Below are 56,618 nucleotides of genomic sequence, written 5' to 3' on the forward strand. Positions count from 1 at the left end.
GCACCGGATTCCCTGTCCCTCGCCGCGACGCTAGCGCATCCGCGAAACTCGGTTGCCCAACCGGCCGATATGCCATCCCAGCCCTCTCCACAGCTAGGTCGCCAGTGAATCGCAGATTCGCCTTTATGCAAAGCTCTCGCAAGCGAGCGGGAGAGGGGCGCACCGGCGATGCTGCTAAATTGAGATCCTATTCGATCAAGCCTGGTCCAACCCATACAGCGTATGCAGCGTGCGTACCGCGAGTTCGGTATACGCCGCGTCGATCAGCACCGAAAACTTGATTTCGGAGGTGGTGATGGCGCGGATGTTTATGTTGCGGGCGGCCAGGGCTGCGAACGCCTGCGCCGCGACGCCGGCATGGCTGCGCATGCCGCTGCCGATCACCGAGACCTTGGTCACGTCGGTGGCGCTGTCGAGCCGGGCATAGCCGATGGCGGCCTTGGCTGCCGTGATGGTGTCGCGGGCGCGGGCATAGTCCGAGGCCGGCACCGTGAAGGTGAGGTCGGTGGTCTTGCCGTCTTCCGAGACGTTCTGCACGATCATGTCGACGTTGATATTGGCTTCCGCCAGCGGGCCGAAGATCGCCGCGGCGATGCCGGGCTTGTCCTCGATCTGGCGGACGGAAATCTGGGCTTCGTCCTTGGAAAAGGCGATGCCCGTGACGACGTGGCTTTCCATGATTTCCTCCTCGCTGCAGATCAGCGTGCCCGGCGGCTGATTAGCGTGCGGGTCGATATCCTCGGGCTTGTCGAAACTGGAGCGGACGAAAATCGGCATGTTGTGCACCATGCCGAGTTCCACCGAGCGGACCTGCAGCACCTTGGCGCCCTGCGACGCCAGTTCCAGCATGTCCTCGAACGCGATCCGGTCGAGCCGGCGGGCTTTTGGAACCACGCGCGGGTCGGTGGTGTAGACGCCATCGACGTCGGTATAGATGTCGCAGCGGTCGGCATGGATCGCGGCGGCGATCGCCACCGCCGAAGTGTCGGAACCGCCGCGCCCGAGCGTGGTGATTCGCTGCGTGGCGGGATTGATGCCCTGGAAGCCGGCGATCACGGCGACTTCCTTGCGGTCCTTGAAACGGTTGATCAGCTCGGCGCCGTCGATCTCGAGAATCCGGGCCGAGGCGTGGGCGTCGCTGGTCCGAATCGGGATCTGCCAGCCCTGCCAGGAGCGCGCCTGGATGCCGAGCGCCTGCAGCGCGATCGCCAGCAGGCCGGCGGTGACCTGTTCGCCGGAGGCCACCACGGCGTCATATTCGCGCGCGTCATGCATCGGCGACGCCTCGCGGCACCATTCCACCAGCTCATTGGTCTTGCCGGCCATCGCGGATACCACCACGGCGACCTCGTGGCCGGCGTCGACCTCGCGCTTCACATGGCGCGCGACGTTGCGGATACGTTCGATATTGGCGACGGATGTGCCGCCGAATTTCATCACGAGGCGGCCCATGACGACTGGTGCATTCCCTGAGGGGTTGAGTATGGTGGCCGGCGCGCAAAACCAGAGCGCGCCGCCCGAAAGGCGCGTATACATAACGGCGCGGTTGCGGGCAAGCAACCGGATCCCGGCTATCCCTCGGCTATTCCCCGGGATTGGCGGGAATGCAGCGGTTCTGAGGTAATTGAGGCCAGCGTATGGGGCGTTATATCGACGATATCCTGCAGCCCGGCGAGAAGGTGCTGTATTCGACCAACACGCACTGGATCTTCTTCCTGCCGGCGATCACGGGCTGGATCGTGGCCATTGCGTTCTTTGTGGTGTCGGGAATGGTCCCGGGCGGCACCCCGATGCTGCTGTCCCTGTCGATGTCGGCGCTCTCGGCGATTTTCGCGCTGTACAAGACCGCAACCGCCTGGTTCCACCGCTGGACCACCGAGACCGACGTCACCAATCTGCGCGTCGTCCACAAGACCGGGTTCATCCAGCGGCAGACATTCGAGATGAGTCTCGACAAGGTCGAGAGCGTCGACGTCAACCAGAGCATTCTCGGCCGCATCCTCAACTACGGCAACGTGTCGATCTTCGGCGTCGGCGAGGGCAACAAGACCATCGACACCATTGCCTCGCCGCTCGAATTCCGCAACCACATCACCGCGCGATAGGAGCGGCGCGCAATCCATGGCCATGCAACAGAATCCTGCCAATTTTTCCGGCGCGTCCGCATCCCCGGGCGCTACTGCATCCCCGGGCGCTACTGCGTCCCCGGGCGCAGCGGCGTCTACCGTCGACCCCGCCGAGATCGCGAAATTCTCGAAACTGTCGGACGAATGGTGGGATCCCAACGGCAAGATGGCGCCGTTGCACAAGATCAATCCGCTGCGGCTGACCTATATCCGCGACGCCGCCTGCCGCAAGTTCGAGCGCAACGTCAAAAGCCTGAATTGCCTGTCCGGCCTGCGCATCCTCGATATCGGCTGCGGCGCCGGCCTGCTTTGCGAGCCGTTCACCCGGCTCGGCGCCCAGGTGATCGGCGTCGATCCGTCCGCCACCAACATCGCGGCGGCGAAATTGCACGCCGACAAGGCCCATCTGTCGATCGATTATCGCTGCACCACCGTCGAGGAGATGGACGTGCGCGAACGCTTCGACATCGTGCTGGCGATGGAGGTGATCGAGCACGTCAGCGACGTCGGCATGTTCCTCAATCGCTGCGCGGCGATGCTGAAGCCCGGCGGCATGATGGTGGTCTCGACGCTGAACCGCAACTGGAAGAGCTTCGCGCTCGCCATCGTCGGCGCCGAAGACGTGCTGCGCTGGCTGCCGCGCGGCACCCATCAATGGGACAAATTCGTCACCCCCGACGAACTGACGCACCATCTGCACAACAACAAGCTCGGGATCACCGAGCAGGCCGGCGTGGTCTACTCACCGTTCGCCGATAAATGGAGCCTCTCGTCCGACATGGACGTGAACTACATGGTGGTGGCGGAGGGGATTTAATCTCTTACCCTCCCCTGGAGGGGGAGGGTCGGCGCGCAGCGGAAGATGCGCGACGGGGTGGGGTGACGGTCCCTCAACCCGCGGACCTGTTCGAACGAGAGACTGTCACCCCACCCCGACCGCTCCGGACGATGCTGCGCATCGCCGGGCGCGGTCGACCCTCCCCCACCAGGGGAGGGTGAAGCAGGTCCCCCCATGTTCACCCTCGCCTCGCTCTGGATTCCCTTCACCATCGTTGCTGCGCTCGGCCAGGTCGCGCGCAATGCGATGCAGCGGCAGCTGACCGGGCCGCTCGGCACCTGGGGCGCCACCAATATCCGCTTCCTGTTTGGCTTTCCGTTCTCGATCCTGTTCTTCGTTGTCGTGATTTTCGCCACCGGCGATGCGGTGCCATGGCCGACCGCTTCGTTCTTTCCTTGGCTGCTGCTCGGCGCGCTCAGCCAGATCGCCGCCACCGCCCTGATGCTGCTGGCGATGAATGACCGTTCCTTCGTGGTGACGACGGCGTATCTGAAGACCGAGGCGATCCAGACGGCGATCTTCGGCTTTGTCTTTCTCGGCGATCACCTCACCACGCTGAAGGTGATCGCGATCGTGATCGCCACCGTCGGCGTGGTCATCACCGCGCTGCGGCCGGGCGGCGAAAAGGGTTTTGCCGAGTTGAAGCCGACCATCATCGGCCTGGTGGCCGCGGCCTTCTTCGCGCTGTCGGCGATCGGCTTTCGCGGCGCCATCATCACGGTGCCCGGCGTCTCCTTCGTGACGGCCGCGACCTATACGCTGGTCTGGGGGCTGTTCGTGCAGACCTTGGTGCTGACGATCTATCTGCTGACGCGGGCGCCCGACGTGCTGAAAAAAATCTTCGGCCTGTGGAAGCCCTCGATGCTGGCGGGCTTCATGGGCGCGTTCGCCTCGCAATTCTGGTTCCTGGCGTTCGCGCTGACGGCGGCCGCCAATGTGCGCACGCTGGCGCTGGTCGAGGTGCTGTTCGCGCAGGCGGTGTCGTATTATTCGTTCAAGCAGGCGCTGTCGGCGCGCGAATTGTCCGGCATCGCACTGATCGTGATCGGCGTGGCCATGCTGGTGGCGGTGTAACGACCTTCCCCCTCCCCTGGAGGGGGAGGGTCGGCTCACATTGAGCGCAGCGAAATGTGAGACGGGGTGGGGTGACGGTCTCTCAACTCGGGCACTGTTCAGGATGAGAGACCGTCACCCCACCCCGCCGCTCATTTCATTCGCGTCGACCCAAGAGCGAGCTTCGCTCGTCTCGACCCCTCCAGGGGAGGGTAAGAAAGATCAATTCCTGTCGTCCGGCAGCACCGGCAGCGGCGACACTTCGACGCCTTCGTCGATCAGGGAGCGGGCTTCCTCGGGCGAGGCCTCGCCGTAGATCGGGCGGTGCTCGATATCGCCGTAGTGCATTTTGCGCGCTTCATGGGGGAAACGCTCGCCGACATTGTCGGCGTTCTTGACGATATGGTCGCGCAATTCCTTCAGCTTGGCGCGCAGTTCGCGCTCCTGCGCCATCAACAGCGGGGTCGATCCCGGTGCGGTGACCTCGGCGGGCTGCGCCGGTGCCGGAACGTCGGTAACCTGGCTGTCGCGGCCCTTCTTGCTGACGATCTGCGGCGCCATGATCGCCCGCTCGACTTTTGCCGACCCGCAAACCGGGCAGTTCACCAGCTTGCGCTTCTCCTGGCTCTCATAGGCCGACGAGCTCTGGAACCAGCTTTCGAAGGTGTGGCCGCGGTCGCAATGCAGGCTGTACCGGATCATGACGATCCTCGCACCAGATGCAGATGCTCCGGACCGGCCTTCGGATCGGCGATGCTGAAACGCCGGCCATGCTGCAGCGACGGCACCGTCTTGCGCGCGGTCTCCACAAGGGACGGATCGATCTTCGCCAGGAACACGCCCGGCTCGGCGCCGCCCTCGGCGAGGATCTCGCCCCAGGGGGCGACGATCAGCGAGTGGCCATAGGTCTCGCGCTTGTTCTCGTGCAGGCCGGCCTGCGCCGCGGCAAAGACAAAACAGCCGGTCTCGATGGCGCGGGCGCGCAGCAGCGTGTGCCAGTGCGCCTCGCCGGTCTTTTTGGTGAAGGCGGAAGGCACGGTGAGGAACGAGGCGCCGCTTTCGGCCAGCGCCCGGTACAGCGCCGGAAAGCGCAAATCGTAGCAGATGGTCAGGCCGATACGGCCCCAGGGCAGGTCGGAGATCACGGCGGTCTCGCCCGGCTGGTAATTGGCGGATTCGCGATAGCTTTCGCCGCCGGGCAGGTCGATATCGAACATGTGGATCTTGTCGTAGCTCGCCAGCACCATGCCGTCCGGGCCGATCAGGAACGAGCGGTTGACGGCCTTTTCCGGCGAAAAGCGCAGCGCCAGCGACCCGACATGGAGATGGATTTTCAGTTCCCGGGCGAGCGCGCGATAGGCCTTCAGCGACAGGTCGTCTTCCTCCGGCGCGAGATGCTCGAACAGCGCCTTGCGGTTCAGCTGCATCATGTTGCTGACCTCGGGGGTCTGCACATAGTCGGCGCCCTGGGCTGCGGCCTCGCGGATCAGCTGGGTGGCTTGTTCGAGGCTGGGACCCGGCAACAGCCCGGTGCGCATCTGCACCATGGCGGCGGTAAAGCTGAGGTCAGTGCTCATCAATTGGCCTTCTCGCCCGCGAGCAACGAATCGAGCTTGCCCGCGCGGTCGAGGGCGTAAAGCTCGTCGCAACCACCGACATGGCTATCGCCGATCCAGATCTGCGGAAAGGTCGCGCCCATGCCGGCGCGATCCCACATCTGCTGGCGAAGCGCCGGATCGGTGGCGACATCGTGTTCTGTGAACGCGGCTTTTTTGCGCGCCAGCAGCGATTTGGCGGCGGTGCAATAGCCGCAGCCCGGACGGGTATAGATTTCGATGGCAGCGGTCATGTCGCGCTCGACTGTTCCAGTGATCCCGGCTTGAAGTATCTGATTATATGGGGGCTTTGAAGGTGTCCACAACCCGGGCGAAGACCAGCACGTCGACCGAAGCAGCTTTCGCGCGCAACAGCGCCCGCGCGCAGGCATCGGTCGTCGCCCCCGTGGTCAGGACGTCGTCGATCAGCACCACGCGGCGGCCCTGAATGTCGGCGGCACGATCGGGCGCGACCTTGAAGGCGCCCTGTACGTTGCTGGCGCGCTGCGACCGCGACAGCCCGATCTGCTGCTGGGTCGGCCGTACCCGCCGCAGCGCCTCGGCAGCCAGTTTGACGCCGGTCTGGCGTTCGATCACCCGCGCCAGCGCACCGGACTGGTTGTAGCGGCGGCTCCAGCCGCGCCGCCAGTGCAGCGGCACCGGAACCAGCACGTCGGCCTCGCCGAGCAGCTCGCGGCCGGCCCGCGCCATCCAGCGGCCCATCGCGGGCGCGAGATCAGTGCGGTCCTGGTATTTCAGGGCATGCACCAGCGTGCGGGCGACGTCGTCATAGCGCACCGCGGCGCGGGCGCGCGCATAGGCCGGCGGATTGGCGATCGCCTCCATCGACAAAAGATCCGGGCCGGGATCGTAGACGAAGGGAATGCCGAGCCGCGGGCAATAAGGCGGTGCGATGAACGACAGCTTGGCCCAGCATCCGGCACAGACGCCTTCGCCATCGACCGGCTCGCGGCAGGCGACGCACAAAGTCGGCAGCGCGATGTCGAGCGCGAGTTTTGCGGCGTGCGCCCACGCCCCGTGCGCGAGGCGCCATGCGCCGCGCAGATGGCCGGTGAGGGAGCGGGACGGTGATGTCTGGGCGTCCATGGGATGAGGCTAACGTTGGCTCCATCAACTCTCAAGCAACAAAGTCGGCATCGTGCCCCGGATGCAGCGCAGCGCGAAGCGGTGCGCTGCTGAGCCGGGGCCCATCTTCTTTAGCCGCATCTGGGTCCCGGCTCAGCGGAGCAGCGCAAGAGCGCTGCACCGCGTCCGGAACACGAGATTGCATTTGACCCGCCGGCCGGCGTACCAACCCGGTCATGGCCCCGAGTCCAACCGCAGCCCCCCTCCTGTTCGACCGCGCTTTGCTGCGGGCTCGGCAGTCGCGTGCGTTGGCGCTGGGCCCCGCGACCTTCCTGCTCGATCGCGTCGCCGAGGATATGGCGGAGCGGCTGCAGGCGGTGCTGCGCGAATTCAGGGATGCTGCCGATATCGGCACATCAGGCGCACAGCTGCGTACCGCGTTGTCCGGCCGCGTCGAAGCGCTCGCGTCGGTCGATCTGCCCGACGTCGAAAGCCGGGGGCTCGCACTCGCGCCGCAGTCGCTCGATCTCGCGGTATCGGCGCTGGCGTTTCAGTTCGTCAACGACCTGCCTGGGGTGCTGGCGCAAATCCAGCGTGCGCTGAAACCTGACGGGCTGTTGCTGGCGGCGATGATTGGCGGCGATACGCTGACCGAACTGCGGCAGGCCTTTGCCGCGGCGGAGGCGGAATGTGAAGGCGGCGTGTCGCCCCGCGTGGCTCCATCAGCCGACCTGCGCGAGATCGGCGCGCTGCTGCAGCGTACAGGCTTTGCGCTGCCGGTGACCGACGTCGACCGTGTCGTGGTGCGCTATGACAGCGCCTTCGCGCTGATGGCCGATCTCAGGCGGATGGGCGCCACCAATATCCTGGTCGAACGGCGGCGGACGCCGACCCGCCGCGCCACGCTGCTGCGGATGGCGCAGATCTACAGCGAGCGTTTTGCGGATTCCGACGGCCGCATCCGCGCCACCTTCGATGTGATCTGGCTGTCCGGCTGGGCGCCGCATGCGAGTCAGCAGCAGCCGCTGAAGCCGGGTTCGGCGAAAGCCAGCCTGGCCGAGGCGGTGAAGCGGCTTGCGCCCGAATGACCTGTCCCAGCGCAGTATGAGGTACTTTGATACCATCAATCTTACTGTGCATGGGTTGTTTTCGAGATTTTTGTCCAGGCCCTGCAGCGCCCCGCCGAAGGGACGCTTTGCCGGGTCACATCAACAGATCGATCAGATGCGGGATCAGCGGGATGTCCGCCTGCGGCATCGGAAAGTCGCGCAGTTTGTTGGCGCGGACCCAGGCCAGCTGCTGCCCCTCGCGCGCGATCACCTCGCCGTCCCAGCGCCGGCAGATGTAGAGCGGCATCAGCAGGTGAAAATCATCATAGGCGTGGCTGGCGAAGGTCAGCGGCGCCAGGCAATCCGCCTTCACGGTGATGCCGATTTCCTCATGCAGTTCCCGGATCAGGGTCGCTTCCGGCCGCTCGCCGCGCTCGATCTTGCCGCCGGGAAATTCCCACAGCCCCGCCAGCGCCTTGCCCGGCGGACGCCGGGCGATCAGCACGCGCTTGTCGACATCGACCAGCGCGCAGGCGACCACGAGGGTGAGCTTGATGTCAGTCATGCGCGGCGGATGCTTTTCGAAGACGCGGGTTCCGGCGAATTGCCGGCAGTTGGGACAGGGTTCCTTAACCACCAATTTGCTTACCGCCAACTTGTTTATTTGCCCTGTTTTTCTGCGATCGGGATAAGCCGACCTTAATGCGCCGCCGCTAGATTTCGCGGGATTTTGAACCGGTCAGGCATCGTTCATGCGCAAGCTCCTTGGTGAAATCGGCCGCTTTCGCAGCGACAGGTCCGGCAACGTCGCGGTGATCTTCACGCTGGCGCTGCTGCCGATCCTGTCGGCGATCGGCTGCGCGGTCGATTACAGCCGGGCGACCCAGCTCAGGAGCAAGCTGCAATCGGCGATCGACGCCGCCAGCGTCGGATCGGTCGCCAGGAAATCGCCAGCCTTCATTGCCGCGGGTTCGATGACCGTGGACGGTCCGATAGCGGTCGGCGTGACCGACGCGAAAGCCATCTTCGACGGCAACATGTCGGGCGTAACCGGCTATACGCTCAACAGCGTGACGCCTGTCGTGACCAAGACCGGCATGGTCATCACCTCCACCGTGACATTCTCGGCCGATGTCCCGACGGTATTTCTCACCGTCATGAACAAGAGCACGATGACGGTCACCGGCAGTTCGACTTCCGTCTCCAAGATGCCGCAATACATCGATTTCTATCTGCTGCTCGACAATTCGCCCTCGATGGGCGTGGGGGCGACTCCGACCGACGTGGCGACGATGGTCAACAACACATCGGACAAGTGCGCCTTCGCCTGTCACGATCTCAATGACAACAACAACTATTATAAGAAAGCCAAGGCCCTCGGGGTGACGACGCGGATCGACGTGCTGCGAACGGCGACACAGCAATTGATGGACACCGCGTCTGCCACGCAGACCTACACCAACCAGTTCCGGATGGCGATCTACGACTTCGGCGCGTCGGCCAGCACCGCCGGCCTGCGGACGTTGTTTGCGCTGTCTTCATCCCTGAGCAGTGCCAAGACCGCCGCCGGCAACATCGATCTGATGACCGTCCAGGGTCAGAACCAGAACAACGACATGGATACGCAATACACCAAAATTTTTCCGGCGATGAACAGCGCGATCAGCAATCCGGGAACCGGCACCTCCGGGTCACCGCTGAAGTATCTGTTCTTCGTCTCCGACGGCGTCGCCGATGAACAAAACAGCGGCTGCCTTAAACCAAAGGCGTCGAGCAATCGATGCCAGTCGCCGATCAATCCGGCGCTCTGCAAGCAATTGAAGGACCGCGGCATCAAGGTCGCGGTGCTGTACACCACCTATCTCGATCTGCCGACCAATTCCTGGTACAATACCTGGATCAAGCCGTTCAATGCCGGGCCGTACGACCCCGCCTCGGTGAACAGCGAGATCGCGACGAAGATGGAGGAGTGCGCGTCACCGGGCTTCTACTTCGAAGTCACCCCGACCCAGGGCATCTCGGAGGCGATGAACGCGCTGTTCCAGAAGGCCATCTCCGACGCCCGCATCAGTAACTGATACTCCGTCATCCTTCGAGGCGCGCCCAAGCGGGCGCGCACCTCCAGCGACAACGGCCAGGCCGTTGCGCGGGGATGACGGCGAGATCGTTGCGCCGGGATGACGGTCGTGGATTACGACCGGTAGTCGCCGTTGATCGCGACATACTCCTTGGTGAGGTCGCAGGTCAGCACGCGGTCGCGGCCCTTGCCGAGGCCGAGCGCGATCTTGATCTGGATCTTCGGGTTCTTCATCGCCGCCGATACTTCGGCCTCGTCATAGGACGGATCGCGCGCGCCGTTCCTGGCGACGCGGATGCCGTTGAACGAGATCGAGAGCTTGTCGCGGTTGGCGGGTTCGCCGGCCTTGCCGACCGCCATCACCACGCGGCCCCAATTGGCGTCCTCGCCGGCGATCGCGGTCTTCACCAGCGGCGAATTCGCCACCGACATCGCGATTTTTCGCGCGGATTTCTTCGTGGTGGCGCCGTCGACGACGATCTCGATCAGCTTGCGCGCGCCTTCGCCGTCGCGGGCGATCTGTTCGGCGAGATCGGCCAGCACCGCGTGAAACGCCCTGGCAAAGGCTTTCAGGCGCGGGTCGCTGGCCCGGCTGATCTTCGGCGCGCCGGCAGCACTTGCGGCCCCCGTGGCGAAGGCGAGCAAGGTGTCCGACGTCGAGGTGTCGCCGTCGACGGTGACGGCATTAAAAGTGTCCTCGACGCCGCTCTTGAGCAGCGATTGCAGCGCGCCCGCGCTGAGCGGCGCGTCGGTGAACACGAAGGCCAGCATGGTCGCCATATCAGGCGCGATCATGCCGGAGCCCTTGGCCATGCCGTTGATGGTGACCTTCGCCTTCCCGAGCTTCACGGTCGCGGTCGCGACCTTCGGAAAGGTGTCGGTGGTCATGATCGCTTTGGCGGCGGCCATCCAATCGCCCGGCGCGGCCGTTTCAGCCAGCGTGTCGAGCACGCCGTTGAATTTGCTGGCGTCGAGCGGTTCGCCGATCACGCCGGTCGAGGCGAGAAATACCTCATTGAGGCTGCATCCGGCCGCCCTGGCGGCTATCGAGGCCGTCAGCGAGGTCGACTGCCGTCCGGTCTTGCCGGTGAAGGCGTTGGCGTTGCCGGAGTTCACCACCAGCGCGCGGGCAATCCCGCGGCCCAGTTTGGCCCGGCACCAATCGACCGGCGCCGAGGGGCATTTCGATTGGGTGAAGACGCCGGCAACGGTGGTGCCCTTGTCCATCAACGCCAGCAGCACGTCGGTGCGGCCCTTGTAGCGGATTCCCGCGGCAGCGGTCGCGAGCCTGACGCCCGCGATCGCGGGCATCTCGGGGACATCGGTCGGGGCGAGGGGAGAGACAGCAAGGGACATGAGGGCTTCCGGCTATGAGGCGAGGGAAGCGCTCTGTATCATCTCTCCCCGCTGGCGGGGAGAGGGCGTAAATCTCTCGTCGTCCCCGCGAAAGCGGGGACCCATAACCACCGGCGTCGAATGTGACAAATGGCCTCGACCACTTTCCCAAGTCGGGGAAATCACGCGGTATGGGTCCCGGCGTTCGCCGGGACGACGGTAAAACTTACTTCTTCGCCGGGGGCGCCATCTTGGAGTCGGCGGGCTTGGCCGCATCCGGCTTGGCGTCGGTCTTGGCGTCGGTTTTGGCCGCCTCGTCGGGCTTGTCCATGCGCTCGACCTTGGCGGCCTCGCGCAGCTTCGCCACGTAGTCGGCCTGCGCCTTGCGCGTCACATAGGTCTCGATCTGGGCCTTGACCTGTTCGAACGCCGGGGCCTGCCGGTTGCGCTTTTCCTCGACCTTGATGATGTGCCAGCCGAACTGCGACTTGACGGGATCCGAGATCTTGCCGGGCTCCAGCGTGAAGGCGACGGCGGAGAATTCCGGCACCATCTGGTCCTTGGTGAAGAAACCGAGATCGCCGCCGTCGGAAGCGCCGGGATCCTTGGATTTCTTCTTGGCGAGCTCGGCAAAGTCGGCGCCCTTCTTCAACTCGGCGGCGATCGCCTTGGCATCGTCCTCGGACTCGACCAGGATATGCCGGGCGTGAACTTCCGCTTCGCCGGTGATCTGCTTGGAGGCGTCCTCATAGACCTTCTTCATGGCCTCGTCGGTGGTTGCGGTCTTGCCCTCGCTGGCCAGCAGGCTGTCCATCAGGAGGCGGTTGCGGGTAAACGCCAGCCGCTTCTTGAAATCCTCGTTGTTTTCGACCTTCTTGTCCTCGGCGGCCTTGGCGACGATCTTCATGTCGATCAGGAAGGCCAGCACGTTTTCCCGCTTGGTCGAAGGGTCCATCTGCGCGAGGCTCGGTCCGAGTTCTTCCTCGGCCAGCGTGAGGTCGCTCTGGCGGATCTCGGCGCCGTTGACCTTGGCGAGCACGGGGTTGGCGTCCTGCGCCCGCACCGGCAGGGCGGCCAGCAGCACCATGGCGAGCGCGCCGGTCACGGCGGCGGAGGCGACGCTGAGACGCAGGCCGGGTTTCATTTCCGGGAACGACGGGGTCATGGAAAATCCTTATCTTCAAAGCTGGGGGCTGTTCGGGGCCGCGGGACACTCGCCCAATCGGCCAGCCTTGGCAACGCGAAAAGGGTGTCAGAATGATGAAATCCTTGAGAGTTCGCGCCGTTGACAAGCCTCTGGCACAGCCATATCTCTGCAAAACCGGGTCGATGGGGATGGCGCGTATTTGGCTGCGTTTTGGCCGTTGAACCTTGGATTGCTGAATTCCCACTCATTGGGCGGATGCTCCCCGGATCGGGGTCCGCGCCGCGATGCGTCACGATGAGTTGATAGGCACCCGGTGGACCATTTCACGGCGGCAACGCCGAACGATACAGACAGGAATTTGGCATGATCGGCGCGCTCGCCCGCAAGTTTTTCGGCTCCGCCAACGACCGCCGGGTCAAGGGGTATCAGTCCCGCGTTAACGCCATCAACGCCCTGGAACCCGAGATCGCGGCGCTCTCCGACGAGGCGCTGAAAGCCCGCACCGCCGAATTCCGCGCCCAGCTCGCCGGCGGCAAGACGCTGGACGACATTCTGGTTCCCGCCTTCGCCACGGTGCGCGAGGCGGCCAAGCGCACGCTCGGCCAGCGCCATTTCGACGTGCAGCTGATCGGCGGCATGGTGCTGCACGAGGGCGACATCGCCGAGATGAAAACCGGCGAAGGCAAGACCCTGGTCGCGACGCTCGCGGTCTACCTCAACGCGCTGGCCGGCAAGGGCGTCCATGTCGTTACCGTCAACGACTACCTCGCCAAGCGCGACTCCGAATGGATGGGCCAGATCTACGGCTTCCTCGGCCTCACCGTCGGCGTGATCGTGCATGGGCTGGATGACGGCGAGCGCAAGAATTCCTACGCCTGCGACATCACCTACGGCACCAACAACGAATACGGCTTCGACTATTTGCGCGACAACATGAAGTACCGGCTCGAGGACATGGTGCAGCGCGGCCACGCCTACGCCATCGTCGACGAAGTCGACTCGATCCTGATCGACGAGGCGCGCACGCCGCTGATCATTTCCGGTCCGCTCGACGATCGTTCGGAATTCTACAACACCATCGACACCTTCCTGCCGAAGCTCGACAAGGCCACCGACTTCGAGGTCGACGAGAAGCAGCGCACGGTGACGCTGACCGAAGCCGGCATGGAAAAGATCGAGACCCTGCTGCGCGACGCCGGGCAGCTCAAGGGCGAGTCGCTGTACGACGTCGAGAACGTCTCGGTGGTGCACCACATCAATCAGGCGCTGCGCGCGCACTCGCTGTTCCAGCGCGACAAGGATTACATCGTCCGCGACGACGAGGTCATCATCATCGACGAGTTCACCGGCCGCATGATGCAGGGCCGCCGCTATTCCGAAGGCCTGCACCAGGCGCTGGAAGCCAAGGAGCACGTCCAGGTCCAGCCGGAAAACCAGACGCTGGCCTCGATCACGTTCCAGAACTATTTCCGGATGTACGACAAGCTCGCCGGCATGACCGGCACGGCGCTGACCGAAGCCGACGAGCTGTTCGACATCTACAAGCTCGAAGTCGTGGAAATCCCCACCAACGTGCAGGTGGCCCGCCTCGACGAAGACGACGAGGTCTACCGCACCCAGAACGAGAAATACGCCGCGATCCTGGCCGAGGTGGAGCGCGCCAATGCACGGCTGCGGCCGGTGCTGGTCGGCACCGCCTCGATCGAGAAGTCCGAAGTGCTGGCCGATTACCTCAAGAGCCACGGCTACAAGCAGCTCGACTTCGAAAGCCCGAAGTCGATGCAGAAACTGTACGACGCCGCCCGCGCCGGAAAACCGGCAAAACTGTTCGCGGTGCTGAACGCGCGCTTCCACGAGCAGGAAGCCTATATCGTCGCAGAGGCCGGCGTGCCCGGTGCGATCACGATCGCGACCAATATGGCCGGCCGCGGCACCGACATCAAGCTCGGCGGTTCGCTGGAAATGCGGATCCTGCATGAGACCGCCGATATTACCGACGAGGCCGAGAAGGCCGCCGCGATCGAGCGCATCAAGGCCGACGTCGAACGCTTCCGCGAGATCGTGCTGAAGGCCGAGGACGTGGTCGAAATCGAACCCGCGAAGGGCTCGAAGCCGGCCAAGACCATTACAAAGCCCGGCGGGCTCTACATCATGGGCTCCGAGCGCCATGAATCGCGGCGCATCGACAACCAGCTGCGCGGCCGCTCCGGACGCCAGGGCGATCCCGGGCGCTCGAAATTCTTCCTGTCGCTGGAAGACGATTTGATGCGGATCTTCGGCTCCGACCGGCTCGACAGCATGCTGACGCGGCTCGGCCTGAAAGAGGGCGAGGCCATCATCCATCCCTGGATCAACAAGGCGCTGGAGAAGGCGCAGCAGAAGGTCGAAGCCCGCAACTTCGACATCCGCAAGAACCTGCTGAAGTTCGACAACGTCCAGAACGACCAGCGCAAGGTGATCTTCGAACAGCGCGTCGAGCTGATGAAGAGCGAAAGCGTGGCCGAAATGGTTTCGGACATGCGCCGCGACTTCGTCGACGACGTCGTCGCCAAGCACGTGCCCGAGCACGCCTATGCCGAGCAGTGGGATGTCGCGGGCCTCAAGGAAGAACTGAAGCGGGTGCTCGACATCGACCTGCCGGTCGACGAATGGGCCAGGGAAGAGGGCATCGCCGACGAGGAATTGCTGACCCGCATCGAGCAGCGCGTCGACGAGCACATGGCCGCGAAAGTGGCGCAGTGGGGCCCCGACGTGATGCGTTACGTCGAGAAGACCATCCTGCTGCAGACGCTGGATCATCTGTGGCGCGAGCATCTGGTGATGCTCGATCTTCTGCGCCAGGTGATCGGCCTGCGCGGTTACGGCCAGCGCGATCCGCTGCAGGAATACAAGTCGGAAGCCTTCGCCCTGTACGAGGCGATGACCGCGCACTTGCGCGAAGCGGTGACGGCGCAGCTGATGCGCGTCGAGATCGTGCCGCCGGACGAGCAGCCGCCTCTGCCGGTGATGGAAGCGCACAAGCTCGATCCCACTACCGGTGAAGACGAGATGGCGTTCGCCAGCGCCTCGCTGGTGCCGGCGGCCGCCGCCGATCGCGACCCGAAGAACCCCGCGACCTGGGGCAAGATCGGCCGCAACGAGGATTGCCCCTGCGGCAGCGGCAAGAAGTACAAGCACTGCCACGGCAAGTATGCCTGAGGCGGTAAGCTTCGGCGTGACTTCGTAGGGTGGGCAAAGGCGCTCTTGCGCCGTGCCCACCATCCCTACCAGCGTGCGAGCATGACAATGGTGGGCACGGCGCGAAGAGCGCCTTTGCCCAACCTACGATTCTTCGTGATTGCTTACTTCGCCGCCGAGAAGCGACTGTCGAACGAGCTCGCCGGCACGATCGGCTGCGAACCGGCGACCATGGCGGCAGGCGGGGGCGTATCCGACAGCGAGGGCTTCAGCGCAGGCTTGGCCTCGGCCGGCTTCGGTGCGGCGGGGACTTTCGGCACCGATGCTTCGGGGCGCGGCGGTTCGTGGCGCCTGGTCTCGATGACCTTCGGCTTGGCGGGTGCCGGGGCGGGCGCGGCCGCTGGCTTGGTGGTCGCGGTGGTTTCCGCTCCGCCGATGCCGACCTTGCGGGCCAGGCTGGAGAAGAAGCCGTCGGATTTTTCGGGTGGTGCCGCCGACGCCACGCGGGTTGCGGGAGCAGCCTGAGCGGGGGCGGCCTGGGCTGCCATGGAGGCCGCCAGCGGCTCTTCGGGCGACGAAACGGATCCGCGCGGCGGATTGACGTGGGCCGGAATGGTGCCGGGCGCGCGGGAAATCGCTGCCAGCGACAGGCCCTGGCCGTCGCCGCCCTCCGACAGGCCGGTCGAGGCCTCGGGCAGCTTGGCGGCGAACACCCGGTGCATTCCGCCGTCGATACCGGTATTCAGCCGCGCGACCGGTGTTCCCTTCGAAATCAGCTTGGCGGTCTCGACCTGGTCATGCTGCTGCTTTTCGCGCACGGCGTCGGCGATGTCCTCGGAGATCGCATAGACCGGGCATTTGGCCGAAGCATCGAACACCGGATCCCGCTTGGCATCCGGCGCCTTGATGGCGTCGAACACATATTTCTTCTCGCAGAAATCGACCTTCGGCTCCTGCCGCGTCACCTCGAAATGATCCCAGCCCTGCTTGATCATTTTCCAGAACGGCATGTTCGGGTTGTTGCGATGTTTCGCCATGTTGACCGGCGTCATCTTGAACGGATAGGCCTGCAGCTGGAATGCGCGCTGGCCGCCGAAGAAGGATTCCCGCCCCAGCGAATAGATTTCCGCGATCTGTTCGTCGGTCATGGCGTAGCAGCCGCGCGACGAGCAGTCGCCATGCACCATCAGCTGCGAGCCGGTGCGGCCCAATGCCTTGTCGAAGGCATTGGGGTAGCCGGTATTGAACGACAGATAGAACGACGATTGCGGGTTCATCTGCGCCGGGCTGATGGAATAGAAGCCTTCCGGGGCCTGGCGGTCGCCCTCCCTGACCTTGGGTCCGAGGTCTCCCGACCAGCGGCAGATCGGATAGGTCTTCAGCAGCGCAAAGCGGCCGGAGCGATCCTGTTTCCAGACCTCGAGTTCGGCTTCCTGCTTGAAGATCCGGACCAGCATCGGCGACTGCAGGTCCATGTCCTTCGCCGTCATGTCGGCGATCAGTTTGGGCGAGACCGGCTGGTTGGCCTTGGCGTTATTCGCCAGCGAGATCTGGTCGGTGTTGCAGCCGGCCAGCAGCACACCGGCCGCGAGCGCGGCCGAGGTGATGAGCGCGCGAACCGGCGAGCGATAAATCAATGCAGAGCTCCACACCCCAACGGCCATTCAAAGCGCAATTTTCGCACCCCAAACATAGCGTACATGCCCTGAAGCCATTGACTAAAATACTACCCTTTGGGTCCCCTTGTCGCAAGCCGACGAGGGCCTCCCGGGAGGGTCCCCGTCAGGCATGGTCAATAGAGGTTAAATATTGATGTCCGGGCCTAATTGGGGCGGAAATGGCGGATTCCCAAAAAAGCCTGACGTTAACGAATCTTACCCTCCCCTGGAGGGGGAGGGTCGGCTCGCATCGCAAGATGCGAGACGGGGTGGGGTGATCTCTCAACTCGGGTACTTTTCGGGTGGAGAGACTGTCACCCCACCCCGCCGCTCATTTCATTCGCGTCGACCCCAGAGCGAGCTTCGCTCGTCTCGACCCCTCCAGGGGAGGGTGGGACCGGAGCCTCCAATCAGGCCAGCTTGCGGCCGATATCGAGGAACTTCTGCCGGCGCTGCTGGCGAATCATGCCGGGGTCGAGATTGCGCAGATCGTTGAGGGCCTGCTCGATGGCGTCGCCGGTGGTCGCGATCATGGCGGCGGGATCGCGATGGGCGCCGCCGGCGGGTTCCTTCAGGATCTGGTCGATCACGCCGAAGCGCAGCATGTCCTGCGCCGTGATCTTCATGGAGGTTGCGGCTTCCTGCGCCTTGGTGCCGTCGCGCCACAGGATCGAGGACGCCGCCTCCGGCGAGATCACGCTGTAGATGGCGTGTTCGAACATCAGCACGCGGTTGGCCGTCGTGATCGCGATGGCGCCGCCCGACATGCCTTCGCCGGTGATGATCGCGACATTGGGCACGCCCAGTGCCAGGCAGGCATCGGTGGAGCGCGCGATCGCCTCGGCCTGGCCGCGCTCCTCGGCGCCGATGCCGGGATAGGCGCCGGCGGAATCGACCAGCGTCAGCACGGGAATGCCGAACCGGTCGGCCATCTCCATCAGCCGGACCGCCTTGCGGTAGCCCTCCGGGCGCGCCATGCCGAAATTGTGCTTGATGCGGGATTCGGTGGTGGCGCCCTTTTCCTGGCCGATCACGCAGATGCTCTCGCCGCGGAAGCGGCCGAAGCCGCCGACCAGCGCCTCGTCCTCGCCGAACTTGCGGTCGCCCGCCAGCGGGGTGAATTCGGAGATCAGCGCGTTGATGAAATCGGTCAGATGCGGGCGCTGATGGTGCCGCGCCACCAGCGTCTTCTGCCATGGCGTCAAATTGGCATAGAGGTCGGTCAGCGCCTGCGCCGCCTTCTCCTCGATCCGCGAAATTTCTTCGCCGATGTCGCTGCCGGTGGCCGCCAGCGCGCGCAGTTCGTCGACCTTGGAATCGAGTTCGGCGACGGGCTTTTCGAAATCGAGATAGGTGCTGCGCATGTGATCCGGCATCTGAACAATATAGGGACGAAGCGGCGTGGACGCGAAGCGGTTTCCAGGCGTGCGGAGAAAGCACGCAAATTCAATCGTTTAGCGTGCAGTCCGACGCAAATCGGGGTCCCGTTTCGCATCAAACGCGGAGGGGTCGCGGGCGGGAGATGGCTGTTTCGGGGGAGAAGGCGCCGAAGTCAAGGCGGGCGACAGAGCGATCCTTGTTACCCTCCCCCACCAGCGAGGGTAAGGGTTGCATCGCCGGCAGTTGGGCATCGTCGCCGCTGCCCCTAGAGTATGCCAACGGCATTTTTCTCCCATCCGGAAATCCCCCCATGAGCGCCCTGTTTTCCCCGATCACGCTGCGCGGCCTGACGCTTTCCAATCGCATCATGGTGGCGCCGATGTGCCAGTATTCCGCCGAGAACGGCGAGGCCAATGACTGGCACTTCACGCATATCAACTCGCTGGCGCTGTCGGGTGCGGCGGTGTTCTGCATCGAGGCCACCGCGGTGGAGGCGATCGGGCGCATCACGCCGGGCTGTCTGGGCTTGTGGAACGACGCCACCGAGGCCGCGCTGAAGCCGATCCTGGCATCGGTGCGCAAGCATTCGAAGGCCGCGGTGGTGATGCAGCTCGCCCATGCCGGCCGCAAGGCCTCCAGCCACAAGCCGTGGGACGGCGGGCAATTGATCCCGATCTCCGAAGGCGGCTGGCAGACCGAGGGTCCCTCCGATGTGCCGCACAAGGAAAGCGAAGCGGCGCCGCGCGCACTCGACGATTCCGGCCTGAAACGCATCCGCGACGCCTTCGTGGCGGCGGCGCAGCGCACCGCGCGGCTCGGCATCGACGGCATCGAGGTGCATTGCGCCCACGGCTACCTGTTGCATCAGTTTCTCTCGCCGATATCCAACAAGCGCACCGACCAGTATGGCGGGTCCTTGCAGAACCGCATGCGGTTTCCGCTCGAAGTATTCGACGCGGTGCGCGCGGCGTTTCCGCACGACAAGCCGGTCGGTTTGCGGGTTTCGGCCACCGACTGGATCGAGGGCGGCTGGGATCTTCCGCAGACCATCGAATTCGCGCATGAGCTGAAGAAGCGCGGCGTCGACTGGATCGATGTGTCCTCCGGCGGCGTGTCGCCCTTGCAGAAGATTCCGCTCGGGCCCGGCTACCAGGTGCCGCTGGCGCAGGCGGTGAAGGAAGCCACCGGCGTCACCACCATCGCGGTCGGCCTGATCACGGAAGCGAAGCAGGCCGAGGAGATCGTGGCCTCCGGCAAGGCCGACATGGTGGCGCTGGCGCGCGGCTTTCTCTACGACCCGCGCTGGGGCTGGCACGCCGCCGCCGAACTCGGCGGCGAGGTATCCGCGCCGCCGCAATACTGGCGCTCGCAGCCCTCGACGCAAAAGGCGTTGTTCGGCGCCACCAGTTTCGGGACAAGGTAGGTTTCTTTTTGCTGTCGTCCCTGCGAACGCAGGGACCCATACGCCGTGCAATTGATGTTTGTGCATGGTGTTAACGGGCCTGTTGAACCATTACGCCGTGGCCTCAGATGACCGGGATTATGGGTCCCTGCGTTCGCAGGGACGACGCAAGAGGGTAAGCGTCAGCCAAACCACACCTCCGCCATCTCGCGGCGCGATGCGTCCGAGGTTTGCGTGTATTGCCTCGCCCTCGATAACGCGAGGGCGCAGGGAAAGCCGGGTGCGCGCTGCATCCGCGGTCTCGTGTGCGATAGTGGAAGAAGCAGGCGGCACACGAGCATACAGGTGAAGCGGAAGCATCCGGCTTTCCCTGCGCAGTGGTTTAAGGCTTATACGCGCTCTCCTCGGTGAGCCCTGCACTTTTGCCACCGTCGCCCGCGCAGCCTGGCGCGAACTTGACACCTGCCATTGGGGTGTCGGGACCACACGATTTCGCCACCCGCATCAGGCGTTCTCGTCAGAAGCGCCATCCGCGTCCACCGCTTCCCCGCCCCGCGCTGGTACGTTGCGCAACGCCCCTCTCGATGGGACGGGATGCGGGGATATATAGCGCGGTTTTCATTTCTGGAAAACAGAAATATTTTTGTCGAGGGGGCTTGACACGGTTTCTGGTAATCGGAAGTGATTTGCCCGTCGGGGTGGATTTGTTGAAAGGGCTCGACAATTTGGCGCGGTGCGCGCGACCGCAAGACTCCGTCGCCCCGGCCCCCGAGCCGGGGCCCATACGCCGCGGCCTCACGATGCGGCACGAAGGCCGACGCCTCGCGAAACAATATCCGCCGGTGGCTATGGGTCCCGGCTCGGGGGCCGGGACGACGGCTGTGGGTGTGCCGGGCTTACGCGTCACCCCTCACGCCCCGTCGTCCTGCTTCGCATCATCAGCCAGCCCGGGAGCGGGCGGGGTCTCCAGCGGCACCGCGGTGTACGTCGCCGGCATGTTCACCGGCCGGTACGTCTTGTCCTGCGCGATCTTGTCGAGCGCGGACTGGTGGATCAGGGCGCCCTCGGGAATCAGCCGCGGCTCGCAACACGGAATGTAATAGCCGAACATCGATTTCCGCTCCGGCCATTCCTTGTATTTGTCCTTCTTCGGGATCACCTCGAGCACGCGCCAGCCGGCGTTCATCGAATCGTGCGGCTGCCATGCGGCGGACTCGGGATTGTCGGGATAGGGCAGGAAGTCCGGCGCGACATAGTCGAACGGGCTGCCCTTGCGCTTGCGGCCCCAGCCGAGCTGGTTGACGGTGCGGCGGTCGACCTTGAGGCCGTGCTTGACCGCTTCCTCGATCATCCACAGCAGCGGATATTTCGACAGCGCCGATTGCTTTTCCGGATAACCGCCGCCGATATCGGAATGCACGCCGGCGAACCAGACCTGCACGCTGTCCTGGTCCGTCCAGCTGGACTCAGGGGCGTAGCGGTGCGGCCGGAATTTGCCCGCGTCCCAGGGCTGCGGCCGGAACATGCGCCGTCGCTCGTCGATCGAGATCGCCTGCCGAAAAATCTCGATCGAGGGATTTTCCCGCACGAAGGCCAGTTGCTCCATGCTCCACGGGCTGAACTGCAGTTTTAAGGGATTGATGCGGTCCCAGCGCGGCACGATCACGCTGGCGACGGTGTCCCAGACCCCGACGAATTTGATCGTAGGCCATTTCACGCTGAGGATGCGCGCGTACTGCGCCGCCGGGTCTTCCTTCTGGTCGGGGGCGACGTGAGCGGTGGAAAACTGCTTGTAGGCGGTGAGGCCGCTTCCTGCGAGATTGTTCTGCGGCCGCGAGATCAGCCCGATCTTGTGGATCAGCGCCGCCAGCACCCGCACCGTGTAGGCGCCGCGGGAAAAGCCGAACAAATAGATGTCGTCGCCTTCGCGGTGGTTCTCGACGATGAACTGGTAGGCGCCGAGCACGTTGTCGTCGAGCCCGTATCCGAACGCCAGCCCGATCACCAGCTGGATGTCCTGCCGCAATTTCTTGAACGGATCCGGCCGCTCCAGCGTGCCGACGCCGGGATCGTAGAACACCAGCTGGTTCGGATGCGTCTTCTCGGTCTTGCGCAGCGTCCGGTACAGCTTGAGGACGTTGGAAATGTTTTCGCTGATTTCGTTGCCGGTGCCGTCGCAGCAGATGACGATGTGGCGCTTTTCGGGTTTGGGTTCGGTCGTGTCGGTCATGGATGTGATTTCCCCCGCCTGCAGCCGGAAGTTTAGCGAGGGAAGTGGGGGATTGCGAGGGGGATCTAGGAGTTTGATGGTAAGAGCGAGTTCGTGGCACGAAGCTTGTCGTGACGCACGCGCTACGCCTCACCCACACCCCACCTGCCCCTCAAACCATCCGCTCAACGTCCCCGCCAGCGGCTCCCACGCCCGCTGCAGCCCGCCGAACTGCCTGACCCCCTCCCGATACATCCCCCTCAACTCGCGCTCGATCGCATCCAGATCGACGCCGACCACCTTGCCCTCCCGCACGATGGTGCGCCCGTCGACCACGACATCGCGCACCAGCGCGGCGTTGCCGCGCGCGAACAACAGCTGCAGCGGGTCGACGTCCATGATGGCGTCGCGGTCGAGGCGGTCGAGGTCGAGGGTGACGAAATCGGCGGCGGCGCCGGGCGTGAGTTCGCCGGGGCCGGGGGCGCCGGTGGCGGCGCGGCCGTTGCGGATGGCCAGCGAAAGGAATTCGGGGCGGGTCCAGGTGCGATTGAAGCCGAGGCCGCCATGGGCGAGCTGCACCAGGCGCATCTCGCGGATCACGTCGTCGTCCTCGTCGAGCGCGAGGCCGTCGACGCCGACCGCGATGGCGCAGCCGCATCGGTGCGCGGCGGCGATCGGCGCGAGGCCGGAATGCAGTTGCAGGTTGGACGAGAAATTGGTGACGAGGCGCGCGCCTGACGCGGCGATCATCTCCAGCTCGTCCGGCCGGGCGTGGATGCCATGGGCCAGCGTCAGCCGGGGTGACAGCAGGCCGATATCGCGGAGATAGCGGACGACGCCATCGGGGAAATGCCGGTCGGCATAGGCGCGCTGATAGATGGTCTCCAAGAGATGCATGTGCACGCGGCGATCGGTACGCGCGGAGCTTTCGGCGATGGCTTCCAGCAGCGCCCGCGAGCACCATTGTACGCCGGCGGGGCCGAACTGCACGTCGAGTCTTGGGCCTGATATTTCCGACGCAATGGTCTCGGTCAACGCGATATAGTCGCGCGGCGGCATCGCGGGGCGGACGAACAGTTGCTCGACGGTGCTGCGGTCCTCGGCGGAGAGGGCGGAGAGCACCGGCTCGCTGTCGCCGTAGACAACCGGGTTCTGGTCGCGCACGGCGAGCGCGAAGGCGATGCGGATGCCGACATCGTTGGCGGCGCGGGCGATCTCTTTTGTCTCTTCGACCATCGGCAGTTTGCCGCTCGGCCTTGTGTAATGGATCATCATCGCGCCGCAGCCCGCGCGGGCCGAGCGCGCCATCGCGGAGGCGGCGGCGAGGTAGGGGTCGGGCGGGCTGCCCATGGCGGAGCGGAGAATCCAGCTTTCCAAGGGCATGTCGACGGCGCCGAACGAGGACGCGGTCGGGCGGGCGTGGTCGTGGGCATTGACGAAGGCGGGGATGATGAAGCTGCGCTGCGCTTGTGGCGGTGCTGCGCTTGGCGTGATTGATGTGATGAGGCCGGCGTCGTGGCGGAGCACGACGTTTTGCAGGGTGCCGCGGACAGGGCCGGCGAACAGACTGGTTGCTGTTACTTCGGTGGCCATCACTGCAGTGCCTGTTGTTGCACGAGACGCATCAGCGCTTCACTCCCATCCTCCCACGCGCCCTTGCGCGTGGCGGGGAGGGGTCGGGGGTGGGGGGTGCCTCAGCAAATTCGCTGGCAGTTGTATGCGCTGATAGACCCCCCACCCCCGACCCCTCCCCGCCGCTACGCGGGAGGAGGGGAGAAGAAGATCAGTTCGCGGTATACACCAGCTCCCGCTCCTTGCGCGGCGGCAGGAATTCCCGCGAAAACACTTCCGCCGGCGTCGGCGAGCGGGCGAGCTGGTAGCCTTCGACCACTATGCCGATGGCGCGGGCCATGCGGTCGTCCTTGACGTCGCCGACGCCGATCTCCTTCATCTCGGGCGAGACGATCAGTTTGTCGTAGGAAAACTGCAGGCGGCGCTTTTCGACTTCCTCGTTGATGAGGTTGTCGTAGTTCACCGTCGCCTTCATGCCGGCCTTTTGATCCTTGGCCACCGCGATTACGGCCTTGTTGACGGCGCGGACCAGGCCCGCCACCGCCTTCGGATTCGAGGCCAGCAGCTTCTTCGACACCATCATGCCGTTGGAATAGAGATCGAGGCCGTAATCGCCGAACATGAACCAGTTGTAGTCCTTGTCGGGATCCTGCCGGTTCAGCACCAGGTTGAAATAGCTGGTGATGTTGAACACCAGCGCGCCGTCGATATCGCCCTTGATCAGCATCGGCTCCTGCAGGTTCGGCGCCATATTGGAGATCTTTATCTTGTCGCCTTCCAGTCCGTTCTTGCGGGCGAACACCGGCAAGAGCCGCGTGGTCGGCGTGCCCTGCGCGCCGCCCAGCGTGTGGGTTTCGAAATCCTTGATGGTCTTGATGCCGCTGGTCTTCTTGGAGACGATCGCGAATGGCGGCTGGTTCCAGATCATGTAGACCATCACGGGCGCATCCGCCGGCCTCGTCGAGGCGTTCTGGATGATGGCGTTGATGTCGCCAAAGCCCGCGTCATAGGCGCCGGACATCACGCGCGTCACCGTGGCGCCCGAGCCTTCGCCCTGGTCGATCACGACGTTGAGGCCCTCTTCCTTGAAGAAGCCGTTGTCCTTGGCATAGAAGAACGCGGCATCGCTGCCCTGGGTTTTCCAGCCCAGCGTGAATTTTATCGTGGTCTCCTGCGCCGCGGCTGTGCCCGCGAACAAGAGCATTCCAAGCAGCGCGGCGCTTGTTTTCTTCAGCATGTCGATCTCCTCAAGTGAGCGATTAGGTGGTGATCAGGTCGTTCTTGCGGGTGGCCCAGCCGGTGACCCGGCCCTCGATGACGGCGAAGATGGCGTAGAGCGCGACACCAAGTGCGGCGAGCACGAACAGGCCGGCGAACACCAGCGGCACGTTGAAATTCGACGACGCGGTCATCATCACGTTGCCGATGCCGCGGTTGGAGGCGACGGTCTCCGACAAGACCGCGCCGACGAAGGCGTAGGAGATCGCGACCTTCAGCGAGGCAAAGAAGAACGGCATGGTGCGGGGCAGGCCGACATTCCAGAGGATGTCGAATTTTGTCGCGCCGAGCGCCTTCAGCACGTCTTCCAGTTCGGGTTCGGTGGTGGCGAGGCCCGTGGCGATGTTGACGACGATCGGGAAGAAGCAGATCGACAGCGCGGTCAGCACCGCCGGAACCGAGCCGGAGCCGAACCACAGCACGAAGATCGGCACCAGCGCGACTTTTGGAATCGAGGAGAAGCCGACCAGCAGCGGATAGGCGGTGTCATACGCGGTCTTGGAAACCCCGATGATGGCGCCGAGCACCACGCCGAGCACGACGCCCAAGACAAAACCGATCATGGTGGTGGCCAGCGTCTGCAGGATGTGCGGCCACAGCAGCGGAAATTTTTGCACCAGCGTGACGATGATCTGCGACGGGCGCGGCAGCACCAGGTCGGACATTCCGGTGATGAGACAAAACAATTCCCAGCCGGCGAAGAACATCACGATCAACCCGATCGACCAGGCTTTCTGGCGGTAATCGAGATCAGGCATGGTCGGCTCCATCCGGCTTTGCCGCGCCGTGCTCGCCGACGATGAATTCGCGCAGCCGCTGGTTCAGCGCGACGAAGTCAGGCTCGAAGGTCATCGCCACGGTGCGCGGGCGCGCGAACGTCACGGCGCGGTCGTCGAGGATGCGGCCCGGCCGCGCGCTCATCACGCAGATGCGGCTGGCGAGAAAGCCGGCCTCGCGCAGATCGTGGGTGACCAGCAGCACGGTCGGCCGGTGCAGGATCCAGAGCTCCTGCAGGATCGACCACAGTTCTTCACGGGTGAACTGGTCGAGCGCGCCGAAGGGCTCGTCGAGCAGCAGCATGCGCGGCTCGTGGATCAGAGCACGGCAGAGATTGGCCCGCTGCAGCATGCCGCCGGACAGTTGCCACGGAAAGCGGCTGCCAAAGCCTTTCAGGCCCACCTCTTCGAGCAGCGCATTGGCCTTGTCGCGGAAGGTCGTGCGCTTGAGTTTGGCGAATTGCGACCGGTACGGCTCGACGATCTTGAGCGGCAGCATGATGTTCTGGTCGATCGTCAGCCACGGCAGCATGGTCGGATTCTGGAACGCCATGCCGATCCGCAGGGCCTTGGCCGCGACCTCGCGGCCGCCGAGAATCACGACGCCGGTCGACGGCTGCACCAGCCCCGCCACCAGCCGCAGGATGGTGGACTTGCCGCAGCCGGAGGGTCCGACCAGCGCGACGAATTCGCCGTCGCCGATCTTCAGCGTAGTGGGCGCCAGCGCTGGAACGGCGCGCTCGCCGCGGCCGAAGGTGACCGAGACGTCGGACAGTTCGATCGCGATCGGGCCGCCGGAATCGGGCGAAACGGGGCTGGCGGCGAAGGCCTGATCTGGCTGCATGCGCATCATGAAGTGAAGTGCATGCAAGCGGGATGCCAGCAGTTTCAGGCCGTTTCGCACGAAGATTTGGCAGAAGCGGGGCCTGGAAGCGGATTCAAATTAGGCAATCCGGGCATCAAAGTGCATGCAATTGAGGCGTTCAGGTCATCGGCGAATATGATAAGGAACTGCACATAGGATAAAGACACACGTCTTCAGGGATCAGCCCATGGCGCCGCGCGCCACTGCCAAGTCAGCCGAATCCACCGACAAGGTCGGCGTCATCTGTCGCGCGCTGCGCCGCGCCATCATCGAGCAGGCGCTGGAGCCCGGTGCCAAGCTGCCGGAGGATTCGCTCGGCGAACGCTTCGGCGTCAGCCGCACCATCGCGCGGCATGCGCTGGGCCAACTCGCCGCCGAAGGCCTGGTCGAACTGCGCCGCAATCGCATCGCCGTGGTGGCGACGCCGAGCTGGCAGGAAGCGCGCGACGCTTTCGATATCCGGATCGAACTCGAGCGCCTCGTGGTGCGTCAGCTTGCCGGCAAACTGACGAAGGCGCAGGTCACAGCCCTCAACGCCCATGTCGACGCCGAGGACGCTGCGTGCGGCGGCGCCGATGCGGTTTCCATTCGCCTCGCCACCGAATTCCACATCCTGCTCGCCAGCATGACCAACAGCCCGATCCTGGTGCGCTATGTCAGCGAGGTCGCCTATCGCTGCTGCCTGACGCTGTCGCTCTACAGCCGGCCGCATTCGAGTGAATGCGGCGTCACCGAGCACCGCGCCATCATCGCCGCTTTGGTGAAGGGCGACGAAGCCAAGGTAATGGGGCTGATGCACAGCCATCTCGATTCGGTCGCCACCCGCGCCCTGGTAGCCCCCGCGCCACAGCGCGGCCGCGATTTGCTGGATATTCTGGCGCCGTATGCGGAGGAGGATAGCGGCGAACGGGTGGTGAAGCTGGCGAAGGCTGTCCGCGCTCGTTAGGCTTGAACCGTCATTGCGAGGAGCTCTTGCGACGAAGCAATCCATCGTGCAACAAGCAAGAAAGCTGGATTGCTTCGCTGCGCTCGCAATGACGTTGAAAGAGCTACGCCACAATCCCGCGATTGATCAATATCCGCTCCGCGCTGTCGTTCCACACGTCCATCTTGACGATGAACCCATCCCGCACCACGAAGCGGTCGACATAGCGGTTGCCCTCGAACCGGGTGCCGTCGATCCATTCGCCGTACAGCGTGCCGACCGAATACACCACGGTCTCGTCCTCGCCGGGGCAAACGTCAAAACGGTCCATCTTCTTCTTCACCCAGCGATAGCGCGCCGCGTTGAAACCGGTCGGCCCGCGCGGATGGTCGAATTCGCGCCCGCCCGTAAAGGTGATGATGGTGCCCGGCTTCATATAGGCCGCCGCGGCGTCGGGATCGGGGATCATCGATGCCGTCAGATACGCCTCGACGATTTCGGTATCGCTCAACTTCGGTTCGGCTTTGGCGGCAACGGACATCGCAAATCCCCTTCATCTTACGAAATACTACAATCCGGCACTCAAATTGCATGCACATAATTTGAACAATCTGTGCTCAACCTGCACACAATCTGGAGCTGCCCTTGTTCCGCGCCTTCGCTAGTCTGTCCGCCCGATGACCCCGAAAACCGCCTTTGACCTGATCTTCCGTCGCGCGGTGACGCCGGCCTTCGCCACGCCTGTTGATATCGGCGTCTCCGACGGCCGGATCGCCGCGATCGCGCCGCGGCTGGAATCGGAAGCCCGTGAAATCCACCTCGATGGCAAACTCGTGCTTTCCGGCTTCGTCGACACCCACATTCACCTCGACAAGGCCTGCCTGCTCGGCCGCTGCGGCCATCACCACGACAGCGTCGGCGAGGCCATCAAGGCGGTCGCCGCCATGAAGCGCGATTTCACCGTCGAGGATGTCTATGCGCGCGGCGCCCGCGTGCTGGAGCGCGCGATCCTGGCCGGCACCACGCGGATGCGCACCCATGTCGAGATCGACCCGCGCATCGGTCTCCGCGGCTTCGAGGCGATCAAGACGCTGAAGCGCGACTACGCCTGGGCCATCGATCTCAGCGTTTGCGTGTTTCCGCAGGAAGGCCTGACCAACGATCCCGGCGCCGAGGAGCTTTTGGTCGCGGCACTGCGCGATGGCGGTGAGGTGATCGGCGGCTGTCCGTACATGGACAGCGATCCTATGGCGCATCTGGAAAAACTGTTCGACCTCGCGCAGGCCTTCGACGTCGATGTCGACCTGCATCTCGACTTCGACCTCGACCCGTCGTGGTGGCATCTCGACGAGGTCTGCCGGCAGGCCGAGCGCCGCAACTGGCAGGGCCGCGTCGCCATCGGCCACGCGACAAAACTGTCGGCGCTGCCGCCGGCCGAATTCGACGCCGCCGCCGCAAAACTGGCGCGCGCCGGCGTCGCCGTCACGGTGCTGCCCGCCACCGACCTCTATCTGATGGGCCGCGACGCCACCCATCTGGTGCCGCGCGGCCTGACCCTGGCGCACAAGCTCGTCGAGAAAGGCGTCGTGTGTTCGGTCGCGACCAACAATGTGCAAAATCCCTTCACCCCGTTCGGCGACGCCTCCCTGCTGCGGATGGCGAACTTCTACGCCAACGTCGCGCAGGCCAGCGTCGGCGAATTCGACGCCTGCCTCGACCTGGTGACGAAGCTGCCCGCCCGCCTGATGAATCTGAAGGACTACGGCATCGCGCCGGGCAACCCCGCCGACCTCATCGTGCTCGACACCGCGAGCGGGGCCGGTGCCATCGCCGAACTGCCCGACGTGCTGATGGGCTTCAAGAACGGACGGCAGGTGTTTGAGCGGCAGAAGGCGGTGCTGATGCGGCCGGGGTAGGGGGGTGAACGTGTCGCAAGCGAACAGGTTGGCCAAGCAAATGTCACTGGATCGAAGCTGATTCAGCGCAGAAGAAGTGCTGCGATTCCAAGTGCTTGCTTACTGTGCATGGGGTTGTTTTCGCACTTTTTGTTTTGGGCCCTGCCGTGCGGCCCTGTGGCTCGCCATGGCGGCGGGCCTTTCATCCCCGCACACGCCCCCAAACGAAAATGGCCGGGTCTTGCGACCCGGCCATTCAAAACTCTCAACCGCCAATCAGGCTCTCGCCTTATGTCCGCTCAGCTCGCCGCGGCTACCGGCGCGCCTTCCGCGATCTTCTTCTCGATCGCCTTCTTCAGCAGCAGCGCCTTTTGCGACAGCTCGGGGCCCTTGGCCTTGATCAGGAAGGCGTCGAAGCCGCCGCGGTGGTCGACCGACTTGATGGCGTTGGTCGAGACGCGCAGGCGCACGTTGCGGCCGAGCGCGTCCGAGATGAAGGTGACGTTGCACAGGTTCGGCAGGAACCGGCGCTTGGTCTTGATGTTGGAGTGGCTCACCTTGTGGCCCACCATGGGGCCCTTGGCCGTCAGTTCGCAGCGCCGGGACATCTTGCAAAATCCTCTTCCATCCCCGACCCATCCGTCAGCCCTTTTGAGGGCGCGGCGCGGGGGTTCAAATTCACGTCCATTTCAGGAACCGCGGACGTATAGGGGGAGAGCGGCGGGGCGTCAAGGTTTTGGCGAGGCGAAAGATCGCCCAAACCGGGCGGAAGGGCCTGTTCCAACAGGGCTTCGGGCGGTTGCGCCATCATATAAACGGCGTATTCGCCGCCGACATCAGGGCTTCCGGGCGCGGATGCATTGTTTGCCGGATATTTCCGCCTAAATGATACATGAGCTCCGATTTTGTGCGCTGTTTTGAGGATCGCCGTTCAGTGACCACCATCCGCATGATGTTGCCCCGGCCGGCCGGATTTCCGCTGTGGGCGCTGGGCGGGCTGTGCGCCCTGGTGCTGTCGGGCGCGCCGACCTCCGGCTTCGCGCAAGGGCGGCTGGATGCCCGCTATGAGGCGACGCTGTCGGGGATTGCCGTCGGCAAGGGCGCCTGGAACATCGAAATTTTGGACGATTCGTTCTCCGCCTCCTCTTCCGGCGGCACCTCGGGGCTGTTGAAGGCCTTCTCCGGCGGCTCCGGCACCGCCGCGGCCCAGGGCAGGGTGGTGGCCGGCGCGCTGGTCGCGACCAATTACCAGGCTTCGACCACGACCGCGAAGAAGACCGAAGCCATCCGCATGGTCCTGACCTCGGGCTATATCAAGGAATACGCGATCGAGCCGGAACCGCCCGTCGATCCCGACCGCCTGCCGGTCACCGATGCGCATCGCCGCGGCGTCTATGACCCGATGACGGGATCGATGCTGCGGGTGCCGGGAACGGCCGATCCGCTGACGCCGGAAGCCTGCCGCGTCAGCGCCGGGGTCTTCGACGGCCGCATGCGCTACGACCTCAAGCTCGACTTCAAGCGCATGGAAACCGTCAAAGCCGAGAAGGGCTATCAGGGCCCGGTGGTGGTCTGCGCGGTGTATTTCACGCCGGTCGCCGGCTACATCCCGGACCGCCCGGTCATCAAATACCTCGCCGCCCAGCGCAATATCGAGATCGCGTTCGCGCCGGTTGCGGGAACCCGCATCCTGGTGCCGTTCTGGATGAAGATCCCGACCCCGCTCGGCCCCGCCATGCTGGAGGCCACCCAGTTCATCACCACGGCGACGCCGCCGCGGGTCGCGAAGACGCAGTAACTTCCTTCTTCCCTTCTCCCCTTGTGGGAGAAGGTGGCGCGAAGCGCCGGATGAGGGGTCTCTATCCGCGGAGGCAAACTCCTCACCCGTCTCGAATGCGCGAGCGCATTCGATCCACCCTCTCCCACAAGGGGAGAGGGGAAGAAGAAAGAGCGCCGACTCATCGCTTGACTCTTGCCCGCTTCTGATTCGACTCCGTGTTCTCATTCGCCTTAAGGATTCGACCGCCATTCGCTCGCTTCTCGCCCCGCGCCAAACCCGATCTAGTGCCACGACGAGGCGTTGTGCCGACATGTTGCGGTGAACGTAACGACATCCGGAGTGAGTCAGCGATTCGGGCGCGATTCGTTCCGGACTCGTTCCAGAACTTAAGTAGCGACTGCAAGGCGTCGCATAATGAAACAATTCACAAACCTTCGGCGACGCAGAAACTCAATAAAACATGGCCTTTTCGACATTCTCGTCCTCCTCGGCGCATGACCGCGCTCCCGGCGCCGGCGTCACCGCGGTGCTCGGGCCGACCAACACCGGCAAGACTCACCTCGCGATCGAGCGGATGGTGGCGCATTCCTCCGGGATCATTGGCCTGCCGCTGCGCCTCCTGGCGCGCGAGGTCTACAACAAGATCGTCGGCAAGGTCGGCGTCGAGCTGGTGGCGCTGATCACCGGCGAGGAAAAGATCAAGCCGCCGAAGGCACGCTACTGGGTCTCCACCGTGGAGGCGATGCCGCGGGATCTCGACGTCTCGTTCCTCGCGGTCGACGAAATCCAGATCGCGGCCGATCTGGAACGCGGCCATGTCTTCACCGACCGCATCCTGAACCGGCGCGGCCGCGACGAGACGCTGCTGCTCGGCGCCGCCACCATGCGCCCGATCATCGAGCGGCTGCTGCCCGGCGCCTCCATCGTCACCCGGCCACGGCTGTCGCAACTGGAATTCTCCGGCGACCGCAAATTGACCCGGCAGCCGCGGCGCACCGCGATCGTCGCGTTCTCGGCCGATGAAGTCTATGCGATCGCCGAGTTGATCAAGCGCCAGCATGGCGGCGCGGCCGTGGTGCTGGGCTCGCTCTCGCCCCGCACCCGCAACGCCCAGGTGGCGATGTTCCAGTCCGGCGACGTCGATTATCTCGTCGCGACCGACGCCGTCGGCATGGGGCTCAATCTCGACGTCGATCACGTCGCCTTCGCCTCCGACCGCAAATATGACGGCTACCAGTTCCGCAGGCTCAATCCGTCGGAATTCGCGCAGATCGCCGGCCGCGCCGGGCGCGCCACCCGCGACGGCACGTTTGGGACGACTGGCCGCTGCGCGCCGTTCGAGCCGGAACTGGTCAATGCGCTGCAGAATCACACCTTCGATAGCGTAAAGGTGCTGCAATGGCGCAATTCGAAGCTGGATTTCTCTTCGCTGGGGGCATTGCAGGTGTCGCTGGCGCTGTCGCCGAGCCATGACGCGCTGACGCGGGCGCCGATCGCCGAAGATTTGCGCGTGCTCGATCACGCCGCGCGCGACGCCGATGTGCGCGACATGGCGCAGGGCGCCGCCGCCGTCGAGCGGCTGTGGGACGCCTGCCAGATTCCGGACTACCGCAAGATCGCGCCCGCCGCGCATGCGGAACTGGTGACCACTTTGTTCGGTTTCCTGATGAAGAAGGGCCGGATCCCGGATGCCTGGTTTGCCGCCCAGGTCGAGCAGGCCGACCGCATTACAGGCGATATCGACACATTATCGGGCCGGATCGCGCAAATCCGGACCTGGACCTTTGTGGCAAATCGTCCCGATTGGCTGGCCGATCCCGAACATTGGCAGGGAATCGCCCGCGAAGTTGAAAATAAACTGTCAGATGCCCTGCATGAACGGCTCACGGAGCGTTTCGTTGATCGTCGTACCAGTGTATTGATGCGCCGCCTGCGGGAGAACAGCGTTTTGAATACTGAAATCGGCAAGACCGGCGAAGTGATCGTAGAAGGCCATGTGATCGGCCGGCTCGACGGATTTACCTTCGCGCCCGACGCCGCGGAAGCCGGCTCCGACGCCAAGGCTTTGCAGGCCACTGCGCTGAAAGCGCTGGCCGGCGAGATCGACGCGCGCGCCGAGAAACTGGCGGCCGCGCCCGACGAGCAATTCGTGCTGACGTCGGACGGCACCATCCGCTGGACCGGCGACGCGGTGGCGCGGCTGGTCGCGGCCGACGACGCGTTGCATCCGCGCCTGCGCATCATTTCCGACGACCGGCTGGCCGGCGCGGCGCGCGAGGCGGTGCAGACCAGGCTCGATCTGTGGCTGAAGACGCATGTCGAAAAGCTGCTGGGACCGCTGTTCGACCTGCACAAGGCCGAGGACATCACCGGCATCGCGCGCGGCATCGCGTTCCAGCTGATCGAGGCGCTCGGCGTGCTGGAGCGGCAGAAGATCTCCGCCGAGATGAAGGATCTCGACCAGCCGTCGCGCGCGACGCTGCGCAAATACGGCGTGCGCTTCGGCGCCTATCACATCTACATCCCGGCGCTGCTGAAGCCCGCGGCGCGCGCGCTGGCCTCGCTGCTGTGGGCCGAGAAGCAAAGCAATGTCGACATGTCGGCCTTGTCGGGGGCGCAGCATCTCGCGGGATCGGGCCGCACCTCGTTCCCGGTCGACAAGTCGCTCGACCGCGACGCCTATCGCGTGCTGGGCTACCGGCAATGCGGCGAGCGCGCGGTGCGGGTCGATATTCTCGAACGACTCGCCGATCTCATTCGTCCCGCGCTGTCCTGGCGCGAAACCTCGCCCGGCACCAAACCGGCCGGCGCGTTCGACGGCCGCGGTTTCGTGGTGACGCAGGCGATGACCTCGCTGACCGGTTCCGCCGGCGAGGATTTCGCCTCGATCCTGCGCGCACTCGGCTACCGCATGGAGAAGAAGGCGCCGCTGCCGCCGAAGCCGGAGGTGGTTGAAGCGCCCGCCGTGGCGGAAACCGCATCGGAACTCGCTGCCGAAGGCAATCTGGAAACCGCGGCCGATATCGCGGAAGCATCCGAAGGCGATGCTGTTGCCGCCACCACCAGCGATGCGCCGCCGAATTCCGAGGACGTCGCCGCCGCGCCTTCGGCGGCATTGCTGCCCGACATCGCATTTTCGCCGCCGGCGCCCGCCGACGAACCGGTTGCGGTCGAACCCGAGCCTGTCGTTGAAGCTGCGCCTGCCGAAGCCGCTCCAGTCGAAGCCGTTGCTGCCGAGGTTACGCCGGAGCCGGCGCCTTCGATCGAGGCTCCGGCTACGGAAACGCCGCAAGAACCGCAAGAGCAGGCCGCCGCTGAAGCCGCGCCGGAAACCGCCGCTGCGGTTGCTGCATCTGACGATACCGGTGTTGCCGAGGCAACCACACCCGAAGTCGCCGCCGCACCTGAAATGGTCGAGGTCTGGCGGCCCGGCGGTCGCTCGGAAGAACGCCGGCCGCGTCACGATCGCAACCGTCCGCGCCATCACGACCGTCCCGCGCAAGGCGCGGACGCCGCAGCCCCCGTCCCGGGTGAAGCGGGCGACGCTGCCAAGGGCGAGCGGCATCGCCGTGGACGACGCACCCCTGATTTCCGCAAGCCCCGCACCGACGCACCGCCGGCTGATGGCGCGACGCCGGCCGTGGCCGCCGATGGCGCGCCGGCAAGCCCGCCGCGCGAGGACCGGGGTGGCCGGCCGCCGCGCGAGCGTTTTCAAGGCAAGGGCAGGGACAACGACCGGCCTCAAGGCAAGCCGCAGGATAGATCGCAGGGCAAGCCGCCGGGCAAATTCGGCGGCGGCGACCGCGACAAGGGTGGCCGTGACAAGGGCGGACGCGACAAGGGTGGTTTCGGTGGCAAGGGCGGTCGCGACAGCGGCCCGTCGCACCGGCAATGGGCCACCAGTGCCGCGCCTGCGCCGCGCGAGCGCGACCGTCCGGTCGACCCCAATTCGCCCTTCGCAAAGCTGGCGGCGCTCAAGGAACAACTCGCGGCCGGTCGCAAGGATAGCTGATCCTTCTCTTGATGGTGTTGCTTGGAGCGCCAGCGTCTCGATAAATGGTTGTGGCACGCGCGGGTGGTGAAGGCCCGCAGCAGCGCCGCGGCCCTGGTCGAGGCCGGCCATGTCCGCGTCAATGGTATCAGAGAGAAAGCGCCCGGCCACGCCGTCAAGCCTGGCGACGTCTTGACCATCGGGCTCGACAACTCCGTCCGCATCCTGAAGGTGGTCGCGTTTGCCGAGCGCCGGGGCGACGCCACCGCCGCCCGCATACTCTACGAAGATTTGCAGGGCCGCCGGGAATGACTATCTAAAGCGCTAGCTGGAGCGGTTGAAAACGCCTCCCAAAGATGCCGTTGCTTGACTTGCGGCTACGGTGTTCCTGCGCTACGCAAACCACTGAAAATTGACCTTTTCGGAGCCTTGGATGACTTACGTCGTCACTGAAGCCTGCATCAAATGCAAATACACCGATTGCGTTGAAGTCTGCCCGGTAGACTGTTTCTACGAGGGTGAGAACATGCTGGTCATCCATCCGGACGAATGCATCGACTGCGGCGTGTGCGAACCGGAATGCCCGGCCGATGCGATCAAGCCCGACACCGAGCCCGGCCTGGAGAAGTGGCTGGAGGTGAATACCGAATACGCCAAGACGTGGCCGAACATCACCCAGAAAAAGGACCAGCCGGCCGACGCCAAGGATTTCGACGGCATGGAAGGCAAGTTCGAGAAATATTTTTCTCCGGCGCCGGGCAGCGGCGACTGATTTGAAGCGTTTGGGCCGGGATGAATTCGGGCCGTTTCGGCCCCCGGCTTAACCCTAATCCGCGTGAGATCGCCGAAACCGCCTGCCGGAGCCCCCGGACAGGGCGTAAACCATTGATTTTTCCGGAAAATGTGCTATATTGGATATAATACTAGCCGAATCCAGCCATGCGTACCTGTGGCCCTCGGGTTCCCGTGAAAAACATCCAACAGGGGCGTGGCAGTTTCCGCGCGCAGGCTGTGTCACAGAAAACGCGTAAAAAGAGTGCTTCAAAGGCCACGAAAAAAGCCGCTGCGGTGAGCCGCAGTGCAACCAAAGGCCGTGCCCGGACTTCCCTCAAGGAGACCCGAAAGGCCCCGGCTGCCAAATCCTCGAAAAACAAAAGAAGCGCAATGCCAAACAAGACTGCAAAAACTGCCGCGAAAGCGACGGGTTCGAAGGCCACTGCTTCGAAGGTCGCTCCCAAGAATGTCGTTCTTCCCCCGAAGACTGCGGCCAAGGCGCCTGTGGTGTTGAAGGCTGCCGCCAAGCCGGTTGCCGCCGCCGCCAAGCCGGTGGCTACCGCCCCCCGGGTCGAGGAGCCGAAGAAGGTTCTGACCCAGCGCCAGGGCTTCAAGACCAATGAATTCGTGGTGTATCCCGCGCACGGCGTTGGCCAGATCCTGGCCATCGAAGAGCAGGAGATCGCCGGCGCCAGGCTCGAGCTGTTCGTGATCAATTTCATGAAGGACAAGATGACGCTGCGGGTGCCGACGGCGAAGGTCGCCAATGTCGGCATGCGCAAGCTGTCGGAGCCGGCGCTGGTCAAGCGCGCGCTGGAAACCCTCAAGGGCCGCGCCCGTGTCAAGCGCACGATGTGGTCGCGCCGCGCCCAGGAATACGAAGCCAAGATCAATTCCGGAGATATCGTCGCGATCGCCGAAGTGGTGCGCGATCTCTATCGTTCGGATTCGCAGCCCGAGCAGTCCTACAGCGAACGCCAGCTGTATGAAGCAGCGCTCGACCGGCTGTCGCGCGAAATCGCCGTGGTGCAGCATTCGACCGAGACCGAAGCGGTCAAGGAAATCGAAGGCCAACTCGCCAAGAGCCCGCGCCGCGGCGCCAAGGCCGAGACCGAAGCCGCCGACGGTGACGCGGATGCCGACGCCGATGGCGACGATGCCGCCGTTGCGGACGAGGCGGCATAACGCCGCTTCCGGTTCAGAATTGAAAAAGCCCGGTCGAGAGACCGGGCTTTTTTGCTTCGTCATTGCGAGCCAACGGGTCGGCGCGAAGCGCCGCCCGATGACAGGCTCCGCGAAGCAATCCATCTTGCACAGCAAAGAAAGAATGGATTGCTTCGCTGGCTCGCAATGACGGTGAGGGATTTCAGCAAACCCTTATCATCGTCGTCCCGGCCAAGTGAGCGCAAGCGAACGCCGAGCCGGGACCCATACGCCGTGCAGTTGCGTTACGGCGGGGAGACAGAGACCTTCTGCAACAATGGACATCGGTGGCATATGGGTCCCGGATCAGCGGTCGCGATGCTCGCTTGTCCGGGACGACACCGAGCGTGCGGATCGAGATCCCGGGTTCGCTTCGCGCCCTCTGATGCGCAATTGCGCATCAGAGATGACGCGCTTCGCGCGTCAATCCACCACGATTTTCACGCGGTCCCGCGCCTTCACCTGCGCGTTGGCATCGAGCCCGTTCAGAATCCGGAAGCGCTGGGCCGGACGGTCGACGCCGGACATGCGGTGCGCCAGCGATTCCACGGTGTCGCCGGGCTGCACGGTGATGACCTTGATGCGCAGCGGCCGGGCGGCCTGGATTTCTTCCAGCGTCAGGCGGCGGAATGAGCCGACGGTTTCGCGGGCATTGCGGTCACTCTCGGTGGTCTTCTGTTTCGAGGCAAAGATGAAGCGGTAGACGTCGCTGCCGAAGCGCAGCGCGTAGACCTTGAACTGCCATTGATCGCCGCGCGCGGTGGCGGATGCCGCCGGAAAGCCGTTGATGGTCAATTCCTCCGCCGAGCCCTTCTCGACGTTCTCCATCCAGCCGGAATTGAGATAGTCGGCGAGCGTCTGCTCCGACGGCACCCGCACCACGTCGAAGCGCATTGCCTGGGTGCCGCCCTCGCGCACGCCGATCACGGCCTGTGCGGTATTGTCCAGCGTGAAGGTTTCCGGGGCGGCGAAACTGAAGCCGAGCTTCGGGTGCAGGAAGCGGCGGCCGCGCACAAAACCTTCGCTGGGGTCTTCGCCATAGACGATGTTGTCGATGGCGGCGAGATAGGTTTCGCGGTCGCGTTCGCCGCCCTCCGGCGAGGAAAATTGCCGCGCCGAATTCTGCGCGTTCTGCACCCGCTCGGGCGTCGCCGGATGCGACGACAGGAAATCCTGCGCGCGCGGATCGAGCGAGGTCTTGCCGGCCTTGAGGGCTGCGTTGCGCTCCATCGAGGTCAGGAAGCGCGAGGCGCCATAGGGGTCGAACCTGGCGCGGGCGGAAATGCCGACGCCGATGCCGTCGGCCTCGAACTCCTGGGCGCGCGAAAAGCTCGCCATCGTCAGTTTTGTCTTGGCCAGCGCCAGCGCGGTCAGATCGGGGTCATTGCCCATGTCGGTGACGACGCGGGTGACGACGGCGGCTTGCCGCGCCTGGTCCTCGCGGATCGAGGCGTGTTTTGCCAGCACATGCGCCATCTCGTGTGACAGCACCGAGGACAGTTCCGAGGTGTCGCTGGCGAGCGCGATCAAGCCGCGCGTGACGTAGAGTTGGCCGGTCGGCAGTGCGAAGGCATTGACCGCGCCTGAATTGAGAATGGTCACCTTGTAGGCCTGATCGGGACGATCCGACGCCGCCACCAGGCGGTCGACCGTCCTGCTGATCAGGGCTTCCAGCCGCGGATCGTCATAGGCGCCGCCATAGGAGGAGAGAATGCGTTCATGCTCGCGCTCGGCGGCAGGGGTCTGCGCCACCGTTCGCGCCGGCTTGGCCGCACCGCCCGCCGAAGGCGGGGCGGTGGTGAAGCGGTCGACACCGCCGCAGGCGGAAAGCGTCAGGATTGCGCACAGCAGCGGACCCGCCGCCCAAAGCCGGCGGCCTGTCCCCTTGTCGCGCCGTCCCGCACACCCCGTCACGTTAGTACTCGTATCTGGCCGGCGGGCTAATTCCCACCAAGCATTTCAATCTGCCCCACAAGGAGCACCTCGATTCGCGGGCCACCCCGCGCCTCGACCCAGCCACGGACCCGAATCCGCCTATTCTCCAGGGACTTAAGGGCGATCCCGGCCGCCGCATGCGCCGCCGCCGCCCGCCTTGAAATAGTCACGGCAAAGTCGCGTGTCCAGTTCCGGCCGAAATTCAGGTAAGTCGTTGCCCCGGCCTGCCTGACCGACAAAACCTTGCCCTCGACCAAAGTAAAGCGCCCGATCCCGGCCAAAATATCGCCCGGACTTTCCGCGTTTTTTATGGCTGCCGGATCGGCCCAGGTTCCCCGTTTGGCCCGCCGCGCTTCCGCCTCGGCGGCCAACAGGGTCGCGGCGCAGTCCTTGTCGGTGACATCAGCCGATACCAGCGCCTCGCCTTGCGCCAGCAGCAGGCTTTGCACCGACGCGTCGGAGCCGGCGAGATGGACGAACGCGGGCTGCCGGCCATAGCGGTCGGGGCTGTCGTCATCGCCTGACAACGTCACCTCGCGCCCGGCGATGATGGCAGCCAGCGCCGCTGTCCGGCTGGCCTTCGTGCCGGCGACCGGCTCGATGCCGGCGAGCCTGATCTCGCGGCCGTCCGTTAGCCGAAACGTGCGCGCATCGATCACGGCGGTGACGCGGCCCTCGCCCTGCGGTTCGAATGCGCAGCCCGCCGCGTGAGCCGGGGTGACGGTTGAAAGCAGCCAAGTCAACGCCATGGCCCATCCGGCGCAATGCGCCCGCGTGGCGGTCACCGGTTGCATGACGCTGCCTGGGATCGGATCCATTCCTGTATGCTTGCCGCGATCGACAGATTAACTTTAGCCGAAATCGGTTTGTCGACGAAGGGGGAGACGATGGAAGTCAACGGCATCGCGCATTTTTTTCTCACCGCATCGAATTTCGAACGTTCCCGCGCGTTCTATCGCCAACTGCTGCCGTTTCTCGGGCTGAAGCCGGTGATGGATACCGAGACGACCTATTACTGTGTCGGCGGCCGTACCGCCGTCGGCATCCGCGCACCATCGCCGGAGCATGAAGGCGCAGCCTTCGAGCAAAATCGCGTCGGCCTGCACCATCTCTGCTTCCGCGCTCGCGAACGCGCCGACGTTGACGAACTGCACGCCTTCCTGGGCACGCTCGACGGCGCAAAAATCATCCGCGCGCCGCGCGAGGACCAATGGGCGCCGGGATATTACTCGCTGCTGTTCGAGGATCCCGATGGCATCCGGCTGGAGCTGAACCATGTGCCGGGGAAGGGGTTGTTGGGGTGAGTAGCAACGGGGCGACTAGTTGTTGAGACCGTCATTGCGAGCGCAGCGAAGCAATCCAGCTTTGTCGCAGCAAGTTAGATTGCTTCGTCGCTTCGCTCCTCGCAATGACGGCGTAGCGGCGAGTGCATCCCATTCCATTTTGCGGAAAATGCGTGTGTCCGCAAAGCTCCGCATGACTGCCGCGCCGCCGCGCACCTTGCCGCTGTGCGACGCTTCCGGCATGATTGCGGCAACAGAAGTGAGGCCGCAGCGAATGCGGCCCTTCGCAGGGAGGCCTTTATGCGACGGGTATTTTCAGGCGTTCTCGCATCGGTGCTGGCATTGTCGGCAAGTGCCGCCCTTGCGCAGACAAAACCTCCGCTGAAACTCGGCGGCATCCTCGACATGTCCGGCCTTTATGCCGACATCACCGGGGCGGGCAGCGAGGCTGCAGCGAAGATGGCGGTGGAGGATTTTGGCGGCGAGGTGCTGGGCCGCAAGGTTGAGATCGTCGTCGCCGACCATCTCAACAAGGCCGACGTCTCGGCCAGCCTGGCGCGCGACATGCTCGACAACCAGGGCGTGGAAATGATCTTCGATGTCGCGGCTTCCGCAACTGCGCTTGCCGCGGGTGAGATCGCAAAAGCGCGCAACAAGCTCATCATTTTCAATGGACCGGCCACGGTCGCGCTCACCAATGAGGCGTGCGGCCCCTACACCGTGCACTATACCTACGATACGTATGGGCAGGCCAATGTGACGGGGCTTGCGGCCGTCAAGTCCGGCCTCGACACCTGGTTCTTCCTGACCGCAGACTATGCCTTCGGACAGGCGCTGGAAAAGGACACCACCAATGTGGTGCTGAAGAATGGCGGCAAGGTGCTGGGCAGCGTCCGCCATCCCCTCAATACATCTGATTTCTCGTCCTTCCTGCTACAGGCGCAGGCGTCGAAGGCCAAGGTGATCGGTCTCGCCAATGCCGGCGGCGACACCATCAACGCGATCAAGCAGGCTGCCGAGTTCGGCCTGATGAAGGGCGGGCAGAAGGCTTCGCCGCTGCTCGTCTTCATCACCGATATCGACAGCATCGGCCTTGAAATCGCGCAAAACCTGCTGCTGTCCGAGGCCTTCTACTGGGATCTCAACGATGAGACGCGTGCGTTTTCAAAGCGCTTCACCGAACGCAGGAAACGGCCGCCGACCACGGCCCAGGCCGGCGTGTATTCCTCGGTCCTGCATTACCTGAAGGCGGTGAAGGCCGCCGGCACCACCGATGCGGCGGCTGTGATCAAGGTGATGAAGGAGACGCCGATCAACGACATGTTCGCCAAAAACGGCAAGATCCGCGACGACGGCCGCATGGTGCACGACATGTACCTGTTCGAGGTCAAGAAGCCGTCGGAATCCAAGGGGCGCTGGGACTACTACAAGCTGGTCGGCACGGTTTCCGGCAACGATGCATTCCAGCCGCTGGAGCAGTCGCGCTGCCCGCTGGTGAAGAAATAAGTGCTTTCCTTCGTCGTCCCCGCGAACGCGGGGACCCATACGCCGCGGCCCATCGTTCCGGACGGATGCAGACATCTTTAGAACAACTGATGACCGGGATTATGGGTCCCTGCGTTCGCAGGGACGACGACCACGAAAAACAACCAACAAAGGCACCACCCCATGAACAACGAAATCGTCCTGCAGCATCTCGACCAGGGCCTGCTCACCATCACCATGAACCGGCCGGACCGGCGCAACGCGCTCAATCCCGACATGACGCTGGGGCTGGTGGCGGCGGCGCGGCGCGCGGCGGAGGATCACGAGGTTCGCGCCGTGCTGCTGAAGGGCGCCGGCGGCACCTTCTGCGTCGGTGGCGACGTCAAGTCGATGGCGGAGGGGCGGGCGCCGCTGCCGTTCGAGGCCAAGAAGACCAATCTGCGCCGCGGCATGGAGGTCTCGCGCATCCTGCACGAGATGCAGAAGCCGGTGGTGGCCCAGGTCGATGGCGCCGCCGCCGGCGCCGGGCTGTCGATCGCGCTGGCCTGCGATCTCCGCGTCGCCTCGGCGTCGGTCAAGATCACTACGGCGTTTGCCAAGGTCGGGCTATCCGGCGATTACGGCGGCACCTATTTTCTCACGCAAATGCTGGGCAGCGCCCGCGCCCGCGAGCTCTATCTGATGTCGCCGGTGCTGACAGCGCAGGAAGCCCTCGCGCTCGGCCTGGTGACAAAAGTCGTTCCCGATGCCGAGGTCGAGGCGGCCGCACATGAACTGGCGATGTCGCTGGCGCAAGGGCCGTCGATCACGCTCGGCTATATCAAGAAGAACATCAACAACGCCGAACACATGTCGCTGGAAGCCTGCTTCGACGCGGAAGCCATGCATCACTCGCGCTCGGGCGAGACCGCCGACCACAAGGAAGCGGCGAAAGCCTTCGTCGAGAAGCGCAAGCCCGTGTTTCAGAACCATTGATCGAGGGGGCATGCGATGGCTGGTTTCATGAGGCTGCGGCAGATCTGCCTGGTGGCGCCGGCCATCGAGCCCGTGGTCGGCGATATCGCCGCCATCATGGGGCTGAACATCTGTTACCGCGACGGTAACGTCGCCAAGTACGGGCTGGAAAACGCGCTGCTGCCGGTCGATACGATTCTGCTCGAAGTCGTCGCGCCGTTCCAGCCCGGCACCGCGGCGGGGCGTTTCATCGAGAAGACCGGGGGCCGCGGCGGCTACATGGCGATCTTCTGCTGCGACGATCCCGACGAACGCGGCGCGCATGCCGCGAAAATGGGGGTGCGCACCGCCAATGTCATCGACCACGCGCCCTATCACGGCGTGCAACTGCACCCCCGCGATTGCCGCGCCGCCTTCATCGAATTCAACCACACCGCCGGCAGCGACAATATTCTGGGGCCGTATCCGCCGGCCGGACCGGACTGGCAAAAGTCGATTCGCAAGGACGTGACGAAGGCGCTGACCGGCGTGGAGATGGAAAGCCCGGAGCCCGAGGTGCTGGCCGCGCATTGGGGCAGGATCATCGGGATTCCCATGAGCACGGGCGAAGCCGGCGAGCCGGAGCTGAAGCTGCCCAATGCCAGTTTCCGTTTCGTGGATGGCGCCAGCGACATCATGAGCGGGCTGACGTTCAGGGTGGGTGATGTTGCGAAAGTGCGCGACGCCGCCAAGGCCAGGGGTTATGCCGTGTCGGGCGATTCGTTCGATCTCGGCGGCGTGACGTTCCGGCTGGTGGGGTGAGGCCGTCGGCCTCTCAACGTCATTGCGAGGAGCCCTTGCGACGAAGCAATCCATGTCGCTGCGCAAGGAAAGAATGGATTGCTTCGCTTCGCTCGCAATGACGCTTCGAGAGCGCCGCTTACGTCCGAAGGCCTCGCTCGCTGAACAAAAAGCAAAAAGGACCCTTCCCCCATGCCCCACCCGCTCGACTCTTTCTTCGCGCCCGACAGTATCGCGCTGATCGGCGCGTCGCGCGACCTGGAGAAGATTCCGGGGGGGCTGTTGTCGATGCTGCGCAAGAATGAGTATCCGGGCCGGATCTATCCGATCAATCCCAACTACGGCGATATCGATGGGCTGAAATGCTACAAATCGATATCAGACGTCGGCCAGCCGATCGATCTCGCCATCGTCATCATTCCCGCCCGCGCCGTGCTTGCGGCACTCGAGCAATGCGCAGCGGCCGGCGTGAAAAATGCCGTCATCATTTCCTCCGGATTTGCGGAGGAGGGCGGCGACAGCGCCGCGATGCAGGATGCCATCGTGGCGCTGGCGAAGCGGACGGGGATGCGGATTTCCGGTCCCAACGCCGAAGGCTTCCTGAGCGAGGTGCAGAAAGTCGCGGCGACCTTCAGCCCGACCGTCGATGTCAAGCCGGGCGATGTGCCACTGGTCGCGACCAAACGCCGGGCAGCCATCGTCGCGCAGTCGGGCGGTATCGGCTTTGCCATCAAACATCGCGCGAAAGCGCTTGGCGTGGCGATCAGCTATTGCGTCAGCGCCGGCAATGAATCCGATCTGGGCGCGGGTGAATTCCTCGACTACATGGTGCAGGATGCCTCCACCGACGTGATCCTGCTGTTCATCGAGGGCATCCGCGACGTCGACAAGTTCCTCGCCGCAGCACGCCGCGCGGCGGAGACAGGAAAGCCCGTCATCGTCACGAAGGTCGGCCGCTCCGGCGCCGGCGAGCGCGCCGCCGCCTCGCATACCGCCAGCATGGCCGGCTGGTCCGCTGCCTATGACGCGGTGTTCGCAAAATGCGGCTTTATCGTCTCCAACGATCTCGACGAGGCCGTCACCATCGCGGCGGTGCTCACCACCAACCCGCTGCCGAAGGGCGACCGCGTCGCCGTGCTGACGGTGTCGGGCGGGGCCGGGATCTGGGGCGCAGATACCGTCGCGCTGCAGGGCTTGCAGGTGCCGGAACTGTCGCCGGCGATCCAGACGGAAATCAAGAAGCTGCTGCCGTCCTATGGCGCCGCGGGCAATCCGATCGACGTCACCGCGCAGGGCGTGCACTCCGGCGGCCTGCAGAACAGCATCGACCTGCTCAGCGCGTCCGACGAGGTCGACGCCATCCTGGTCGTGCTGTCGCTGTCGAGCGACACGCGGGTGCCGTTCAGGCAGGCCGAGTTGAGGCCGGTGATATCGGCGCAGCACAAGCCGATCGTGTTCTATTCCTACACGCTGCCGTCGGCCTTCGCGCGCAGCGAGTTCGCGGCCTGCGGCGCCGTGGTGCTGTCGGGACTGACGCATGCCGGCGTCGCGATGCGGCGGATGGTGGAGCGCGCCCGGTTCAAAATGGCGCCAGAGGTCGACACCGCGACGGTGCCGGGGCGCGATCTCTCCGCGCACCTGAAATCCGCGACGCTTTCCGAGCATGACAGCAAGTCGCTGCTGCGCGCGGCCGGCATTGCGGTGCCGGAAGAAGTGCTGGTGACGGAGAAGAGCGGACTCGACGCGGCGGTCGTCCAAGTGGGCTTTCCGCTGGTGGCAAAAATCCAGTCGCGCGACATCCCGCACAAGAGTGAAGTCGGTGGCGTGCGTGTCGGTATCGCGAGCAAGGGCGAGGTGTTTCTGGCCTATGAGGCGTTGCTGAACAACGCGCGGCGGCACCGGCCGGATGCCGATATCCAGGGCGTGCTGGTCGGGCCGATGGCGAACAAGGGCGTCGAGATCATCGTCGGCACCATGCTGGACGCAACGTTCGGCCCGATGATCATGGTCGGCCTCGGCGGCGTCACCACGGAATTGTTTCGCGATGTGGTCTACCGCCCCGCGCCGGTGAGCGCGGTAGAGGCCGGCGCGATGCTGGCGGAGCTGAAGGCAGCACCCCTGCTCAACGGGTTTCGTGGGGCCGCGCAAGCCGACGTGCCCGCGTTGGCGCAATTGATCGCGCAGGTGTCGGTGCTGGCCGCGCAGCAGGCGCGCGAGATTTCCGAGATCGAACTCAACCCGGTGCTGGTGCATCCGGAAGGGCAGGGCGTGACGATCGTGGACGCGCTGGTGGTAAGGAAGAAGTTCTAGCCGCGAGCGCTTACTTCCCTCTCCCCTTGTGGGAGAGGGTGGACGCGATGCGAAGCATCGCGGACGGGTGAGGGGTTTGTATCCACGGCTAGAGACCCCTCATCCGGCGCGCGGACTGCGTCCGCGCCACCTTCTCCCACAAGGGGAGAAGGGAAGTAAGTTTACCGCCCCTTGAAATTCGCCACGCGGCGCTCGGCGGTCGCCTTGACGCCCTCCTTGAAATCCTCGGTGGCGCGCAGGCGACTTTGTTCGGCGAGTTCATGGTTGGTGGCGGCGAGCACGCGGTCGGCGAGGCCGGCGCGCATGGTGGCGCGGGTCGAGAGCAGGCCGAGCGGCGAGCATTCGGCGATCTCGGCGGCGAGCTTCATCGCCTCGGCGCGAACCTGGTCCTGCGGCACGCACACATTGGCGAGGCCCATTTTCGTGGCTTCCTCGCCGGTGACGCGGCGGCTGGTGTAGAAAATCAGCTCGGCGTTGTTCTTGCCGACCAGTTCGGGAAGCGTCGTGGTCAGCCCGAAGCCGGGATGGAAGCCGAGTTTGGTGAAGTTGGCGGAGAACCGCGCTTCCGGGCAGGTGACGCGGAAATCCGCGGATACCGCGAGGCCGAGGCCGCCGCCGATGGCGGCGCCCTGTACGGCGGCGACGATCGGCTTCTTGGCGCGGAAGATGCGCACCGCGTGCAGGTAAAGACTGTTGATCGAACCGAGGCTGTCGGCGGGATCACCCTTCGCATCACCCTTGGCTTCGGCCGCTTCCTGCGCCTGCCGCTTCGGATCGCTGAAATTGGCGCCGGCGCAGAACGCCTTGCCTTGCGCGGCGAGCACCGAGGCGCGGATCTCGATGTCCTTGTCGAATTCCTCCAGCGCGTCGGCGATCTGGTTGATCAGCGAGATGTCGAAGAAGTTCAGCGGCGGCCGCTGGATTTCGATCAGGCCGACGTGGCCGTGCTTCTCGACGCCGATGTCCGTGAATTTTGTCATGTGCTTGTCTCCGAGATGAATGGAAGTCCTGCAACGAAGAAGGTGCGCCCCCTCTCCCCTTGTGGTCGAGACGAGCGAAGCTCGCTCTGAGAGGGCTGGGGTGAGGGGTTACGGTCTATTGATAGGCCGTAACCCCTCACCCGGATTGCATCTGACGATGCAATCCGACCTCTCCAACAAGGGGAGAGGTTTAGAAAGTCAGCGCAGCCCGAGCCCGCGGGCGATGATGCCGCGCAGCACCTCGGTGGTGCCGCCCTGGATGGTCAGTTTCGGCGCGGTCTTGATCGCGAACGACAGCTGGTTCTCCAGCGTCTCGCGGTTGGTGGCGTTCTCCTCGACGAAGGCGGCGAGGTCGCGCACCCGGTGCGGCAATTGCTGTTCCCAGATGGTGCCGATGTCCTTGACGATGGAAGCTTCCACCACGGGCTCCTTGCCGGCCTGCAGCATGCCCGCCACCGACACCGACATCCGCCGCATGGTGTGCAGTTGCGCGACGAGGCGTCCGATGCCTTCGGCGCTGCGGGTGTCCGGCTTGGGCCCGACCGCGCGAACCAGTTCGGTCAGCACGTAGTAGGTTTCGAGAAAGCGCTCCGGCCCGGAGCGTTCATAAGCGAGCTCGGAAGTCGCCTGCTTCCAGGCGCCGTCGATTTCGCCCAGCATATGATCGTCGGGCACGAAGTAGTCGGTAAACACCACCTCGTTGAACTCGAACTGGCCGGTGATCTGGCCGATCGGGTTCACCTGGATGCCCGGCTGCTTCATCTTGACCAGGAATTGCGTCAGCCCGTGGCGGCGGTTTTCTTTCGTCGGCGGCGAGGTACGAAAGATCGCGATCATGTAGTCGGCGATATGCGCCGACGAGGTCCAGATCTTGGTGCCGTTGATCAGGAAGCCGCCGTCGGTCTTGGTCGCCTTGGTCTTGGCGGCGAACAGGTCGGAGCCGGAATTCGGCTCGCTCATGCCGATGGCGAAGCAGACCTCGCCGCGGCAGATCCGCGGCAGGATGTCCATTTTGATATGCTCGGGCGCGTATTTCAAAAGCACCGGGCCGCTCTGGCGGTCGGCGACGAAGAAGCGGCGCGTCGGCGCATTGGCGACGCGCATTTCCTCGGTCACTACGTAGCGCTCCAGAAATGAGCGCTCGTGGCCGCCATATTTCTTCGGCCAGGTCATGCCGAGCCAGCCGCGCTCGCCGACTCTGCGGGAAAATTCCGGCGCGTCGGTGTCCTCGCGGTTGGGCTGGTGCGGATCGAAAGTGCCGGCGGCAATTTCGTCGGCGAGAAACTGGCGTACTTCCTTGCGCAACTGCTCGCATTCGGGCGGCAGGCGGATCGGATCGAAACGGAGGGCTGCGGTCATGTTCTGGTCCCGGATGTTCTCTTCACCCTCCCCTGGAGGGGGAGGGTCGCTCGCGTAGCGAGCGGGGTGGGGTGACGGTCTCTCATCGCGAACAGTGCCGGGGTTGAGAGATCACCCCACCCCGTCTCGCATCTTGCGATGCGAGCCGACCCTCCCCCTCCAGGGGAGGGTAAGGGCTGCGTCGTTTTGAGTTTACATCTCTCATCGACATCCCTCAGCGCGACGCTACCAGCGGCCATAGTTCGTCGGCGCCGCGGTCGGCGACCAGTTTGCCGAGTTCGACCGCCCAATAGCTTTCCGAACCGAAATCGTCGCGCCAGGCCAGCGCGCGCAGGGAGTAGCGGTGCAGGATGTGCTCGACGGTAAAACCGATCGCGCCGTGCACCTGGTGGGCGATCGCGGCGCCTTTCTCGGCAGCTTCCGAACAGCGGATTTTGGCCGAGGCCGCTTCGAGGAAGAAGGCGTCGTCGAACGAGGTGCTGTTGGCGATGGCGTCCGCCGCCGAAGTCGCGGCTGCCAACGCGGCTGCCGACTCGCCGGCGAGCTTTGCCAGATTGTGCTGCACCGCCTGGAATTTCGAGATTTTCTTCTCGAAGGCGACGCGCTCGTTGGAATAGCGCACGCTGATGTCCAGCATCGATTCCAGCGCGCCGGCGATCTGCAGGCTGCGCGCCACGCCGCCCATCAGCATCAGGGCGGTCTGGTCAAAGCCCTTCGGCGCCGGTTTGGTCGTGATCGGCGCCACATTGCTGAATGTCACGGTGTCGCTGGCGTCGCCACCGAGTCCGAGCCCTGCCTCGATCCGCACGGCGGCGGCATCGACCAGCGCGATCGACAAGCCGCTGGCACCGCTTGCAAGGACGGCAATATGTTTGGCGGCCTTGGCGAAAGGCACGCCACGGGCGCGGCCTGACAAGGTGCCGTCGGCGTTGAGCGTGATGCGATCCCGAGGGCTCGCGGGCGCCACCGTCATCTCGCCCTCGGGGGAGGCGATCTTCGCCTGCGCCAGCAGCCATCCCGCCAGCATGGTCTCGGCCAGCGGCACGGCAAGCGCAAAGCGCCCGGCCGAACTCAGCACGCTAAAACCTTCGGCGAGGCTGGCGCCGGAGCCGCCCAAATCGTCAGGCACCCAGGACAGCGGCAGGCCGGATTCGGTCAGCGCCTGCCACAGCGGCGCTTTCCAGCTGCCGTTCTTGTCGCTGTTGATGGTCTGGGCGTCGGCGAGATCCGCGAAAATCTTCTCGGCGGTCTCGGCAACGATGTTCTCACTCTCCGCCACAGCGTTCCCCATTTTGAATTGGCACCGCGCCCGGCAGTTCCGCCGGACCCTGAGTGCGATCTTTTCTTGCACCGCATGATGAGGAAAAGCCACTGCTAAGACAAGCGCCTGCCGCAGGGCCGCCTGCGGGGCCGGCATGCAGCAATGGTTGCCGAGCCATGAATTCCGCCCAGTGGAGTTTGGCGGATTTGCGGGCATTTGCCCGCGCGATGTGGTAGATCGCGGCCCGGATCGAATAATCAAGAAAAGGAAGTTTCGGATGTCGAAGGATGGTTTGTGCGCAGTCGTCACCGGTTCGGCGTCCGGCCTGGGGGCCGCGACCGCGGCCATTCTGGCCAAGGGCGGCGCGCGCATAGTGGTCAATTATTCCTCCAGTGCTGGGGAAGCCGAGGCCACCGCCGATCTCTGCCGTGCCGCCGGCGCCGAAGTGGTGGTGGTGCAGGGCGACGTCTCCCGCGACGAGGACTGCAAGAAGATCGTCGCGGCCGCGGCGCCCTGGGGACGGATCGATGCGCTGATCAACAATGCCGGGATTACCAAGCATGTCCCGCATGCCGATCTCGACGGTCTGTCGGCGGAGGATTTTCAGCGGCTGTTCGGCGTCAATACCATCGGACCGTTCCAAATGGTCCGCGCAGCGCGGGGCCTGCTGGAGGCCGGCGCCAAGGCCTCGGGCCGGGCGTCATCAGTCGTCAACATCTCGTCGGTCGCCGGCATCAGCGGCGTCGGCTCGTCCATTGCCTATGCCGCCAGCAAGGGCGCGCTCAACACAATCACCTATTCGCTGGCGCGCGCGCTGGCGCCGCTGATCCGCGTCAACACGGTATGCCCCGGCTATATCGACACGCCCTGGTTCACCAAGGGCCGCGGCGAGGCGGGCGCCAAGGCGGTGCGTGACAGCGTGATCGCGCGGGTGCCGCTCAAGGTCGCCTCATCGGCGGAAGATATCGCGCAGCTGGTGTGCTTCCTGGCGACGCCCGCCTCGAGCAACATGACCGGCGAGGTCGTGCGAATGGATGCGGGGCTGCATCTGATTACGTGAGGATATCGAAAAAGTAGGGTGGGCAAAGGCGCCCTTGCGCCGTGCCCACCAGATTTTCCAAATGCGACATGTGTCGGTGGGCACGCTTACGCTTTGCCCACCCTACGACACGGTCACCTATTGCCGGGATCCGAAATCATCCGGCTCGCCACCAGCCGGTTCCAGATGAACAGCACCACCACCGCGCCGATGGTCGCGGTGATGAAGCCGGCGCCCTGGTCCGGGCCGTAATGGCCGATGGCCTGGCCGATGAAGGTCGCCAGAAACGCGCCGGCGATGCCGAGCACGGTGGTCAGGATGAAGCCGCCCGGTGTGTTTGGGCCCGGCGACAGCCATCGCGCGATGAGGCCGGCGACAAAGCCGACCAGAATGATCCAGAGGATGCCGCTCATTTGTATCGTCCTTTTCCAGAATGCAGGCTGGCAGGCGCGGCCTGCGTCAGATCCATTTCGACAATTCGCTTTCGGTCGGCAGCCGTCCGTCCGGCGTCAACTGGTCGATGACGCCGGGCAATTGCTGGCTCAGTCCATCAAGCAACTCGTCGCGCGATAGACCCGTTTGCGACGTCAGCGCATTGATCTGATCGACGCCCAAGGCCTTGCCGAGATCGCCGGGCGCAATCGACTTGTTCTCGCCCTTGCCGACCCATGAATCCGCCACCTCGCCCTGGCCGTGCTGCTGGAATTGCTTGAGCAGGTCGCCGAGCCCGCCCGAGATCACGGTGCCGGCGGCAGCGCCCCCGAGCAGACCGCCGAGGCCGCCCTTCAGCAGGTCACCGAGACCGCCGCCCATGCCGCCGCCGGGCAGCCCGGCATTGACGGTGTTGGGTGAGGGCGCCGGCGCGGGAGCAGTCTGCGGTTTGCCGCCGCCGCCGATGTGCTTGACCGCCTTGTAGGCCAGCAACGCCAGGATCGCCATGGTGATGGGCGACATTCCGCCCTTGCCGCCCTTGTCCTGCGCGTTCGGATTGCTCGGGCCGCGCGGGCCGTTCTGCATGCCGTTGAGTACGTCGAGTAAACCCATTGTCGTCTCCTGCCGCGTACCAGCCCCGCGACAAACATAACGGCGCGCCATGACGGTTACAAGGCGCGGGGCCGGCGGCGGCGGCGCGCTCGCAGAGCGACGCGGCATCGCAGACGAAAATCTGCTATTTGAACGAGAGCTGAACGAGGGCGGGGCGCGATGACGGCAGACAGGTTGATCGGCATCGCCGGGGCCGGCAGCATCGGCTGCTTTGTCGGTGGCATGCTGGCGGCGGGCGGCCGCCAGGTCGCCCTGCTGGCGCGGCCCCGCGTGATCGCCGAGATCGAAAGCAACGGACTGCGGCTGACAAGCTTCGAAGGCCTCGACCGCAGGATTGCGGCGGACCAGCTGACGCTGTCGGAAAATCCGTCGATTTTTGACGATGCCGGCGTGGTGCTGGTGACGGTCAAGAGCGCCGATACCGCCGAGATCGCCGGCGTTATCGCGAGGCACGCGCCGCATGATGCGGTCATCGTGTCCCTGCAGAACGGCGTCGGCAATGTCGGCGTGCTGCGCGAGCGATTGCCGGGGCGGATCGTGCTCGGCGGCATGGTGCCGTTCAACGTCGTCTCCGTGGGCCAGGGCCGGTTCCACCGCTCCACCTCGGGCGACATCGTGATCGAAGCGGATGAGGCCGCCACCGCGGAGCGGCTGTCGGTGCCGGGGCTGAAGCTGCGCGCCACGCAAGACATTTCAGGCGTGCAATGGGGCAAGCTGCTGGTCAATCTCAACAACGCGCTCAACGCGCTGGCCGGCCTGCCGCTGCGCCGGCAGCTGGCGCTCAGGACATGGCGCAGGCTGTTCGCCGACCAGATGGCGGAGGGACTGGCGGCGCTCAAGGCCGAAGGCATCAAGCCGGTGTCGTCGACGCCGGTGCCGGCGAACTGGACGCCGCATCTGCTGCGGCTGCCGGACGGCATTTTCAATGCCGTGCTGGGGCGAACGATGAAGATCGATCCGGAGGCGCGCTCGTCGATGTGGGAAGACCTGCAGCGCGGACGGGCCACCGAAATCGATTATCTGCAGGGCGTCATCACTGAAATCGCCGACCGCCACGGGCTGCAGGTGCCGCTGTCGCGCCGCATCGTGGCGCTGATCCGGAATGCGGAACAAGCCGGCAAGGGCTCGCCGGGACTGACGCCGGAGCAGATCCGCGATGCGCCGCTACCTTGAGACGTGTGGATGATCGCTCCACACGTCGTCCCCGCGAACGCGGGGACCCATACTCCGCGGTGGTAGCTGTTTGCGTGGTGTCTGCCGCTGGTGTTCTCACCGAGAGGACACGGCGTATGGGTCCCTGCGTTCGCAGGGACGACAGCAATCAGCTCCGCTTGGCCTTGCTCGGCGATGGGCTGAACAGCTTCTTGATATCCTTGATGCCTTCGGAGAGTCGCGGCCACTCGCAGGAGAAGGAATCCCTGGCGCAATTGGTGGCTCTGGTCCGTGACCTCACCTCGCCAGACCTCACCTCGCCAGATCTGGGCTCGCTGGTGGCGGCGGCCTGATGTTGTCGCGCCGGATTCCCCCTGGGCACCGGGACCTTTTCAACTTCGCTTTTCAGCGAGACCTGCTGCACTTGCCGCTGCCTGGCCGTGAAGGCGGCGGCGATGGTGGAGCGCCGCTCCTGCTCCAGATAGGCAATATACTCTTCGTCGATTTTCTTCTGCTCTTCCGGCGTCGGGTTCGGTCCCGCGATGTCGAAGTGCCGGTTCTGCATGAAATCGAAATAGGTGTAGCCGCCGCCGGGCTTGCGCCGGCCGGCGAATTTCGAATGGCAGTCGCCGAGCCTGGATGTCTTTTCTTCCTTGGTCGACGCCTTCTCGGCGGTGTCGGCGCATGACTCGAAATCGGCCGGCTTGCTGCTCCACCACTGCGCCTGCGCGCACGGCGGCGTCAGCACGACGCAGGCCGCGAATGTTGCCATCAGCAAGGTGGATGTACGTGACGCCATCACCGACGATTTTCCGAAATTTTCAAGACCAGGTTCCCGCGACACAACGTATACCAATTGTCGCCATTATCGGGACGCTTGTCACCCCGGAACTGGGCGTTTTTCCGGCACACATTCTGACGTATTGGATTCGCTGTGAAGGCCGGATACATCGGCATCGCACTGAAATTGCAGAGAATATCGTGACGACGCCGGCGAACGGCTATTTCCTGCACCTGATATAGGCAGCGCCGTTGATGCGAATGTTGTTCCGATCCAGCACCGTCACCGTCACCGTGTCATGCCGCGGGCTTTTCTTCGCTCTGTAGTCGTCCCAGAATTCGAAGCAGGTCAGCTTCAGCGTGATCGCATTGCCCTTGGTCGCATGGCTGTCGACGCGGCAATGGTTTTCATACTGGTCGTACAGCGGAGCGGGTTTGCCATTCTCTGAATTCTTCAGGTCGATCATGGTTTTCGAATCCGGGCCGTCGCCATAGCGGCATTCCTTCCGGTTTTTTGCCCAGTAACCTTCCCACTTCTCGGCGGCGGCGGTCGACGGCTTTGACGCGGCGGCGGTCGCCTTGGGGGCGGCCGATGCCGGCGTCGCGCCGCCATGGCCTGGAAGCGCGAGTAGCGCGAACGCCAGGACTGCCGTGCGTGCACGTTGCAACAAGCGCGATTCGTTGAGACATTTTCTCTGCATCATTGGCACTCTTGTCCGTTGCCGAATATAGTCGCTGCTGGCCGATTTCGAGTTCGATTTCCTGCAGGAGACTTCAGATGAATCTTTTCAGCAAGCTGCGGGAACGCGAGGCATCCGGCCGGCCGCTCCTGATGGGCTTGATCGGCGCCGGCAAGTTCGGATCGATGTACCTGGCGCAGGTGCCGCGTACGCCGGGCATTCATGTGGTCGGAATCGCCGATCTTTCGCCGGCCAATGCGCGGGCCAATCTCGCGCGCGTCGATTGGCCTGCGGAGCGCTATTCCGCATCCTCGCTCGACGAGGCCATGAAGACGAGAACGACACATGTCGGCGACGACTGGCAGGCGCTGGTGGCGCATCCGGAAATCGAGATCATCATCGAATGCACGGGAAATCCGCCCGCGGCGGTGGAGCACGCGCTGGCGGCGTTCCGCCACGGCAAGCATGTCATCAACGTCACGGTGGAAGCGGATGCGTTCTGCGGACCGCTGCTGGCGCACAAGGCCGCGCAGGCCGGCGTGATCTACAGCCTGGCCTATGGCGATCAGCCGGGGCTCGCCTGCGAACTGGTGGATTGGGCGCGAACCGCCGGCTTTCCGGTGGTCGCCGCCGGCCGCGGCCATAAATGGTTGCCGCAATATCGGGAGTCGACCCCAGATACGGTCTGGACCCATTGGGGCCTGACCGCCGAACAGGCCAAAGAGGGCGGCCTCAATCCAAAAATGTTCAATGCGTTTCTCGACGGTTCGAAGCCGGCGATCGAGAGTGCGGCGATCGCCAATGCGACCGGCCTCGAGGCATCAGACGCGGGACTGAGTTTTCCGCCGGGCTCGATCGACGACATCCCGACCCTGATGCGGCCGAAAAGCGAAGGCGGCATCCTCGACCGCAAGGGGCTGGTCGAGGTGGTTTCCTGCCTGACGTCCGACGGCGTGCAGATCCCTTACGACATTCGCAAGGGTGTCTGGGTCTGTATCGAGGCCGACACGGATTACATCCGGCGCTGCTTCAAGGAGTACAGCGTCGTGACCGATCCGAGCGGGCGCTACATGAGCATGTACCGGCGCTGGCACATGATCGGGCTGGAACTCGGCATCTCCGTCGCCTCGGTGGGACTGCGCAACGAACCGACGGGTGTCGCGACCTGCTTCAACGCCGACGTGGTGGCCACCGCCAAGCGCGACCTCGCGGCGGGCGAAATGCTCGATGGCGAGGGCGGCTACACCGTGTTCGGCAAGCTCGTGCCCGCGCGACGCTCGCTCGCGCAGGGCGGTCTTCCGCTGGGGCTTGCTCACCAGCTCAAGCTGGTGCGGCCGGTGGCCAAGGACCAGCTGCTGACCTGGAGCGACGTCGCCATCGACGAGAATCAGCCGGCGGTCAAGGCGCGGAGGGAAATGGAGGCGATATTTGCGCCCCGGGGCGCGGTCGTCAGCGCGGCATAGGTACGATGGGCTGGTACGATGGTTTCCTGAATATCAGCTATTGAAGGATTGGTTCAGGGCGTAACTTGACCTCACCACGGTACAGGCTGCAGATGTCGCGCCGGAGGCGGAATGCGAGCGCAGACCATGCCGCAGCCGCTCCCGGAGCGCGCGCCGGAATGCGCCGAATTGCCAAAGGAACCAGCTAGATGAGCGTCACCACGGCCATGACGAGCGTGCCGAAGCCCGCCGCCGATCTGATCGAGGCATTCCGTAGCGCGCCGACCTGCGTGATCAGCGACAATCTGGCCCGGTTGCCGGGCGCGGTGGGACTGCGCCAGTTCCATCGCAGCGGCCGATTGGTGGGCACCGCCTTCACCGTTCGCACCCGGCCGGGCGACAATCTGGCCATTCACAAGGCGCTCGAGCTGGTCGGGCCGGGCGACGTCATCGTCGTCGATGGCGGCGGCGACGAGACCCGCGCGCTGGTCGGCGAGATCATGAAGAACATCGCCGAGCACAGGGGCGCCGCGGGCTATGTGATCGACGGCGCCATCCGCGACGTCGCCGCCTTCGCCGCGTCTGATTTTCCATGCTTTGCCCGCGCCGTGATTCACCGCGGGCCCTACAAGAGCGGTCCCGGCGAAATCAACGTGCCGGTGTCGATTGGCGGATCGGTGATCTCGCCCGGCGACATCGTGGTGGGCGACGAGGACGGCGTGCTGTCTTTTCCGGCCGCGATCGCAACCACCTTGCTTGAGGCGGTTCGCGCCCAGATCGCGCGCGAAGAGGAAACCCTCGTTGCGATCCGCGAGGGCCGCTACCAGGGCTCCTACGCCAAATCCTGATCGACACGTATCGATATTGAGAGAAACTGACGCCAAAGGAAGCCACGATGAGTCAGAGGGACGAGTTTCACAATCTGGACAATCCGCATGACGGC

Annotated in this window: 50 protein-coding genes (1 of these 50 running past the window's edge); 24 read left to right on the forward strand and 26 right to left on the reverse strand. The window is 64.5% G+C overall.

Annotated elements, in window-relative coordinates; genetic code table 11:
* Positions 1 to 195: 195 nt before the first annotated feature.
* Complete coding sequence (locus Q7T45_RS13205; RefSeq protein ID WP_304871357.1) at positions 196 to 1,452, reverse strand: aspartate kinase; 1,257 nt, start codon at positions 1,450 to 1,452, stop codon at positions 196 to 198.
* Positions 1,453 to 1,637: 185 nt separating this feature from the next.
* Between Q7T45_RS13205 and Q7T45_RS13210 the strand changes: the two genes are divergently transcribed.
* From Q7T45_RS13210 to Q7T45_RS13220, 3 genes are all read left to right on the forward strand, one after another.
* Entirely contained in the window at positions 1,638 to 2,105 is a 468-nt protein-coding gene (locus Q7T45_RS13210; RefSeq protein WP_304871358.1) for a PH domain-containing protein, read from the forward strand.
* Positions 2,106 to 2,121: 16 nt separating this feature from the next.
* Positions 2,122 to 2,943: a bifunctional 2-polyprenyl-6-hydroxyphenol methylase/3-demethylubiquinol 3-O-methyltransferase UbiG gene (gene ubiG, locus Q7T45_RS13215; protein ID WP_304871359.1), complete on the forward strand. Its 822-nt coding sequence runs from the start codon at positions 2,122 to 2,124 to the stop codon at positions 2,941 to 2,943.
* A 195-nt stretch (positions 2,944 to 3,138) separates the two neighbouring features.
* Positions 3,139 to 4,038, forward strand: coding sequence for a DMT family transporter (locus tag Q7T45_RS13220; RefSeq protein ID WP_304871360.1), 900 nt, complete (start codon positions 3,139 to 3,141; stop codon positions 4,036 to 4,038).
* 201 nt (positions 4,039 to 4,239) lie between these two features.
* Here the strand turns inward: Q7T45_RS13220 and Q7T45_RS13225 are convergent, their stop codons facing one another.
* Genes Q7T45_RS13225 through Q7T45_RS13240 form a run of 4 tightly spaced genes read right to left on the reverse strand, consistent with a single transcriptional unit; the run spans position 4,240 to position 6,719 of the window.
* A complete protein-coding gene (locus Q7T45_RS13225) occupies positions 4,240 to 4,719 on the reverse strand; it encodes a DUF1178 family protein (protein ID WP_304871361.1) in 480 nt (159 codons plus the stop codon).
* Positions 4,716 to 5,594, reverse strand: coding sequence for a carbon-nitrogen hydrolase family protein (locus tag Q7T45_RS13230; protein ID WP_304871362.1), 879 nt, complete (start codon positions 5,592 to 5,594; stop codon positions 4,716 to 4,718). The genes Q7T45_RS13225 and Q7T45_RS13230 overlap by 4 nt, the downstream gene beginning before the upstream one ends.
* Entirely contained in the window at positions 5,594 to 5,866 is a 273-nt protein-coding gene (gene grxC / locus Q7T45_RS13235; protein WP_304871363.1) for a glutaredoxin 3, read from the reverse strand. The genes Q7T45_RS13230 and grxC overlap by 1 nt, the downstream gene beginning before the upstream one ends.
* Positions 5,867 to 5,909: 43 nt before the next feature.
* Positions 5,910 to 6,719, reverse strand: a complete 810-nt coding sequence (locus tag Q7T45_RS13240; RefSeq protein WP_304871364.1) for a ComF family protein — start codon at positions 6,717 to 6,719, stop codon at positions 5,910 to 5,912.
* Positions 6,720 to 6,934: 215 nt separating this feature from the next.
* Here Q7T45_RS13240 and Q7T45_RS13245 point away from each other — a divergent pair, with 215 nt between their 5' ends.
* A complete protein-coding gene (locus Q7T45_RS13245) occupies positions 6,935 to 7,786 on the forward strand; it encodes a methyltransferase domain-containing protein (RefSeq protein ID WP_304871365.1) in 852 nt (283 codons plus the stop codon).
* A gap of 115 nt (positions 7,787 to 7,901) precedes the next feature.
* On the opposite strand, the gene Q7T45_RS13250 is transcribed toward Q7T45_RS13245, so the two are convergent.
* On the reverse strand, positions 7,902 to 8,312 hold the full coding sequence (locus tag Q7T45_RS13250; RefSeq protein WP_304871366.1) for a (deoxy)nucleoside triphosphate pyrophosphohydrolase: 411 nt from the start codon (positions 8,310 to 8,312) through the stop codon (positions 7,902 to 7,904).
* 187 nt (positions 8,313 to 8,499) lie between these two features.
* Between Q7T45_RS13250 and Q7T45_RS13255 the strand changes: the two genes are divergently transcribed.
* Complete coding sequence (locus Q7T45_RS13255) at positions 8,500 to 9,825, forward strand: TadE/TadG family type IV pilus assembly protein (RefSeq protein ID WP_304871367.1); 1,326 nt, start codon at positions 8,500 to 8,502, stop codon at positions 9,823 to 9,825.
* Positions 9,826 to 9,938: 113 nt separating this feature from the next.
* Here the strand turns inward: Q7T45_RS13255 and argJ are convergent, their stop codons facing one another.
* A complete protein-coding gene (argJ, locus tag Q7T45_RS13260; protein ID WP_304871368.1) occupies positions 9,939 to 11,180 on the reverse strand; it encodes a bifunctional glutamate N-acetyltransferase/amino-acid acetyltransferase ArgJ in 1,242 nt (413 codons plus the stop codon).
* A 205-nt stretch (positions 11,181 to 11,385) separates the two neighbouring features.
* On the reverse strand, positions 11,386 to 12,324 hold the full coding sequence (locus Q7T45_RS13265) for a peptidylprolyl isomerase (protein ID WP_304871369.1): 939 nt from the start codon (positions 12,322 to 12,324) through the stop codon (positions 11,386 to 11,388).
* A gap of 345 nt (positions 12,325 to 12,669) precedes the next feature.
* On the opposite strand from Q7T45_RS13265, the gene secA reads away from it, so the two are divergent.
* Positions 12,670 to 15,504, forward strand: a complete 2,835-nt coding sequence (gene secA / locus Q7T45_RS13270) for a preprotein translocase subunit SecA (RefSeq protein WP_304871370.1) — start codon at positions 12,670 to 12,672, stop codon at positions 15,502 to 15,504.
* A 143-nt stretch (positions 15,505 to 15,647) separates the two neighbouring features.
* Here the strand turns inward: secA and Q7T45_RS13275 are convergent, their stop codons facing one another.
* On the reverse strand, positions 15,648 to 17,120 hold the full coding sequence (locus tag Q7T45_RS13275; protein ID WP_304871371.1) for a L,D-transpeptidase family protein: 1,473 nt from the start codon (positions 17,118 to 17,120) through the stop codon (positions 15,648 to 15,650).
* A 431-nt stretch (positions 17,121 to 17,551) separates the two neighbouring features.
* Positions 17,552 to 18,517 (reverse strand): acetyl-CoA carboxylase carboxyltransferase subunit alpha, encoded by a 966-nt coding sequence (locus Q7T45_RS13280; RefSeq protein WP_304871372.1) that lies wholly within the window; start codon positions 18,515 to 18,517, stop codon positions 17,552 to 17,554.
* Between the two features lie 314 nt (positions 18,518 to 18,831).
* Here Q7T45_RS13280 and Q7T45_RS13285 point away from each other — a divergent pair, with 314 nt between their 5' ends.
* On the forward strand, positions 18,832 to 19,944 hold the full coding sequence (locus Q7T45_RS13285) for an NADH:flavin oxidoreductase/NADH oxidase (RefSeq protein ID WP_304871373.1): 1,113 nt from the start codon (positions 18,832 to 18,834) through the stop codon (positions 19,942 to 19,944).
* Between the two features lie 889 nt (positions 19,945 to 20,833).
* On the opposite strand, the gene Q7T45_RS13290 is transcribed toward Q7T45_RS13285, so the two are convergent.
* From Q7T45_RS13290 to Q7T45_RS13310, 5 genes are all read right to left on the reverse strand, one after another.
* Positions 20,834 to 22,153, reverse strand: a complete 1,320-nt coding sequence (locus Q7T45_RS13290) for a DUF2235 domain-containing protein (protein ID WP_304871374.1) — start codon at positions 22,151 to 22,153, stop codon at positions 20,834 to 20,836.
* Positions 22,154 to 22,282: 129 nt separating this feature from the next.
* Positions 22,283 to 23,725 carry an amidohydrolase family protein gene (locus tag Q7T45_RS13295; RefSeq protein WP_304871375.1) on the reverse strand — a complete coding sequence of 481 codons (1,443 nt, stop codon included), beginning with the start codon at positions 23,723 to 23,725 and terminating at the stop codon, positions 22,283 to 22,285.
* 190 nt (positions 23,726 to 23,915) lie between these two features.
* Positions 23,916 to 24,941 carry an ABC transporter substrate-binding protein gene (locus Q7T45_RS13300; protein ID WP_304871376.1) on the reverse strand — a complete coding sequence of 342 codons (1,026 nt, stop codon included), beginning with the start codon at positions 24,939 to 24,941 and terminating at the stop codon, positions 23,916 to 23,918.
* A gap of 22 nt (positions 24,942 to 24,963) precedes the next feature.
* Positions 24,964 to 25,740 (reverse strand): ABC transporter permease, encoded by a 777-nt coding sequence (locus Q7T45_RS13305; RefSeq protein WP_304871377.1) that lies wholly within the window; start codon positions 25,738 to 25,740, stop codon positions 24,964 to 24,966.
* Positions 25,733 to 26,608 (reverse strand): ABC transporter ATP-binding protein, encoded by an 876-nt coding sequence (locus tag Q7T45_RS13310; protein ID WP_370691268.1) that lies wholly within the window; start codon positions 26,606 to 26,608, stop codon positions 25,733 to 25,735. Before Q7T45_RS13310 ends, Q7T45_RS13305 begins: the two co-directional genes overlap by 8 nt.
* A gap of 202 nt (positions 26,609 to 26,810) precedes the next feature.
* On the opposite strand from Q7T45_RS13310, the gene Q7T45_RS13315 reads away from it, so the two are divergent.
* The gene (locus tag Q7T45_RS13315; RefSeq protein ID WP_304871379.1) at positions 26,811 to 27,569 is read left to right on the forward strand and encodes a GntR family transcriptional regulator; all 759 of its coding nucleotides are present in this window, start codon (positions 26,811 to 26,813) and stop codon (positions 27,567 to 27,569) included.
* Between the two features lie 103 nt (positions 27,570 to 27,672).
* On the opposite strand, the gene Q7T45_RS13320 is transcribed toward Q7T45_RS13315, so the two are convergent.
* Complete coding sequence (locus Q7T45_RS13320; RefSeq protein WP_304871381.1) at positions 27,673 to 28,089, reverse strand: nuclear transport factor 2 family protein; 417 nt, start codon at positions 28,087 to 28,089, stop codon at positions 27,673 to 27,675.
* 136 nt (positions 28,090 to 28,225) lie between these two features.
* Here Q7T45_RS13320 and Q7T45_RS13325 point away from each other — a divergent pair, with 136 nt between their 5' ends.
* Positions 28,226 to 29,464: an amidohydrolase family protein gene (locus Q7T45_RS13325; protein WP_304871383.1), complete on the forward strand. Its 1,239-nt coding sequence runs from the start codon at positions 28,226 to 28,228 to the stop codon at positions 29,462 to 29,464.
* Between the two features lie 278 nt (positions 29,465 to 29,742).
* On the opposite strand, the gene rpmB is transcribed toward Q7T45_RS13325, so the two are convergent.
* Positions 29,743 to 30,051, reverse strand: a complete 309-nt coding sequence (gene rpmB, locus Q7T45_RS13330) for a 50S ribosomal protein L28 (protein ID WP_304871385.1) — start codon at positions 30,049 to 30,051, stop codon at positions 29,743 to 29,745.
* 341 nt (positions 30,052 to 30,392) lie between these two features.
* Between rpmB and Q7T45_RS13335 the strand changes: the two genes are divergently transcribed.
* The 5 genes from Q7T45_RS13335 (at position 30,393) to Q7T45_RS13355 (ending at position 37,173) form a co-directional block, all read left to right on the forward strand.
* Positions 30,393 to 31,241 carry a DUF3108 domain-containing protein gene (locus Q7T45_RS13335; protein WP_370691269.1) on the forward strand — a complete coding sequence of 283 codons (849 nt, stop codon included), beginning with the start codon at positions 30,393 to 30,395 and terminating at the stop codon, positions 31,239 to 31,241.
* Positions 31,242 to 31,683: 442 nt separating this feature from the next.
* A complete protein-coding gene (locus tag Q7T45_RS13340) occupies positions 31,684 to 35,235 on the forward strand; it encodes a helicase-related protein (RefSeq protein WP_304871387.1) in 3,552 nt (1,183 codons plus the stop codon).
* Between the two features lie 21 nt (positions 35,236 to 35,256).
* On the forward strand, positions 35,257 to 35,526 hold the full coding sequence (locus Q7T45_RS13345; RefSeq protein ID WP_304871389.1) for an RNA-binding S4 domain-containing protein: 270 nt from the start codon (positions 35,257 to 35,259) through the stop codon (positions 35,524 to 35,526).
* A gap of 121 nt (positions 35,527 to 35,647) precedes the next feature.
* Complete coding sequence (gene fdxA / locus Q7T45_RS13350; RefSeq protein ID WP_304871391.1) at positions 35,648 to 35,986, forward strand: ferredoxin FdxA; 339 nt, start codon at positions 35,648 to 35,650, stop codon at positions 35,984 to 35,986.
* Positions 35,987 to 36,153: 167 nt separating this feature from the next.
* Positions 36,154 to 37,173: a CarD family transcriptional regulator gene (locus tag Q7T45_RS13355; protein ID WP_304871393.1), complete on the forward strand. Its 1,020-nt coding sequence runs from the start codon at positions 36,154 to 36,156 to the stop codon at positions 37,171 to 37,173.
* Between the two features lie 441 nt (positions 37,174 to 37,614).
* Here the strand turns inward: Q7T45_RS13355 and Q7T45_RS13360 are convergent, their stop codons facing one another.
* Both Q7T45_RS13360 and Q7T45_RS13365 read right to left on the reverse strand, forming a co-directional pair.
* Positions 37,615 to 39,105, reverse strand: a complete 1,491-nt coding sequence (locus Q7T45_RS13360; RefSeq protein ID WP_304871395.1) for a M48 family metalloprotease — start codon at positions 39,103 to 39,105, stop codon at positions 37,615 to 37,617.
* Between the two features lie 26 nt (positions 39,106 to 39,131).
* Complete coding sequence (locus Q7T45_RS13365) at positions 39,132 to 39,875, reverse strand: thermonuclease family protein (RefSeq protein ID WP_304871397.1); 744 nt, start codon at positions 39,873 to 39,875, stop codon at positions 39,132 to 39,134.
* Positions 39,876 to 39,950: 75 nt separating this feature from the next.
* Between Q7T45_RS13365 and Q7T45_RS13370 the strand changes: the two genes are divergently transcribed.
* The 5 genes from Q7T45_RS13370 (at position 39,951) to Q7T45_RS13390 (ending at position 45,938) form a co-directional block, all read left to right on the forward strand.
* Positions 39,951 to 40,430 carry a VOC family protein gene (locus tag Q7T45_RS13370; protein ID WP_304871399.1) on the forward strand — a complete coding sequence of 160 codons (480 nt, stop codon included), beginning with the start codon at positions 39,951 to 39,953 and terminating at the stop codon, positions 40,428 to 40,430.
* Positions 40,431 to 40,709: 279 nt separating this feature from the next.
* A complete protein-coding gene (locus Q7T45_RS13375; protein WP_304871401.1) occupies positions 40,710 to 41,915 on the forward strand; it encodes an ABC transporter substrate-binding protein in 1,206 nt (401 codons plus the stop codon).
* Positions 41,916 to 42,077: 162 nt separating this feature from the next.
* On the forward strand, positions 42,078 to 42,869 hold the full coding sequence (locus Q7T45_RS13380) for an enoyl-CoA hydratase (protein WP_304871402.1): 792 nt from the start codon (positions 42,078 to 42,080) through the stop codon (positions 42,867 to 42,869).
* Between the two features lie 15 nt (positions 42,870 to 42,884).
* Complete coding sequence (locus Q7T45_RS13385; RefSeq protein ID WP_304871404.1) at positions 42,885 to 43,649, forward strand: hypothetical protein; 765 nt, start codon at positions 42,885 to 42,887, stop codon at positions 43,647 to 43,649.
* A 171-nt stretch (positions 43,650 to 43,820) separates the two neighbouring features.
* The gene (locus tag Q7T45_RS13390; protein WP_304871406.1) at positions 43,821 to 45,938 is read left to right on the forward strand and encodes an acetate--CoA ligase family protein; all 2,118 of its coding nucleotides are present in this window, start codon (positions 43,821 to 43,823) and stop codon (positions 45,936 to 45,938) included.
* A gap of 161 nt (positions 45,939 to 46,099) precedes the next feature.
* Here Q7T45_RS13390 and Q7T45_RS13395 read toward each other — a convergent pair whose 3' ends face one another.
* The 3 genes from Q7T45_RS13395 to Q7T45_RS13405 all read right to left on the reverse strand — a co-directional run bounded on the left by Q7T45_RS13395 (position 46,100) and on the right by Q7T45_RS13405 (position 49,556).
* The gene (locus Q7T45_RS13395; RefSeq protein ID WP_304871407.1) at positions 46,100 to 46,918 is read right to left on the reverse strand and encodes an enoyl-CoA hydratase/isomerase family protein; all 819 of its coding nucleotides are present in this window, start codon (positions 46,916 to 46,918) and stop codon (positions 46,100 to 46,102) included.
* 198 nt (positions 46,919 to 47,116) lie between these two features.
* On the reverse strand, positions 47,117 to 48,277 hold the full coding sequence (locus Q7T45_RS13400) for an acyl-CoA dehydrogenase family protein (protein ID WP_304871409.1): 1,161 nt from the start codon (positions 48,275 to 48,277) through the stop codon (positions 47,117 to 47,119).
* Between the two features lie 214 nt (positions 48,278 to 48,491).
* Positions 48,492 to 49,556, reverse strand: coding sequence for an acyl-CoA dehydrogenase family protein (locus Q7T45_RS13405; RefSeq protein ID WP_304871410.1), 1,065 nt, complete (start codon positions 49,554 to 49,556; stop codon positions 48,492 to 48,494).
* A 259-nt stretch (positions 49,557 to 49,815) separates the two neighbouring features.
* Between Q7T45_RS13405 and Q7T45_RS13410 the strand changes: the two genes are divergently transcribed.
* Positions 49,816 to 50,598 carry an SDR family NAD(P)-dependent oxidoreductase gene (locus tag Q7T45_RS13410; protein ID WP_304871411.1) on the forward strand — a complete coding sequence of 261 codons (783 nt, stop codon included), beginning with the start codon at positions 49,816 to 49,818 and terminating at the stop codon, positions 50,596 to 50,598.
* A 113-nt stretch (positions 50,599 to 50,711) separates the two neighbouring features.
* On the opposite strand, the gene Q7T45_RS13415 is transcribed toward Q7T45_RS13410, so the two are convergent.
* Positions 50,712 to 50,990 carry a GlsB/YeaQ/YmgE family stress response membrane protein gene (locus Q7T45_RS13415; RefSeq protein WP_304871412.1) on the reverse strand — a complete coding sequence of 93 codons (279 nt, stop codon included), beginning with the start codon at positions 50,988 to 50,990 and terminating at the stop codon, positions 50,712 to 50,714.
* A gap of 46 nt (positions 50,991 to 51,036) precedes the next feature.
* Positions 51,037 to 51,621, reverse strand: coding sequence for a YidB family protein (locus Q7T45_RS13420; protein ID WP_304871413.1), 585 nt, complete (start codon positions 51,619 to 51,621; stop codon positions 51,037 to 51,039).
* A 159-nt stretch (positions 51,622 to 51,780) separates the two neighbouring features.
* On the opposite strand from Q7T45_RS13420, the gene Q7T45_RS13425 reads away from it, so the two are divergent.
* Entirely contained in the window at positions 51,781 to 52,794 is a 1,014-nt protein-coding gene (locus Q7T45_RS13425) for a 2-dehydropantoate 2-reductase (RefSeq protein ID WP_304871415.1), read from the forward strand.
* A gap of 148 nt (positions 52,795 to 52,942) precedes the next feature.
* On the opposite strand, the gene Q7T45_RS13430 is transcribed toward Q7T45_RS13425, so the two are convergent.
* Positions 52,943 to 53,572, reverse strand: a complete 630-nt coding sequence (locus Q7T45_RS13430) for a hypothetical protein (protein WP_304871416.1) — start codon at positions 53,570 to 53,572, stop codon at positions 52,943 to 52,945.
* 202 nt (positions 53,573 to 53,774) lie between these two features.
* Entirely contained in the window at positions 53,775 to 54,224 is a 450-nt protein-coding gene (locus tag Q7T45_RS13435) for a hypothetical protein (RefSeq protein WP_304871417.1), read from the reverse strand.
* A gap of 107 nt (positions 54,225 to 54,331) precedes the next feature.
* On the opposite strand from Q7T45_RS13435, the gene Q7T45_RS13440 reads away from it, so the two are divergent.
* The 3 genes from Q7T45_RS13440 to Q7T45_RS13450 all read left to right on the forward strand — a co-directional run.
* Entirely contained in the window at positions 54,332 to 55,696 is a 1,365-nt protein-coding gene (locus Q7T45_RS13440) for an NAD(P)H-dependent oxidoreductase (protein ID WP_304871418.1), read from the forward strand.
* Positions 55,697 to 55,884: 188 nt separating this feature from the next.
* A complete protein-coding gene (locus Q7T45_RS13445) occupies positions 55,885 to 56,523 on the forward strand; it encodes an RraA family protein (RefSeq protein WP_304871419.1) in 639 nt (212 codons plus the stop codon).
* A gap of 47 nt (positions 56,524 to 56,570) precedes the next feature.
* Positions 56,571 to 56,618, forward strand: the beginning of a protein-coding gene (locus Q7T45_RS13450) for a cupin domain-containing protein (RefSeq protein WP_304871420.1). Its footprint extends 324 nt past the window's final position; 48 of the gene's 372 nt are visible here — the first part of the coding sequence; the start codon lies at positions 56,571 to 56,573; its stop codon lies beyond the right edge, outside the window.

The sequence above is a fragment of the Bradyrhizobium sp. genome (assembly GCF_030646015.1).
Taxonomy (GTDB): Bacteria; Pseudomonadota; Alphaproteobacteria; order Rhizobiales; family Xanthobacteraceae; genus Bradyrhizobium.

Bases quoted from the DNA above. Each gene is read 5' to 3' on its own strand.
- Q7T45_RS13320 (WP_304871381.1), bottom strand. From the start codon at position 28,089: ATGTCCGTTGCCGCCAAAGCCGAACCGAAGTTGAGCGATACCGAAATC.
- Q7T45_RS13400 (WP_304871409.1), bottom strand. From the start codon at position 48,277: ATGACCGCAGCCCTCCGTTTCGATCCGATCCGCCTGCCGCCCGAATGC.
- Q7T45_RS13285 (WP_304871373.1), top strand. From the start codon at position 18,832: ATGAGCGCCCTGTTTTCCCCGATCACGCTGCGCGGCCTGACGCTTTCC.
- Q7T45_RS13395 (WP_304871407.1), bottom strand. From the start codon at position 46,918: ATGACAAAATTCACGGACATCGGCGTCGAGAAGCACGGCCACGTCGGC.
- Q7T45_RS13375 (WP_304871401.1), top strand. From the start codon at position 40,710: ATGCGACGGGTATTTTCAGGCGTTCTCGCATCGGTGCTGGCATTGTCG.
- Q7T45_RS13250 (WP_304871366.1), bottom strand. From the start codon at position 8,312: ATGACTGACATCAAGCTCACCCTCGTGGTCGCCTGCGCGCTGGTCGAT.
- fdxA (WP_304871391.1), top strand. From the start codon at position 35,648: ATGACTTACGTCGTCACTGAAGCCTGCATCAAATGCAAATACACCGAT.
- Q7T45_RS13245 (WP_304871365.1), top strand. From the start codon at position 6,935: ATGGCCCCGAGTCCAACCGCAGCCCCCCTCCTGTTCGACCGCGCTTTG.
- Q7T45_RS13410 (WP_304871411.1), top strand. From the start codon at position 49,816: ATGTCGAAGGATGGTTTGTGCGCAGTCGTCACCGGTTCGGCGTCCGGC.
- Q7T45_RS13290 (WP_304871374.1), bottom strand. From the start codon at position 22,153: ATGACCGACACGACCGAACCCAAACCCGAAAAGCGCCACATCGTCATC.
- Q7T45_RS13445 (WP_304871419.1), top strand. From the start codon at position 55,885: ATGAGCGTCACCACGGCCATGACGAGCGTGCCGAAGCCCGCCGCCGAT.
- Q7T45_RS13295 (WP_304871375.1), bottom strand. From the start codon at position 23,725: ATGGCCACCGAAGTAACAGCAACCAGTCTGTTCGCCGGCCCTGTCCGC.
- Q7T45_RS13240 (WP_304871364.1), bottom strand. From the start codon at position 6,719: ATGGACGCCCAGACATCACCGTCCCGCTCCCTCACCGGCCATCTGCGC.
- argJ (WP_304871368.1), bottom strand. From the start codon at position 11,180: ATGTCCCTTGCTGTCTCTCCCCTCGCCCCGACCGATGTCCCCGAGATG.
- Q7T45_RS13255 (WP_304871367.1), top strand. From the start codon at position 8,500: ATGCGCAAGCTCCTTGGTGAAATCGGCCGCTTTCGCAGCGACAGGTCC.
- secA (WP_304871370.1), top strand. From the start codon at position 12,670: ATGATCGGCGCGCTCGCCCGCAAGTTTTTCGGCTCCGCCAACGACCGC.
- grxC (WP_304871363.1), bottom strand. From the start codon at position 5,866: ATGACCGCTGCCATCGAAATCTATACCCGTCCGGGCTGCGGCTATTGC.
- Q7T45_RS13385 (WP_304871404.1), top strand. From the start codon at position 42,885: ATGGCTGGTTTCATGAGGCTGCGGCAGATCTGCCTGGTGGCGCCGGCC.
- ubiG (WP_304871359.1), top strand. From the start codon at position 2,122: ATGGCCATGCAACAGAATCCTGCCAATTTTTCCGGCGCGTCCGCATCC.
- Q7T45_RS13415 (WP_304871412.1), bottom strand. From the start codon at position 50,990: ATGAGCGGCATCCTCTGGATCATTCTGGTCGGCTTTGTCGCCGGCCTC.
- Q7T45_RS13225 (WP_304871361.1), bottom strand. From the start codon at position 4,719: ATGATCCGGTACAGCCTGCATTGCGACCGCGGCCACACCTTCGAAAGC.
- Q7T45_RS13355 (WP_304871393.1), top strand. From the start codon at position 36,154: ATGCGTACCTGTGGCCCTCGGGTTCCCGTGAAAAACATCCAACAGGGG.
- Q7T45_RS13305 (WP_304871377.1), bottom strand. From the start codon at position 25,740: ATGCCTGATCTCGATTACCGCCAGAAAGCCTGGTCGATCGGGTTGATC.
- Q7T45_RS13340 (WP_304871387.1), top strand. From the start codon at position 31,684: ATGGCCTTTTCGACATTCTCGTCCTCCTCGGCGCATGACCGCGCTCCC.
- Q7T45_RS13365 (WP_304871397.1), bottom strand. From the start codon at position 39,875: ATGGCGTTGACTTGGCTGCTTTCAACCGTCACCCCGGCTCACGCGGCG.
- Q7T45_RS13230 (WP_304871362.1), bottom strand. From the start codon at position 5,594: ATGAGCACTGACCTCAGCTTTACCGCCGCCATGGTGCAGATGCGCACC.
- Q7T45_RS13300 (WP_304871376.1), bottom strand. From the start codon at position 24,941: ATGCTGAAGAAAACAAGCGCCGCGCTGCTTGGAATGCTCTTGTTCGCG.
- Q7T45_RS13390 (WP_304871406.1), top strand. From the start codon at position 43,821: ATGCCCCACCCGCTCGACTCTTTCTTCGCGCCCGACAGTATCGCGCTG.
- Q7T45_RS13425 (WP_304871415.1), top strand. From the start codon at position 51,781: ATGACGGCAGACAGGTTGATCGGCATCGCCGGGGCCGGCAGCATCGGC.
- Q7T45_RS13220 (WP_304871360.1), top strand. From the start codon at position 3,139: ATGTTCACCCTCGCCTCGCTCTGGATTCCCTTCACCATCGTTGCTGCG.
- Q7T45_RS13325 (WP_304871383.1), top strand. From the start codon at position 28,226: ATGACCCCGAAAACCGCCTTTGACCTGATCTTCCGTCGCGCGGTGACG.
- Q7T45_RS13335 (WP_370691269.1), top strand. From the start codon at position 30,393: ATGATGTTGCCCCGGCCGGCCGGATTTCCGCTGTGGGCGCTGGGCGGG.
- Q7T45_RS13265 (WP_304871369.1), bottom strand. From the start codon at position 12,324: ATGACCCCGTCGTTCCCGGAAATGAAACCCGGCCTGCGTCTCAGCGTC.
- Q7T45_RS13280 (WP_304871372.1), bottom strand. From the start codon at position 18,517: ATGCCGGATCACATGCGCAGCACCTATCTCGATTTCGAAAAGCCCGTC.
- Q7T45_RS13205 (WP_304871357.1), bottom strand. From the start codon at position 1,452: ATGGGCCGCCTCGTGATGAAATTCGGCGGCACATCCGTCGCCAATATC.
- Q7T45_RS13370 (WP_304871399.1), top strand. From the start codon at position 39,951: ATGCTTGCCGCGATCGACAGATTAACTTTAGCCGAAATCGGTTTGTCG.
- Q7T45_RS13440 (WP_304871418.1), top strand. From the start codon at position 54,332: ATGAATCTTTTCAGCAAGCTGCGGGAACGCGAGGCATCCGGCCGGCCG.
- Q7T45_RS13210 (WP_304871358.1), top strand. From the start codon at position 1,638: ATGGGGCGTTATATCGACGATATCCTGCAGCCCGGCGAGAAGGTGCTG.
- Q7T45_RS13315 (WP_304871379.1), top strand. From the start codon at position 26,811: ATGGCGCCGCGCGCCACTGCCAAGTCAGCCGAATCCACCGACAAGGTC.
- rpmB (WP_304871385.1), bottom strand. From the start codon at position 30,051: ATGTCCCGGCGCTGCGAACTGACGGCCAAGGGCCCCATGGTGGGCCAC.
- Q7T45_RS13380 (WP_304871402.1), top strand. From the start codon at position 42,078: ATGAACAACGAAATCGTCCTGCAGCATCTCGACCAGGGCCTGCTCACC.
- Q7T45_RS13310 (WP_370691268.1), bottom strand. From the start codon at position 26,608: ATGCGCATGCAGCCAGATCAGGCCTTCGCCGCCAGCCCCGTTTCGCCC.
- Q7T45_RS13420 (WP_304871413.1), bottom strand. From the start codon at position 51,621: ATGGGTTTACTCGACGTACTCAACGGCATGCAGAACGGCCCGCGCGGC.
- Q7T45_RS13430 (WP_304871416.1), bottom strand. From the start codon at position 53,572: ATGGCGTCACGTACATCCACCTTGCTGATGGCAACATTCGCGGCCTGC.